Origin of the sequence: Pseudomonas sp. Irchel s3h14 (assembly GCF_900187425.1) — a bacterium.
Taxonomy (GTDB): Bacteria; Pseudomonadota; Gammaproteobacteria; order Pseudomonadales; family Pseudomonadaceae; genus Aquipseudomonas.
In genome coordinates this window covers 57,672-115,342 of record NZ_FYDJ01000015.1, presented here as the reverse complement: position 1 = coordinate 115,342, position 57,671 = coordinate 57,672, and the positions used below count along the sequence as shown (strand labels likewise).

The following is a 57,671-nucleotide window of genomic DNA, read 5'->3' as shown; positions in this document are numbered from 1 at the left end:
CAGGGTGTTTGGTCAGAGCGGTAGCGTTGAGCTTCTCGAAAGACACAATGGTACCAGCGTCGCGCAGTCTCAGGGCTTCGTCTGGACCGAGGTCGCGAGCGTGGGCGATGCTGGCGGTCATGCCGATGATGGACGCGGTGAACAGGGCAGTGAAGGTTTTCATGGGGTGTCTCCGTATTTTTTTATGCGTTGCCTACGGAGTGCACCTTAACGGGGCGAACTTAATTGAAACTGAATTGCCATCATTGAGGATGGCAACGCGACATCACCGCCCTGCACAAAACCTGTGGGCTGGTGGCGTTGCCTGACCTGTTTATAATCCCCCGCTTGCCTGCATTCGAGACCGGTATGACCGCTATCCACATCAAGTTCCCCTCGCTGACGCTCAAGGCTGGCCCTCGTGCCTTGGCGCGCATCCGTGAAAACGGTTTGAGCGCCGCCGATGTCGGCACACTGCCGGGTGCCGCCGGTGGACCCAAGGCGTTGGGGATTCAAGGTCTGGACCTGGCGTTGTTCGGCGAATGGCTGCCAGCGGCGCCGCGGGAGCGCTCGTTGATCGGTGCGTCGGTGGGTTCCTGGCGCTTCGCCAGCGCGTGTCTGCCGGATGCCGCCGAAGGTATCCGCCGCCTCGGTCACCTCTACACCGAGCAGAACTTCGCCAAGGGCGTGACCATGGCGCAGATCAGCCAGAGCTCCCGGCGCATGCTCGATGACCTGCTCGACGGCCGCGATGCCTCGATTCTGGACAACGCCCATTACCGACTGAACATCATGGTGGTCAAAAGCCACGGCCTGCTGGCGGACGATCATCGCGGCCGACTGGGGCTGGGCCTGTCATCGGTGATCGCCGACAACCTGCGCGGCCGGGCGCGGCTGTCGCGGCATTTCGAACGGCTGATCATTCACGATCCGCGCCTGGCACCGCCGCTCAATGCACTCAACGATTTTCCCTCGCGCTTCGTTGCGCTGAATGCCGGCAACCTGCGCCAGGCCTTGCTCGCATCGGGCTCGATCCCGATGGTGATGGAAGGCGTGCGTGACCTGCCGGGTGCCGGTGCCGGGACGTTTCGCGATGGCGGTCTGCTGGACTATCACCTCGACCTGCCCTACAGCGGCAACGACATCGTGCTCTATCCGCATTTCACCGACCGGGTCATTCCCGGCTGGTTCGACAAGACCCTGCCGTGGCGCCGCGCGTGTCCTGCGCGGTTGCAGGATGTCCTGTTGCTGGCGCCGTCGAAGGATTACCTGGCGCGCCTGCCCTACGGCAAACTCCCGGACCGCAACGATTTCAAACGCTTCATGGGCGATGCCCCGAGCCGGCAGAAATACTGGCGCACGACGATGGATGAAAGCCGTCGCATGGGCGATGAGTTCCTCGAACTGGCTGCCAGCGGTCGCCTCGGGGAGCGCTTGCTGACCCTTTAGTCAGTGTTTTCCCGCAACGCCAAACGCAAACTGTTAAACTCGCCGCCTGCCCACATCGCCGCGGCGATCGCCACCTGACAGAGCTGAAACCACTGTGGAAATTTTCAAAGAGTTCACCTTCGAATCCGCCCACCGCCTGCCCCACGTACCGGAAGGCCACAAGTGCGGCCGCCTGCACGGTCACTCGTTCAAAGTGGCGATCCACCTGAGCGGCGACCTCGATCCGCACACGGGCTGGATCCGTGATTTCTCGGAAATCAAGGCGATCTTCAAGCCGCTCTATGAGCGCCTGGACCACAACTACCTGAACGACATTCCCGGTCTGGAAAACCCGACCAGTGAAGTCCTGGCCAAGTTCATCTGGAAAGAATTGAAGCCTCTGCTGCCGGAACTCAGCGCGATTCGCATCCACGAGACGTGCACCAGCGGCTGCATCTATCACGGTGAGTAAGCCGATCTAAAGGCCGATGAAAATCCCTGTGGGAGCGAACCTGCTCGCTCCCACAGCGAACTGCGTTTCGTCAGTGAATATAAAAACAGTCTTCAATGGCTGTTTTTTTATGCCTATGCTTTTTGGCTCCCCCACGCCAAGAGGACACCCCCAATGACTGACTGGCCGCTGCCTCAGACCTATCGCTTCAACGGGCGCTCCGTTCGCTACGCCGTACGGGGCGACGGTCCACCGCTGGTGTTCGTGCATGGCACGCCCTTCTCTTCTTACGTGTGGCACCGGATTGCGCCGCACTTCATCACCACCCATCGGGTGCATTACTTTGATCTGTTGGGGTATGGGCTATCGGAGAAAGTCGACGGCGATGTGTCGCTGGGTGTGCAGAATGACCTGCTGGCTCACTTGCTGGATCACTGGGGTCTGGAACAGCCAGACGTGGTTGCTCACGACTTCGGCGGCACCACCGCTCTGCGTGCTCATCTGCTGAACGGCAAGGACTACCGCAGCTTGACGCTGATTGATCCAGTGGCGCTGACGCCCTGGGGTTCGCCGTTTGTGCAGCATGTGCGTCAGCATGAGGCCGCGTTCAGTGGCCTGCCCGATTACATTCAGCAAGCGATCGTGCCGACTTATATTCGCGGGGCGATCAAGCGCGAAATCCCGGACGACGAACTCGCACCTTACGTGCAGCCGTGGCTCGGCGATCCGGGGCAAGCGGCGTTCTATCGGCAGATTGCGCAGATGGACGAGCGTTATACCCGTGAGGCCGAAGGGCTGTACCCGACGGTTCGTTGTCCGGTGCAGATTCTGTGGGGGGAAGACGATCAGTGGATTCCCATTGAGCGCGGGCAGGCGTTGCATCAGATGATTCCGGGGTCGCGGTTTCAGGCGATTCCAAATGCCGGGCATCTGGTTCAGGAAGATGCGCCGGAAGCGATCGTCGCGGCGTTGCTGCGGTTTTTACCTTCGGCTTGATGATGATCGTTCCCACGCTCCGCGTGGGAATGCAGCCCGGGACGCTCCGCGTCCCTTTCGAGAGCTGGAACGCGGAGCGTCCCTTGAGGCATTCCCACGCAGAGCATGGGAACGATCAACGGCAGTGTTCCAACTTGCATCACTGCCGCACCTCTTTCGCGCCCTTCCTCAAGCCAAATTCCCCCGCTCGGCTATAAATAACTAAGCCACCCCCGCTTGGCACGACCACTGCAACACGCCCCCGCGTCACTCATTCAGCAAGGAACGCCCCATGACGCAGAACGATCCCGGCAACGATTACCCCCTCAGCGAAGTCCCGATGCATGCCCGCAAAGGCCTGGCCTCCACGGCCATGGTGCTGCTGGGTTTCACCTTTTTTACCGCGACCATGTTTGCCGGCGGCAAGCTCGGTGTGGCGTTCAGTTTCGGCGAGATGATGGCGGTGATTGTCGTCGGCAATCTGCTGCTGGGGATCTACGCCGCAGGCCTTGGCTACATCGCCTTCAAGAGCGGACTCAACTCGGTATTGATGGGGCGCTTTTGTTTCGGTGAGGTGGGCAGCAAGCTCAGCGACCTGATCCTCGGTTTTACCCAGATCGGCTGGTACGCCTGGGGCACGGCCACTGCCGCCGTGGTGCTGGGCAAGTATTTCGAATTGAGCGAGGGCACCGTTCTCGGGCTGATGGTGCTGTTCGGCCTGGTGTTTTGCGCGACCGCGTATGTCGGTTATCGCGGTTTGGAGATTCTGTCGTACATCGCCGTACCGGCGATGATGTTGCTGCTGATGCTGTCGATGTGGGTGGCCACGATGAAGGTCGGTGGCCTCGACGGTTTACTCGCAGTAGTCCCGACGGGAACACTGGATTGGTCGACCGCGATTACGCTGGTGTTTGGTACCTTTGTCAGCGGCGCAACCCAGGCGACCAACTGGACGCGCTTCTCCCGTTCAGCACGCGTCGCGGTGCTGGCGAGCCTGATCGGTTTCTTCATCGGCAACGGCCTGATGGTGTTGATCGGTGCTTACGGTGCCATCGTTTACCAGCAACCGGACGTGGTCGAAGTGTTGCTGCTGCAAGGCTTCGCCATGGCGGCAATGGCGATGTTGTTGCTCAATATCTGGAGTACCCAGGACAACACCATCTACAACTTCGCCGTCGCCGGTTGCAACCTGCTGCGCACCGGCCGTCGCAAGACCGTGACCCTGGCTGGCGCAGTGATCGGCACGTTGCTGGCGCTGCTCGGCATGTACGACATGCTGGTGCCCTACCTGATTCTGCTGGGCACTGTGATTCCGCCGATTGGCGGCGTGATCATGACGGACTTCTTCTACCGCTATCGTGGTCAATATCCACGTCTGGCCGATGCCCGGTTGCCGGCGTTCAACTGGTCCGGTTTGGCCGCCTACGCAGTCGGCACTGTCGCTGCGTTCAGTTCACCGTGGGTCGCGCCGCTGGTAGGGATTGCCGCTGCCGCGCTAACGTATGTGTTACTGACCGGCGTGCTGGGTGCCCGTACTGCCAACGCACCATTACAAGATCTATAAAAGGATTCGCCTGATGCACATCATCAACGCCCGCCTGCGCAACCAAGATGGCCTGCATGAATTGCACCTGGAAAACGGCCTGATCAGCAACATCGCCCGACAGACCGAAGCACCGACCCTGGGGCCCGATGATCTGGACGCCGGCGGCAACCTGGTGGTGCCGCCCTTCGTTGAGCCGCACATCCACCTCGACGCTACCCTCACCGCCGGCGAGCCGCGCTGGAACATGAGCGGCACGCTGTTCGAAGGCATCGAGTGCTGGGGCGAGCGCAAGGCGACGATCACCGAAGAGGACACCAAAACCCGCGCCAAGAAAACCATCCAGACCCTCGCCGCCCACGGCATCCAGCACGTGCGCACCCACGTCGATGTCACCGACCCGCAGCTCACCGCGCTCAAGGCGATGCTCGAAGTTCGCGAAGAAAGCCGTCACCTGATCGACATGCAGATCGTTGCGTTCCCGCAGGAAGGCATCGAGTCGTACCGCAACGGTCGCGAGCTGATGGAAGAAGCGATCCGCATGGGTGCCGATGTAGTCGGCGGTATTCCGCACTTCGAGTACACACGCGATCAAGGCGTGAGTTCAGTGAAGTTCCTGATGGACCTGGCCGAGCGCACCGGATGCCTGGTGGACGTTCATTGCGATGAAACCGACGACCCGCACTCACGTTTTCTGGAAGTGCTGGCCGAAGAAGCCCGCAGCCGCGACATGGGCTCGCGGGTCACCGCCAGTCACACCACGGCCATGGGCTCTTACGACAACGCTTACTGCGCCAAATTGTTCCGCCTGCTCGGGCATTCGGGGATCAGTTTTGTCTCCTGCCCCACCGAAAGCATTCACCTGCAAGGGCGCTTCGACAACTTCCCGAAACGCCGTGGCGTGACCCGTGTCAACGAGCTGCTCGAAGCCGGGATGAACGTGTGTTTCGGCCAGGATTCGATCGTCGACCCGTGGTACCCGCTGGGCAACGGCAATATCTTGCGAGTGCTCGAAGCCGGCCTGCACATCTGCCACATGCTCGGTTACCGCAACCTGCAAAGCGCGCTGGACCTGGTCACCGACAACAGCGCCAAGGCCATGAATTTGGGTGATCGTTATGGACTGGAACGCGGGCGGCCGGCGAATTTGCTGATTCTGTCGGCGGACAGTGATTACGAAGTGATCCGCAGCCAGGGCCTGCCGCTGTATTCGGTGCGCGATGGCAAGGTGTTGATGAAGCGGCAGATGCCGGTGGTGGAATGGGCGGGTCAGCTCTAAATTCTCGCTGATTATGCGGGCCTCTTCGCGAGCAAGCCCGCTCCCACATTGGATCTTTGTCGTTCACAAATCCCCTGTGGGAGCGGCGGTGCGACGATTCGACTTGCTCGCGAAGGCAATCTTGAATTCAATCCATCAATCGAGCCGTACCGAATAGCCTGACCTGACTCAATTCCCCCTCTAATTCCTCCAACAAAATCGGCGCCGTACCACCGGGCATGACCACTTTCACCTCCCCGGCACTCACCCAACCCACCCGCCACGCCGCGCAAGCCACCGCACTGGCGCTGGTGCCCGACGACGCCGTCGGCCCTTCTCCACGCTCAAACACCCGCGCAACCACTCGCCCCTCGGATTCAAGCATCGCCCATTGCAGATTGATCCCCGCCGGGCACGGCCGGCCTTCTCCGGTCGGCATGGCATAGGCGATACGCGTCAGCCCTTCGGACAACCGCGGTTCGCGCATCTGCTCATTACTCGGCAAGGCACCCGAGTTATCCACAAGCGTTACGCAATGCGGATTGCCAACCCGCACGAATTGACTGCGCGCCCACCCGGCATCCAGCAATGCCAATGGCTGTACGTGGCTGAGTTCGCGACCATTGAATGCCACGCCTTCAACCCCTTCGGCACTGACGGCCCCCGGCCCGAAGGCAGGCTTGCCCAAGTCCAGCCAAAAACCGTGCACACCTTCGACCTGCGCCAGTTTCACCGATGTTTCTCCCGGTGAAGGCATATCGGCCTTGTCATGATGAACCCTGAGCAGACACGCCTCGTCCCTCGGCCAGAGCCCATGGTCGCTGAGCGCCTGGGAAAAAATCGTCAGGCCGTTGCCGCTACGCTCGGCCAGGGTGCCGTCGGTGTTCACGATCAACAAATCAAAAGGATGCGACGACTGGAACGGCCCCACCAGCAAACCATCGCTACGATGGGCCTTGCTGCCCGGTGGTTGTGTGCCGGGGGCCCAGCCACAGCAAGCCTCGATGGCCGCCAACGCCCAGACCTTGCGGGTTTGCGCAGCGGCGCTGGCCTGATCGGGTATGTCGATACCATTGCTGCGCAAGTCCTCAGGCGCCACAACCATGTAGATATTGCCTCGTGCATCGTACCTCCGCGCCATGGCGCCCCCCCTTAAGAAATCATTGGTCGGGCTCAACATATCGCGAAACACCGTCAGGCTGTGCAAGGATGTCACCCTGCCTGACCGCGAACCTGGGCGGACGCTGATCGAACCCTCACGGGTGAGTCACTGTCCCTTGGGTACGCGACGTTTTTTGCCAAGGATTGATATGACCAACCTCAACACTCAAACCGCATTTGTTCCCGGACGCCTGGAACAGATGTCCACGCGCATCGCCTTTTTCATTGCCGGTTTCGGCATCGCCGCGTGGGCGCCGCTGGTGCCCTACGCCAAGGCTCGGGCCGGGCTGGATGAAGGGACGCTCGGTTTGCTGCTGTTGTGCCTGGGGGTGGGGTCGATTCTGGCGATGCCGATGGCGGGGCTTCTGGCCACGCGTTTCGGTTGTCGCCGGGTGGTGAGCGCCGGGGTGTTGCTGATCTGTGCGGCCCTGCCGCTGCTGGCGACGGTGACGTCGATTCCGGCGTTGATTGCCGCGTTGTTCATGTTCGGCGCGGGGCTGGGCACGGTGGATTCGACGGTGAACCTGCAAGCGGTGATCGTCGAACGGGCCAGCGGCAAGACCATGATGTCGGGTTTCCATGGGCTGTTCAGCCTGGGTGGGATTGTCGGTGCGGCGGGCGTCAGCGCCCTGCTCGGCTTCGGGGTTTCACCACTGGGGGCAACGCTGGTGGTGATCGTGATGCTGCTGATCGCCCTGGCCAAGGCCGCGCCGCACCTCTTGCCTTACGGCAGCGAAAGTTCGGGGCCGGCGTTTGCCGTTCCCCATGGCATCGTGCTGTTCATCGGCGGGATGTGTTTCATCGTGTTCCTCGCCGAAGGCGCGGCGCTCGACTGGAGCGCGGTGTTCCTGGCGCAGGAACGGGGGATCGACACCGCTTATGCGGGACTGGGTTACGCAGCGTTTGCGTTGACCATGACCGTCGGACGTTTGACCGGTGATTCGATCGTGCGTCGTCTCGGCGCTACGCGGGTGATTGTGTTCGGTGGGTTGACGGCCGCAGCGGGCCTGTTTGTGGCGACTTTCGCACCGAGTTGGGAAGCGGCGCTGGTGGGGTATGCATTGTTGGGGGCGGGTTGTTCGAACATTGTTCCGGTGCTGTACACCGCAGTGGGCAAACAGACGGTGATGCCCGAAAGCGTCGCCGTGCCGGCCATTACCACGCTGGGTTACGCGGGCATTCTTGCGGGGCCTGCGTTGATCGGGTTTATCGCCCATGGCAGCAGTTTGAGTTTTGCCTTCGGGTTGATGGCGGTGTTGCTGGTGGCGGTGGCTATTGGCGGGAAGGTGTTGAAGGTTTAGAAGCATCGCGAGCAGGCTCACTCCTACAGGGATCTACGGTGCACACACTGTCTGTGTTCGACGCCGATCAAGTGTGGGAGCGAGCCTGCTCGCGATGAAGTCACCTCGGTCTCAGAAACCGACGCTGGCCTGCACAAAGAACGTGCGCGGTGCGCCAACGTACATCCCCGAGTTGTTGTCGCTGGAGCGGGTGAAGTACTGCTTGTCGAAAACGTTCTTCACCCCGGCGCCGACTTTCAGGTTCGAAAGCGTCGCGCCGAAGTCATAACCGCCGCGCACGTTCCAGGTGACGTACCCCGGGATGTCGCCGTACTGGCCGTCCGCAGTGCCTTCGGTGATGTAGTTGCCGCTGAAACTGCCATCAGCGTTCACAGCCACGCCCGGCGAACGCTGCTTGGACTGGGCAAAGGCATCGAGGTTGTAGGTCCAGCGGTTGATGTCGTAACGCAGGCCGGCAGTCGCCACCTGACGCGAATAGAACGGCAGGTCACGCCCCTTGAAGCCCGGGATCTCGCCTTCATAAACGGCGCGGGTGTAAGTGAAGCCGGCATTGGCGGTCAGGCCGTCCAGCCGTGGATCCAGCGCCGCCATGTCGTAGTGCACCGAGGCTTCGAGGCCCTGGTGCGTGGTCGCGCCAAGGTTGGTCCAGCCCGCATCATTGCTGATGTATTGCAACTCTTTATCGAAGTCGATGTAGAACAGCGTCACTTCGCCGCCCCACACATCATTGTTGTAGCGCGTGCCGACCTCGTAGGTCTTGGCCTTTTCCGGTTCCAGGCCATTGGCCGGTTCGTCACCCGTGCCACCCTGGCCGAGCTGGAAATACTGCAGGCTGCCAAACGAGGTTTCGTAGTTGGCGAACAGCTTCCACTCTTCCGACACGTGATACATCACGCTCAGGGCCGGCAGCGGCTCGTTGCTTTCGATGCTGCGGTTCTTTTCCAGCACCGGTTTGCCAGCGGTGTCGAGCACCGGGCGATCGTGCCAATCGGTGCTGATGTGTTCAAAGCGGATGCCGGGGGTGATGGTCCATTTGCCGACGTCGATTTTGTTATCGACGTACACCGAGTTGGCTTCAGTGCCACCAGTGCGGTCCTGATAGACATGGCCGTCGGAGCTCTTGGTCGCGACCGGTTCGTTGTTGACCAGCGCCAGGCGGCTCGCCTCTTCGTGCATGCCTTCCTTCAGGTAGCGATAACCGACACTGACTTCCTGGGTGGTCGGGCCGACATCGAACACACGAGATACCCGCGGTTCGATCCCGAAGGTGTAGTAAGTACGCGGGAACGAGCCGAGGGTTTTCTGATCGCGAGCGGCGATGTTGCTGCCACGGAAGCTGTCGGAATAGTAGGTCAGCACTTCGGCCTGGGTGCGGTCGTCGATCTGCCGTGCCCACTTGAACGAGACGTCCTTGCGGCGTCCGCTGAAGTTGTCGTTGTTGCGGTCTGACTGGAACGGATCGGCGTCGTACTGCGCCTGGGTCAGGCCGCCGGGCATGTCGGCGCTGGCGTCATAGTAGTGAAAGTTGAGGCTGAAATCGTCCACATCGGTGGGTGCCCAGTGGGTCTTGAGGATCACGTCGTCGATGTCATTGCCGTTGTTGCGTTCGCGGTAACCGTTGCCGTTCACGCCCGAGTACAACAGCGCCATGCCGATGCCGTTGTCCGCGGTGCCGCCGAGAAACGCCGTGTCGATGTGCTTCCAGCCACCGTGCTGGGAGGTTTCCAGGGTGCTGCCGATTTCACCGGTGGCTTTTTCCGGAATCGCGCGAGTGACGAAGTTGATCACGCCACCGACGTTCTGTGGCCCATAACGCACGGAGCCAGCGCCGCGAACCACGTCGATGCTGTCGAGGTTGCCAGAGGAAATCGGTGCCATGGACAACTGCGGCTGGCCGTACGGGGCGAACGCTGCCGGCACGCCGTCAATCAGCACGGTGGAGCGTGGCGACAGGCGCGAAGTCAGGCCGCGCACGCCGACGTTCAGGGAAATGTCGCTGCCGCCGGTGCCGTTGGCGTCCTGCACCTGTACACCGGGTACGCGCTTCAACACGTCGCCGACGTTCATCGCGCCCTGCTCGACCATTGCCTCGCGGCGAATCACCGTACGGGCGCCGGGGTGGTTCTGCACCACGGCGGCATCGGCGTCACCGAGCCAGTTACCAACCACTTTGATGTCGGTCACGCCCAATTCCAAAGGGCCGTTTACAGCCGAAGTCGGTGCAGGCATCAACGTGACCGAACCTTCGTCGATCTGGTATTGCAGACCGCTGCCTTGCAGCAGTTGGCGCAGCGCGTCTTCTGGCGAAAGGTTGCCGTCCACCGCCGGGGCCTGTTTGCCGGCGACCAGCTCAGGGCTGAAGAACACCTGCAGCGAGGTTTGCTGGCCCAGTTCACTCAGGGCCTGACCCAAGGGTTGCGCCGGTATGTGAATCGCGTCGACGGCAAAAGCCTGGGGCAGCGCCGCGGTGACAGCCAGGGCGAGAGCGAGGCGCAACCAAGGTGATTTGTTGTTTTTAGCGGTGGATTTTTTCACGTCGAACGTAGTCCTGTGGATCGCAAGAGTGTGCGCTTGTTAATGCAAACCAGTTGCAGTTGGACAGGAAGACGATCAACTCGAAAAAAACCTGAATTTATTTTGAAATTATTTCCTGACTGCCGTCATCGAGGGTGCGCACGGCCACCGGCAGAATGCTCGGCAAGGCCTTGAGCAGCGCGTCGGTGTTATCGGATTTGAACACGCTGGTCAGGCGCAGATTGCCCACTTTGTCGTTATCGACGGTGAGTGGTTTTTCCCGATAGCGCGAGACTTCCTCGGCGACGTCGCTGAGTCTGGCGTTGTTGAACACCAGTTTGCCGCTGCGCCAGGCGGTCAGCTCGGCAGGGTTGACCGCGTAGGCAGCGGCCACTTTGCCCTGGGCATCGATGTGCGTGCCGAGGCCGGCCGTGAGGCTGATGAAATCACTGTCCGCCGCGGTGCTGCCCTGAACCTTGACGGTGCCCTGCTCCACCACGACCCGGGTTTGGGTGGTGTCGCGGCGCACATCAAAACGGGTGCCGGTGACCGTCACCTTGCCGCTGCCCGCCTCGACCACGAAGGGCCGACGGGTGTCGTGCTCGACGCTGAACATCGCTTCGCCCTGCGTCAGCTCGATGCTGCGGCGGTCGTTTTCATAGCGCACCTGAACGCGGCTGCGGCTGTTCAGGTCGATCACCGAACCGTCCGGCAACGCCACATGACGTCGCTCGCCCAGGGCAGTGGAAAATTCGGCGGTGTAGATTGCCGGGTGATTCAAACCGCTGAACAGCCCCAACCCGAGTGCGACGGCCAACACACTGGCCGCCACCGCATAACGCACCAGCGGGCGACGTTTGTTACGGGCCGGCGGGGTTTCACACAAGGCTTGCAGACGCGCCGCCGGCAGCAAATCAGCCGCCGACCACAAGCCCTGGAGCAACTGGAATTCGTCGCGATGCTGAGGGTGCTCGTCCAGCCAGGCGTCGAAATGTCGATACTCTTCGACATTCACGGCAGGTTTCTGCAAACGCACAAACCACCGCGCCGCCTCGTCGCGAACTGTTGTTTGCCCGCACGCACAATCACGAGTATCCATCATGGAAGTTCCTGTTTGGCTGGGGATGAGAAGGCACCGCCGATCATGGCTGCAATCCGTCAAGGCGGTCGCGCAGATGCCGCAGCGTGCGGATCATATACTTTTCCACCATGTTCTTGGACAGCCCCAGGCGTTCGGCGATTTCGGCCTGGGTCAGGCCTTCGATCTTCTGCCAGACGAACACCTTGCGGCAGTTGACCGGCAGCTCGGTGAGCGCCCGTTCGATGGAGTCAGCCAACTGGATCGCATGCATGAAATGCTCCGGGTCGCCGGACGACGACGCACTGTGATCAACCGCCTCCGACTCCATGGCGCCCCGCCGATCCTCCCGCCGATAACCATCCACCGCGATGTTGCGCGCGGTCTGGTGCAAATACGCCCGAGGTTGTGCAACCGTCGCAGAATCGGACTCAAGCACCCTCACAAAGGTGTCGTGGGCCAGGTCCTCGGCCTGCTGACGATTTCTCAGGCGACGGGTCCAGGTCCCGACCAACTCTTCGTAATGCTCGAAAAAGCCGTGTCTGCGGGGCAGCTTGGGGGTCATTGCGGTGTGCTGTGAAGACGGGGCGTGAATAGTAATGCTTCCTATTAACTGGAAGCAATGGGATTAAGAACCCGTAGGAGCCTACCCGTTAAGGAACAACACGGACCGTAGCAGCTGGCGAAGCCTGCGTTCGGCTGCGTAGCAGTCGTAAAACCTGAGCGCGAGGTCTTCCTGAAAACCGCGTCGCCTGATTTCACGACTGCTACGCAGCCGAACGCAGGCTTCGCCAGCTGCTACAGATCGTGTTACGGCTTAATTGATTGGCACTACCTGTTTCCCTGCACTGAAACCTGCCCCTGCAATCGTCGTCCGACGACATCCATCAAATCACAGCCATCGCGCAGTGAAGTCACCAACACCCGCGCCAACTCACTGTGGACACCCTCGCCAAACGCAAACGCTTTGCGAGTGCAACCCGAACGACATAAAAATAAAGGCTGCCGTTAATGGCCACCCCTATCCGCAGCAAATTACTTTTATAGTTTTAGTTTGATTTTCAGACTATTCAAAACCTTCGCTCTGCTTTCGAGAAACTCACTCAATCCCTTTGCACGAAGAGCACACGCATCACAGTCGCCGCACCCACTTCCCATTATTCCGTTGTAGCAAGTCAATGTGTGATAACGAATCAAATCCAGCTGCTTGTGGTAATCAGCCAAAGCCCAGGTCTCAGCTTTATTAAGCCGCATAAGCGGAGTCTCGATTCGAATCTTATAGTCCATGCCCAAGTGAATGGCACTGTTCAACACCTTAACAAACTCATCGCCACAATCAGGATAACCAGAGCTCTCTGTTTCACAAACACCTGTGATGACAGCTTCAGCACCCACTTGATAGGCATAAATAGAAGCCAACGTTAAAAACAGAATATTCCTGCCAGGCACGAACGTATCAGGCACGCCGTTCCCCGTACTCCTTGCAATTGGAATGTGGTCGCGCGTCAAACTGCTAATGGCCAGTTCGCTCAACAATGAAGTGTCCAACACTTTGTGCACCTTCACGCCAAGCTGTTTTGAAAGCTGTTGCGCCACTTCGATTTCCGCACGATGGCGCTGGCCATAATCAAACGTGATGCAGTGAATTTCATCGTACATCGGCAATGTATGGATCAAGCAGGTGGTTGAGTCTTGTCCGCCGCTGAAAACGATAACGGCCTTTCTGGTCATGGTTCGTTCTTCCTTGGGGGGCTCGGCAGGGTGCCGGGGCCGTTGACCCTACCGGGAAGCTCAAACTCTGGGTGTGGGAGGTTTCCGAAATGACCGTCTCCGATTTCCGTTTGACATTTCTTTGCTGGATTCCCGAGGGATTTTCCAACCAGTCATCATTGATGACCCGCTTCAAACGGCAGTTACGCGGTCCCTGTGGGAGCGAGCCTGCTCGCGATGGCGGTTTTACATTCAACATTGATGTTGACTGGTAGTCCGCTTTCGCAAGCAAGCCTGCTCCCACAGGGGATGTGTGTGGCTTAGATGTTTTTCTCGTCGATGCCGGCCTGTAGCGACTGGCTGTCGTAATGACCACCCAAGGTTACGGGGCCGAGTTTGACACTGTGCTCCCCGGCAGTTGAGACGTCGGGTTTACTGCCCTCGGTTTGTGCTTTCTCCGGCAGATCCAGACCTGCCTTGACCCCGTAGTCGCGGTTGATCAGGTCGGTGGTGCTGACCTTGGAGTCCCCTAAATCCACGCGACCTTCAGATGAAGCAACCCGCGCGCCGGTCAATTGCGTTGCACCGTCAACCTTGAGATTCACGCCTTGCGTGCCGCTGATGCCAGAGGCCTGGCCGACGCTGTCCTTGTGGGCATAACCGGCGTCCAGTTTCAGGGTCGGCTTGTAGTCCGTCCCGCCCGGTTTGCTGTTGTCGGCCACTTTGTCTTTGTCAGCGGGCGCTGCTTTCTTGCCGGTCAACCCGAGGTCAACATCGACCTTGGCGCTGGTCTGGCTGTCCTGACGGCTTTCCACGGTCAGGTCGCCACCGACCTTGCCGCTGACCGTCGTCGCATCAATCCTCGCACCGGCCAACTGCACATCGCCCGCGCTATTCAACACCACGCTGTCAGCCTTGATCTGGCTGTTCTGCTGAGTAGTGCCTTGCAGGTAATCAACGCCAACCTTGGCCCCGGCATTGAAGCCATGATCGCTCTTGGCGATGTCTTTTTCGTTGGTGGCAGTGGGCGTGCTGTTGCTCAGATTACCGCCGGTATTCAGGGCGACGTTCCAGTTCGTGCGGTTTTTAGTGGACTGGGCCGATTCCTGATAGACCCCGCCGTTCTGCGCATCAAGGGCAACGCTCGGCGCGCTGACCTGGGTGCCTTGCAGGTGGATCGAATCACCACTGAGTTGAATCTTGTTCTGGCTGTTGAGGCGGCCGCCGGTCAGGGTCTGGCTGCTTTCATTGACCCGGCCGATGTTGAAGTTGGCGCTCAGGTTGCCGCCCTGATCGCTGCTTTTCTCGGTGCTGGTTTTGCTGCCGCCCACATTAAGACCGCCGCCGAGATTGCTGCCCGTGGAGCGATGGGTGTCAGAGGCCGCTTGCAGTTCGAGTTTGCCGCCGGTCTTCAGGTCGATGGCGTCGCTGGTATCGACTGTCGTCCCTTGCAGGATCTGGTCGCCGCCGCTGCTCAATTGCACCGGGCCTTTGCCCGCAATATTTGCCACGCGAGCCTGACTGTCCTGAGTCTGATTGCCTTTGTGATCCAGCTGGAAACCCGCGCCGAGATTGACGTTGGTGCCGTCGGTGCCAGGGGCGGTGCCGACACTCAGCGAACCGTTGCCACGCAGGCTGGAGCTGTCGTTGCTCTGACGGTCATTGGCCTGATTCAGCGCCAGATCGCCACCTGTCTTGATGCTCACACCACCCTGCCCGCCATTGAACTGGCTGCCTTCGAACTGGCCGTCGTTGCGCAGGTTGATATTCACGCCGTCACTGCCCGCATAGCCGCCGACCACCGCCGTGGAGTTTTCTTTGCGAGTCTGACTGCTGCCACCCGCGCCGCTGCCGCTGACATTCACGTCCTCACCGGTTTTGGTGTAGACCCGCACATCAGCCTTGGCGTCCAGCGCCTGATCGGTACTGCTGCGAGTGTTACTGGCGGCGCTGGCCACCAGGTTGTCGGCGCTGATGTTCACCGCGCCCGCGCTCGCCTGGTACTGCGTGCCTTGATCCTGCAACGTGCCGGCGACGTTCACGTCCACCGTGCCGCCCTTGAACTGGCTGACCACGGCGTTGCTGTTTTGCTCGGTATGGCTGCCGTTCTGATGACCGATCGCCACATCGATGCCGACATTCGGCTGGCCGAGGTTGGCGAGTGCGTCCTTGTCCGGCACCTTGCCGTCCAGTACGCCTTCGACGGCTTTGGCGATCGGCCGGGCGATGTCTTTGTATTCGACGTTGGCACCGACGTCCGCCGACCAGTTGCTCTCTGTATGAGTGCTGCTGTCGGTGTTGCTCGCGGCCCGATTGTCGACCTCGGTGGCGGCGACATGCAGACCTTTGCCCGCATCAAGACGTGCGCCTTCAGTGGTGAGCTTGCCAGTGTTGATATTCAGGTTGCCGCTGCTTTGGACGCTGGTGGTTTGTGCAGTGGTTTTGTCCGTGGTGTCCTGGGACGTGCTGCGGGCGAAATCGACGCCGCTGCCGGCACGATCGAGGCCGCCGGTGTAGTAGAAACCGCCGCTGGTGCTGGTTGTGTCCGTCGAAGTGCTGTGGCTGTCCTGCTCGGCCAGCAGCGACACGTTTTTACCGCTCAGGGTCGCATCGCCGTTTGTGGCTTTGACCTCGGCACCTTTAAGGGTCAGATCACCGCCCGCCGCCAGTTGCACGTTGGTGCCGCTGAGGCTGGAGCCTTGCTGGTTGACATCACGGGTACTCGCGGTTTGCTGCTTGTCTTGGTAATGCACACCGGCGCGGTACTGGCCGGCGTCCGGTGCGTTTTCCTTGGCGTAGGCATCGAAGCCACGGGTCTCGGTGGTTTTGCCGGACTCATGGGTGTTCTGCGCGGAATGCACATTCACATCCCCCGCCGCCTCGGCGCTGAGGGTGCCGTTGGCCTTGACCGTGGCGCCGGCCACTTCGATGTCTTTGGCGCTCTTGAGTTTGAGGTTGCTGTCGGAGGTCAGCTCGCTGCGCACCGTGGTGCTGTCCTTGGCGTTCTGACGGGTTTCATCCTTGGTGATGCCGAAAAACTTGCTGTCCTTGTCGTGGCTGTTGGCATGGGAGGTGTCTTGTACGCCATCGATGACCAGCGAGCCTTTGTCGCTGATCACGCTGGCCTCGCTGCCGCCGCGCACCTGACTGCCGCTGATGCGTACATCGTCGGCCTTGACGATCAGTTTACCGCCGGCGTTGACCTTGCTGCCCTGATTCAGGGTTTTGCCCTGATCCGCGTCACCGGTCTTGCCGAAGAAGCCGCCACCCACCAGATCGCCGGAATAGCGGTTGTCGCTGTTGCGCCGGGTGCGGCTGGCGCTGGTGATCTCGACCTGTTTGCCGGCGAGCTGGGTATCACCCTTGCTGCTCAACTCCGCGCCCTCGGCACGTAACAACGCCGCCGCGGTCAAGGCGATATTGCCGCCCTTCAACTGTGTGGTGACGCTGCGCTGCTCTTCGCTGCTGGTGTCCCAGTTGGCTTTCCACAGGTGTTTGCGGTGGTTGCCCTGATCGGTTTGGGTGTGGCTTTCGGTGGCGGCGGTCAGACGCAGATCGCCGCCGCTCCGGACGTTGAGGGTGTTGGCAGCGTCGACCTTGGCCGCTTTGAGTTCGGTGTTGCCACCGGACGACAACTGCGCGTCACGGCGGGCGAGAATCTGGCTGCCGTGCTGACGTGAATCGCTGTCGGTCAGGGTCCGGTCGTAGGTTTCCCAGGTGATGCCGATGGTGCTGTTGTTCCAGTTTTCGCGCTTCTCTTGAAGCTTGCGGCTTTCGACGGTGGTCAACGTCAGGTTGCGTTTGGCGTCGACCTTGACGTCACGGCCACTGACATCGGTGGCGGCCAGCAGCAGATCCTTGCCGCTGTGCAGACCGACATCGCCCTGACTGCTGCGCACGCCCGCCCGGACCACATCGAGGCTGTCGGGAACGGCCTGACCGCTGATACTCAGGTCACCGGCGGAACGAATCTGCACACCCTCACGGCCGTCGACCTGCACCGGGCCGACCCGCACGCCCGCGCCCTCGGCTGTGCTGACGATGTTGATGCGCCCAGCCTGCATTGCACCGAACAGGTTGGCGTCGATGCGTTGGTCTTGAGTGTTGCCGGCCGGGTCCACGGTTTTAACCTGGCCGCTGGCGTAATCCACCTGGTTGCGGCCAACGGTGAGGTTCAACTGATCCCGGGCGCTGAGGCTGCCCTGGCTGTCGATGCGCGGGGCGATCAGGTTGATCGAGCCTTCGCGATTTTGCAGGCCCGCGCCTTGAATCTGCAAGGAGCCGGTGGCGTCGCGGGTGCTGAGGGCTTGCAGCTTGCCGTCGTTCAGTTCGGGGCGACCGACCACCAGATTGGCGTTCGGGGTGTTGATGAAACTGCCGCCGTTCACCGAAATCCCGTTGGGGTTGGCCAACACGTAATCGGCGGCGCGACCGAAGATTTCCTGAGCACCGTTGAGGGCCGACGGATTGCGGCTGATCACTTCATTGAGGATCACGCTCGCGGCCTGCCCCTGGAATTGCGGGTTGGCCGCCAGTTGCCCGGCAAGTTGCGACTGTCCGGCTTGCAGCGCGTTGTTCAGCACCAGGCCCTGACGGTCAACGTTATAGTCCAGGAACTGGTTATGGGACAGGCCGGAACCGTTAGGCGCAACGATGTTGACGATGGGTACGCCGCCCTGGGTTTGCAATTGCGCGGTGCCGCCGGGGCCTGGTGCGACCACTACGCCCCCTGCCAAAGCGTTGGGCAGGTGAGCAATCAGAAACAAGCTGGCAATCGCCCAGCGCAGTTTGCCCCGAGGGGAAAGATGGAACGCAAATGTCTGTGCAGGCATAGAAACCTCTCAATTAAAGTGCGGCATCACGTTGCGCGCTGAGTTGTTGGCCGTGGCTGTGGCGCTCAGGTCCGACGGCTGTTTGTCGGTGTTCATATCTGCAACCCCACGCGCATCAGCCAGGTCTCTGGCTCATGCTGAAAACCGCTGGGAGTGTTGAGGCTGCGTTGGTAATCGACGTCGACTTGCAGTTTTTTCCAGCTCAGGTTGACCCCGGCGCTGGCGCCACTCAGACGTTGCCCTTGAGCACCGTGGTCGGCCTTGATCCAGCCGTTGTCCAGGCCCAGGCGTGGGGTGATCTGCACTGGCAGAGCGCTGCGCAATGGCAGGCGCAGGGTGTTGCGCCAGATCGCGCCACTGGCACCGGACGCACTGCTGACCCGATAGCCGCGCACCGCGGAATCGTCGGTGCCCAGTAATTGCTCGATGGCCGGCAGCGGATCGGGGCTGTATTGCACGTTGAACTGGCTCTGCCATTGCCAGGTTTGCTGGCCGATCTGGCCGTTGCGCCACTGGCTGAGGCCGGCGCGGTATTTGCGAAACTGTGCCTTGGGCAGGTTTTTGACCTGGCGCTGGGCATCGTCATCGGCATCGTCATCCGCACCGAGCCAGCGCAAGCCTTGGGCGTAATTGATGTCCAGGTTCCACACCGCGCTGTTGAGCCAGAACAGGTTCAGCCCGGCTTCGGCCACGGTCAGGGTCGGGCTCTGGATGCCCAGGCGAATGTTTTCCAGGTAACTGTCGACGTCCTTGTGGGCCAATTGCAGATTGGCGCTCAACTGTCGGCTTTGATCGCGCCACAGCACCCGGTCGGCGCGCAGGCTCAGTTGATCGGTGATGCCGGAGCTGTGGAACGTCAGCGTGCTGAGTTTGAACGGCGCACGGTATTCGGCGTGGCTGGCGAACAGGCTGTAAGTCCAGTAACCGTAGGGAATGGCGTAGTACAGGCTGGCGTTGCGGCTATAGCGGTCGCCCTGATTGAGAGTGTCGCTGAAACTCAGATTGAGCGCATCGTTGAGTTCCAGCGGGCTGTCCAGACTCAGGCTCAGCGTGTCGCGATCCCGCCCGGTGCTGGCACTGCCGAGGTTGTCCACGCCCAGGCCCAACGACCAGCGCGACTGCCCGCGGGTGCGCGAACGCAGGATGAGCCGTGAGGCGCCGGGCTGGCTACCGGGGGCGATGTCGGCGGTCAAATCCACGGAGCGCAGACGGTTCAACTGATCCAGGCCTTGCTCCAGATCTCGCAGGTTCAGCGGCTTGCCGAGCATTCCGGGAAACGCACCACCCAAGGACACCGGCAAGCTCTGGTCGGCCAGTTCGATGGACTCGACGTAGCCTTCATCGACCACGATATCCAGCGACTGCCCCGCCGCTGGCGCGCTACGCAGGTACGGCCGACTGGCGATGTAACCCGCCTCGACATACAGACCGGTGATGGTCGCCAGCAGATGGTTGATCTGACCGACGCCCATGCACGACGACAGCTGCGGTTTGATTCGCTCATTGAGTGTCTGGCTGCTGATCAGCGTCACGCCGCCAATGCGCGTTCCGCTCAGGGGCCAGCAGCGCTCATCGGCAGGCACCGTGGCGGGAACGACAGGCGTGAGCGGCTCAGCGCCGAAACTGCCGCGCTCCAATTGCCGGCGGCGCTGTTCCAGTTGCAGTTGTTGCAGATCGCGCTGCTGTTGTTGTTGCTGGCGCAGCACCTCCTGGCCTGGGGCAGTGGGCTCGGCCGCGTTGAGCGAGGAAACACTCAGGCTCAGCAGCAAGGCCGACAACAGCGTACAAGGCGTGGGACTACGACGAGGAACAGCGCGAAGCGAATACGGCACTCAACATCCTTGCGATCATCAAATGGCCTAATGCCACTCCATTAATGCGAGTGATAGTCAGATCGTTCCTACGCAAATGCAAGACATGTCCTACAACGCTTACATTTCTTAAACAATTGCTTCGCCCCTCCTGTTTACCCAAGAGCACCTGACGACTGGCAACAAAAATTAATTGCCACTAAATATTACCTGCGTAATATTACACGCGTAATAAAGACCCGCTTCCCACAGGTAATCTCCATGACCAGCATGCCCAGCCTTGAAACCGACCTTGCTGTCCCGGTGAGCACACCCAAACCTCCCCTGCTCAAACGGTTGATCTTGCTGGCTGCGGTCATTGCTGCCCTGGTGTTCGCCGGGCTGTATGCGACTCACTGGTGGACCGCCGGCCGTTTCATCGAAGAAACCGACGACGCCTACATCGGCGGCGATGTGACGGTGATCGGGCCGAAGGTGGCGGGTTACATCGAAGAAGTGCTGGTCACCGACAACCAGAAGGTCAAGGCCGGCGATGTGTTGATTCGTCTCGACTCCCGCGATTACCGCGCCAATCTCGCCAAGGCCGAAGGTGCAGTGGCCGCCGAAGAAGCGCTGCTCGCCAATCTCGATGCCACCGAAGAATTGCAACACGCGGTGATCGGTCAGGCACGCGCCGGGATCGATGCTGCCGGCGCCGAAACCGCCCGCTCACGGGATGACGATGCTCGCTACAAAAAACTGGTCGGCAGCAATGCCGTCTCAGTGGAAAGCGCCCAACGCGCCAACGCCACCTTCAAGACCGCCCAAGCCCTCAGCGCCCGGGCCCAGGCTGAATTGCTCGCTGCACAACGTCAGTTGAATGTGATCGCAACCCAGAAACAGCAGGCCCGCGCCGCACTGATGCAAGCCCGTGCCGAACGTGATCTGGCGCAGTTGAATGTGGGTTACACCGAACTGAAGGCCCCGGTGGACGGTGTGATCGGCAATCGTCGGGCGCGGGTCGGCGCTTATGCCCAGGCCGGTTCGCAACTGCTGTCAGTGGTACCGGCCAGCGGGCTGTGGGTCGATGCCAACTTCAAGGAAGATCAGCTATCGCGAATGACACCGGGGCAACGGGTGATCATTCATGCCGACGTGCTCTCGGGGCAGGAATTCCACGGTCATCTGGACAGCCTCGCGCCGGCCAGTGGTTCGCAGTTCAGCGTGCTGCCGCCGGAAAACGCCACCGGCAACTTCACCAAAATCGTTCAGCGGGTGCCGGTGCGCATCGTGCTTGATCCGGCCGATGGCGTGCTCGGCCATCTGCGTCCCGGCCTGTCGGTCACCGCTGAAGTGGACACTCGCAAGGAACCTGCAACCCCGGCCGTGGCCAGCACGCCATGAGCCGCGCCCTCGCCGTCCCCGCACAACCGTTCAATGCCGCCGACATGACAACGGTGACCAAGGTGTTCGCCTTCGCCACCATGTGCATCGGCATGTTCATTGCGCTGCTGGACATCCAGATCGTCTCGGCGTCGTTGCGTGATATCGGCGGTGGGCTCTCGGCCGGCACCGACGAAACGGCGTGGGTGCAAACCAGTTACCTGATCGCCGAAATCATCGTGATCCCGCTGTCCGGCTGGCTCTCCCGAGTGTTCTCGACACGCTGGCTGTTCTGCGCTTCAGCGGTGGGCTTCACCCTGGCCAGCCTGCTCTGCGGCGCGGCCTGGAACATCCAGAGCATGATCGCCTTCCGCGCCCTGCAAGGGTTTCTCGGTGGCTCGATGATCCCGCTGGTGTTCACCACCGCGTTCTTTTTCTTCACTGGCAAACAACGGGTGATCGCTGCTGCAACCATTGGCGCGGTGGCCTCATTGGCCCCGACCCTGGGGCCGGTGATCGGCGGCTGGATTACCGATATTTCATCCTGGCACTGGCTGTTCTACATCAATCTGGTGCCGGGGATTTTCGTCGCAGTGGCGGTGCCGATGCTGGTGAAAATCGACCAGCCGGAACTGTCGCTGCTCAAGGGCGCCGACTATTTGAGCATGGTGTTCATGGCGCTGTTTCTCGGTTGCCTGGAATACACCCTCGAAGAAGGCCCGCGCTGGAATTGGTTCAGCGACAGCACGATTCTGACCACGGCATGGATCAGCGGACTGGCCGGCCTGGCGTTCATCGGTAGAACCCTGCACGTCGCCAACCCGATCGTCGATTTGCGTGCCTTGAAAGACCGTAACTTCGCCCTTGGCTGCTTCTTTTCGTTCGTCACCGGGATCGGCCTGTTCGCCACCATTTACCTAACGCCGCTGTTTCTCGGCCGGGTGCGTGGCTATGGCGCACTGGACATTGGTCTGGCGGTTTTCTCCACCGGGGTGTTCCAGATCATGGCGATTCCGCTGTACGCCTTTCTGGCCAACCGCATCGATCTGCGCTGGATCATGATGATCGGCCTGGGGTTGTTCGCATTGTCGATGTGGGATTTCAGCCCGATCACCCATGACTGGGGGGCTAAGGAATTGATGTTGCCGCAAGCGCTGCGCGGAATTGCCCAGCAACTGGCGGTGCCGCCCGCGGTCACCCTGACCCTCGGCGGACTGGCGCCAGCGCGGCTCAAACACGCCTCGGGATTGTTCAACTTGATGCGAAACCTGGGTGGCGCCATCGGCATTGCCGCGTGCGCGACCATTCTCAATGACCGCACCAACCTGCACTTCACCCGGTTGGCGGAAAACCTCAACAGCACCAACGAAGCACTGAATCAGTGGCTGTCCCAGGTCGGCAACAACTTCGCCGCCCTCGGCCAAAGCGGTGACCTGGGCGTCACCGCCAGCCTGCATCAGCTGTGGCTGCTGACCTACCGCGAAGCGCAGACGCAAACTTACGGCGATGCGTTCCTGATGATCATGGTCTGCTTCATCCTCGCCACGGCGATGGTGCCTTTGATGCGCAAGGTGCAACCACCGGCTGCGCCGTCAGCAGACGCTCATTGATCAGGCTTGAGGCATTTTGCGGAAACCTACCGCCAGACGGTTCCACGCGTTGATGGTGGTAATCGCCACAGTCAGGTCGACCAGTTCCTTCGGACTGAACTCGGACGCCGCCAGTTCGTAGTCCTCATCCGGTGCGTGAGTCTGGCTCAGCAGCGTCAGCGACTCGGTCCACGCCAGCGCCGCACGTTCACGCGGTGTGAAGAACGGCGTTTCACGCCAGACCGACACCCCATACAGCCGACGCTCGGTTTCGCCACCCTTGCGGGCATCGGCGGTGTGCATGTCGACGCAGAAGGCGCAGCCATTGATCTGAGAGGCACGCAGTTTGACCAGTTCGATCAGGGATTTTTCCAGAGGCAGCTTCGAGACAGCGGTTTCCAACGCGATCATGGCTTTGAGTGCATCTGGGGAAGCGGTGTAGAAATCGATACGCGGTTGCATGGTGGCTCCAGTCACAAGGGGTGTGGAGCTACGTTAATCCCGCACCGACCTGCAGCAAATAGCCAATTACCGGGAAGATGAGGATGCCAATGGGCGGGCTTGAAAATAAACCACATGGGTAATTGCCATCACCTCACCGACACCCATAGAATGCGACTCAATCTTGATAACGCGGCCAGGATGCCGGAAACGAGTGCTTCCTGCCCATGTCGTCCTCATCCGAAATGCCTGTGCCACCGGCTACTTCGCCGAATTCCGAATCGCGTTGGCACCTGGAATCCTTATTGTGGGAAATGCCGGAACAGGCGCGCGAAGCCTTTCTGCTCGCCCAGATTCATGGACATGGCCGTGCCCGGATCGTAGCGCGGCGGTCGGCGCACAAAAAACCGCTGACCCGTCGACAAACCCTGGCTTATCTGGCCTTGCTGTTGATCGCCGGCCCCGTTGGCATGATTTGGCAACATGCGCCGTTCGAGTACTGGAACAGTCATGACCGTACTCAGGTCGGCGAACAGCTTGTTCGCCAGGCGCCGGCTGTCGACTCACTCGATTGCACCCGCGCCCATGACCTTCGAGTCCCTACGCTCGATTGCGCAGCCACTGCAAAAAACCTTTCTTCTGCACAACCCTAGGCGCTTCCTGAGTCAACGTCTGAGCCTTGTTCAAGCGGAAATCCAGCAACGCCTTCATCGCTTCGCCGATGTCATGTCGAGCATCCAGACACGGTTTTAGGTATTCCTTCTCGATCCGGTACAAGCTGCAGAACGTCTTGGCGCTGAAGTCCGCCGGTAGCGCCGTATCGGACAAAATCCCACCCTCGCCGATTACCTCACCCGGGCCCATGCGCCCGGATTCGAACTTGACCCCACCACGGCTCAGCTCCACCGAGACGACGCCGGATTCGATGATGAACAAATGATCGCTGACTTCCCCCGCCGGCAGGATCATTTCACCGACGCGGAAGTTTTGAAGTTTCATGTTCTGGCTGAAGGTTTCTTTCTCTTCCTGACGCAGGGTCGAGAAAATGTTCGACGCATCCAGCAATGCCCGTGGCCGCGACAGGTTGGCAGGAGCATTGGGTTCGACGTTCGATAACAGGCTGACGCCGCTGGCCTGCAAGTGCCGGAATGCCAGGTCGAACAGCAGATTACGGACCATGCGTTTCTGGTCCATGGAGACCACGAAACCACTGATTTCGTATTCCACGCCGGTGGCGCTGGAGCCTTTCAGCGCGACACACGGCGCTGGTTTGTTCAACAGATAACGGCAACCCTCCATCGCCCGCTCCAGTGCTTCAATGACAGTTTGCGGACGCGCGTGCGGGCTCAATTGCAAGCTGATGGAGACGCCAAAAATGTCACTGGGCCGGCTGAAATTGATGATCTTTGCCTTGGCCGCCAGGGAGTTGGGGATCACCGCCATGCTGCCCTGGGCCGTTTGCAGGCGCGTCGCGCGCCAGTCGATATCGGTGACCCGACCTTCGGTGCCGTCGATGGAGATCCAGTCATCCAGTTGATAGGGCTTGGTGGTGTTGAGGACGATCCCGGAGAACACGTCGCTGAGGGTACTTTGCAAGGCCAGGCCGACGATGATCGCCAACGCGCCGGAGGTCGCCAGCACGCCTTTGACCGGCAGATCGAGGACATACGCCAACGCCGCGATGATCGCGATCAGGAAAATCACCGCGCCGAGCAAATCCTGCAGCAAGCGCCCGGTGTGCCCGACCCGTTGCATCATCACCGCGCCGATCAGCACCGTCAGCGTGCGCGCGCCGAACAACCACCAGCCGATCTGCAATCCGGTGGCCGCCAGGTGCAGCGGGACGTTGTCGGCCCAGGGCGCCGTTTCCATGGGGTTCAGGCCTTCGTTGAACAGCAGGACACTGAACAACGAAAAAATCACCAGCCGCACGACCAGTTTCCATTGACTGCCATTGGCACTGAGCAGGCGCCACAGCCCAAGATCGATAAGGACCAAAGCCATCGCGCAGATCAATGGGTGATCGGTAAGCAGTGACAGCATCAAGCAACTCCAGCGAAGGCCAATGGACGGAAGATCGCATACATTGGCCACATTGTAGGAGTGTTTGATGCAAAACCAATGTGGGAGCGGCGGTGCGACGATTCGACTTGCTCGCGAAAGCGGTGTAACAGTCAACATAGTTGTTGAATGTTAGTCAGCCTTCGCGAGCAAGTCGAAACGTCGCACCGCCGCTCCCACATTTGATTGGTGTATGGCACCCAATCGGGTTACTTGCTGTTGGTCAGCGCGTTGTAGCTGGTAAACAGGTTGCGGTAGTCCGGGATGTGGTTGGAGAACAAGGTGCCCAAGCCTTCCACGTCGTTGCGCCAGTCGCGATGCAGCTCACAGGCCAGGCCGAACCAGGTCATCAACTGCGCGCCGGAGGCCGACATGCGGTCCCAGGCCGATTGACGGGTCAGTTCGTTGAAGGTGCCGGAAGCGTCTGTCACCACGAACACCTCAAAGCCTTCAGCCAGTGCCGACAGCGCCGGGAACGCCACGCACACTTCGGTCACTACGCCGGCGATGATCAGTTGTTTCTTGCCGGTGGCCTTGATCGCCTTGACGAAGTCTTCGTTGTCCCAGGCATTGATCTGGCCAGGACGGGCGATGTACGGCGCGTCCGGGAACAGCGTCTTGAGCTCGGGCACCAGCGGGCCGTTGGGGCCGGTTTCGAAACTGGTGGTGAGGATGGTCGGCAACTTGAAGTACTTGGCCAGATCAGCCAGGGCCAACACGTTGTTCTTGAAACGGTCCGGCTCGATGTCGCGCACCAGAGAAAGCAGACCCGCCTGGTGATCGACCAACAGAACGGCGGCGTTATCCTTGTCGAGACGTTTGTAAGAGGTAGTCATGGGAGTAATCCTCGCTTTTTATCGATGCCGAGTGGAAGTCGGCGTGGGGTACCCGGTTAGCGCTGGGAGTCCAGCACTTCGTGTTCGTTCGCCACTTGCTGAGCCTTGAGATAGCTCTCGATCAGCAATTGATAATGCGGCATGGCCTGGGCGTAGACTGCCGCCCACTGCTCGGCGTCCGGACGGTTCCACGAGCCTTGCAGCTCAGAGAGCGTAGCCATGATGTCGATAGGCACCACCCCGGCTTGCGTCAAACGGGCAATTGTCAGATCAGTGGCCAGTTTCGAGTGGTTGCCGGAAGCGTCGACCACCGCAAACACTTTGTAGCCTTCATGCACCGCCGCGATGGACGGGAACGCCAGGCAAACGCTGGTCAGGGTGCCGGCGATCACCAGGGTTTTCTTGCCGGTCGCCTTTACTGCCGCGTGAAACTCAGCATTGTCCCAGGCGTTGATTTCGCCTTTGCGCGCCACGTATTGAGCGTGCGGTGCCGCCTCGTGAATCTCCGGAATCAACGGCCCGTTCGGCCCTTGCGGTACGGAGGCGGTGGTGATCACCGGCATCTTCAGCAGGGTCGCGGCTTTGGCCAGGGCAATGGCGTTGGCGCGCAGTTGCGGCACGTCCATGTCCTTGACGATCTGGAACAATCCGCTCTGGTGGTCGATCAACAGCATCGCGCTGTCGTTGGGATCGATGGTCGGTTTCTGGCCATTGAAGTTGGCCGCGTTGACGGTACTCATGTGCGTCTCCTCTTTCTTTCAGGCAACAGCCATCCCTGGCCCGGGAACCGGCCTACGCATCCTGTGTAGAGCGGGTTGTTGAACCTGTTCGGGTTAACCGTACATCTGGCCGAACCGACCGGACTGGAAGTCGGCGAAGGCCTGGTGAATCTCTTGCTCGGTGTTCATCACGAACGGACCGTGACCGACGATGGGTTCGTCGATCGGCTCGCCACTGAGCAGCAACACGACGGCATCGTTATTGGCTTCCAGGCTGAGCTGCTGGCCATTGCGCTCGAACAACGCCAACTGCCCTTCGCGCACCAGTTCCACACCGTTGACCTGAACCGTGCCACGCAACACTACAAGTGCCGTGTTACGACCTTCGTGCAGGTCCAGGGTCAGCAACTTGCCGCCGTTGAGCCGCAGGTCCCAGACGTCAATCGGGGTAAACGTGCGCGCCGGGCCGGTGTGGCCGTCGAACTCACCGGCGATCAAGCGCAGGCTGCCGGCCTGGTCCTTGAGCGCGATACTCGGGATGTCGCCATCGAGAATCGTCTGGTAACCGGCGTCGGCCATTTTGTCCTTGGCCGGCAGGTTGACCCACAGCTGAACCATTTCCAGGGTGCCGCCGGTTTTGGCGAAACCTTCTGAGTGAAACTCTTCGTGGAGAATCCCGGAGGCTGCGGTCATCCATTGCACGTCGCCCGGGCCGATCTTGCCGCCGCTGCCGGTGGAGTCGCGGTGTTCCAGTTCGCCCTTATAAACGATAGTCACGGTTTCGAAACCGCGGTGTGGATGCTGACCAACGCCACGACGCTCGGTGGTCGGGGTGAATTCAGCGGGACCGGCGTGATCGAGCAGCAAGAACGGGCTGATGTGCTTGCCCAGGTTGTCATAGGAAAACAGCGTGCGAACCGGAAAACCGTCGCCGACCCAATGGGTCCGTGGGCTGGTGTAGATACCGATGATGTTTTTCATTCTGCCTCCGAATCTGGTGAGTGACGCGATGGACAAAGCTTAAAACTGAACCCTTTGATGCACTAGACTGCAAAAATCAGCCTTAGCGTTCTATATGGAGAACGATGGTGGAAGACCTCAACACCCTCTACTACTTCACCCAAGTGGTGGAGCACCACGGTTTCGCCCCGGCCGGTCGAGCGCTGGACATGCCCAAGTCGAAGCTGAGCCGGCGCATTGCCGAGCTCGAAGAGCGCCTCGGTGTACGCCTGCTGCACCGCACCAGCCGGCATTGTTCACTGACGGAAATCGGCCAGGCCTATTACCAGCGTTGCCTGGCGATGCGCGTGGAAGCCGAAAGCGCTGCCGAACTGATCGAACGCAACCGCTCCGAACCCCAGGGCCTGGTGCGCATCAGTTGCCCGACCGCGCTGCTCAACTCCTGGGTCGGACCGATGTTGACCCGCTACATGCTCAAGTACCCGCTGGTGGAGTTGTTCATCGAGAGCACCAACCGCCGGGTTGACCTGATCCACGAGGGTTTCGACATCGCCCTGCGCGTGCGCTTTCCGCCGCTGGAAAACACCGACATGGTGATGAAGGTGCTGGGCAACAGCACCCAATGCCTGGTGGGCAGTCCCGCCTTTGTGTCGCGCCTGTCTTCACCGGCCTCCCCGGCTGACCTCAGCGGGTTGCCGAGCCTGCATTGGGGCGCGGCGCAGCGTGAATATCAGTGGGAATTGTTTGGGGCGGAGGGCGCCAGCGCGGTGATTCGGCATGCGCCACGAATGGTCACCGATGACCTGTTGGCGTTGCGTCACGCCGTGGTGGCCGGGATCGGCATCGCTCACCTGCCCAGCGTGGTGGTGCGCGATGACATTGCCGCGGGCCGACTGGTGGAACTGGTGCCGGGCTGGGCACCCAAATGCGGGATCGTGCATGCCATCTTCCCTTCACGCCGTGGGCTGCTGCCGTCGGTGCGCGCATTGATCGACTTTCTGGGCGAGGAATTCAGCCACAGCGATATTGCTTAGAAGCCCGTACACCACAGATCCCCTGTGGGAGCGAGCCTGCTCGCGAAGGCGCCAGATCAAACACTACAAAGCCTTCTGCCGACTCGATTCATGACTTGCGGTAAACATTGCTTTGCCGATCCAGCGGTTTTTCTCATGGGTGCGGGCGCGGATACTCGTGCCCATTCCCACTGCAACCCTGGAGTCATTGATGTCTATTCCCGCATTCGGTCTTGGTACTTTTCGCTTGCAAGGCCAGGTGGTCATCGATTCGGTGAGCACTGGCCTGGAACTGGGCTATCGAGTCATCGATACCGCGCAAATCTACGAGAACGAAGCCGAGGTCGGCGAGGCGATTGCCGCCAGCGGCATCGCCCGTGACGAGTTGTTCATCACCAGCAAGATCTGGGTTGCCAACTTCGCCGGGGATCGCCTGATCGACAGCCTCAAGGAAAGCCTGCAAAAGCTGCAAACCGACTACTTGGACCTGACCCTGATCCATTGGCCGTCCCCGGAAGATCAGGTGCCGGTCGAGGAATTCATGGGTGCCCTGCTCGAAGCCAAACAACTGGGCCTGACCCGGCAGATCGGTGTGTCCAACTTCACCGTCGACCTGATGAAACAGGCGATCGCCGCGGTCGGCGCCGAACACATCGCGACCAACCAGATTGAACTGCACCCCTACCTGCAAAACCGCAAGGTCGTCGAATTTGCACAGAGCCAGGGCATCCAGATCACCTCGTACATGACCCTCGCTTACGGCGAAGTGCTGAAAGACCCGGTGATCCAGCTGATCGCCGATCGCCTGCAGGCGACGCCGGCACACGTCACGTTGGCCTGGGCCATGCAACTGGGTTACGCCGTGATTCCCTCGTCGACCAAACGCGCCAACCTCGCCAGCAACCTGAAAGCTTGCGCCATGACCTTGAGCGACGCCGACATGGCGCTGATCGCGGGTCTGGATCGCGGCCATCGACTGACCAGCCCCAAAGGCATCGCGCCCCACTGGGATTAAGCGTCAGTCTCGCTTGAGGCTCTGATCCAGGCGTGCCATGGCGTGCTGCAATTGATCGACGGCCTCGTCGATCAACGTCGCGCGCCCTTCGGCGCAGGCACGTTCCAGATGTTCGCAGCACTCGATCAAACGTTCTGCACGAACCATCCGCGCACCACCTTTGATGCGGTGCGCCAGGTCTTGCAGCCGGTGACGATTGCCACTGACGTGCGCTGCAAGCAGATCATCGCGATCGTAGAGGTTGGTTACGGCCAGTTCTCGCAACAACTGATTGATCAGCGTCCGGTCTTCACCGACGTAGAGCTCCAGGCCGACCAAGTCGATCTCGTACGTTGCTTGCTCTTCAACCGGCGCTGGCGGCTCACTCACAAATCGGGATGCCAGCCAGGCACTCAAATCGGCCAGCCGGATCGGTTTGAACAGACAGTCGTCCATGCCTGCTTCAAGGCAACGGATCTTTTCCTCCGGCTGCGCATTGGCGCTAAACCCAAGAATCAGCGTGGGTGGCAAGCCATTAGCGCGCTCTTCATCGCGTATCGCACCCGCCAATTCATAACCATTGACCACCGGCATGTTGCAATCGGTGATGACCAAATCGAGCTCATGCTCGCGCCACTTCACAAGACCCCGCTCGCCATCCTCAACCTCCAGCACCTGATGCCCCAGGTAGCTCAGCTGCCGTGAGAGCAACAATCGATTGGCCGGGTAATCGTCGACCACCAGAATCCTCAACAGCCGAGTGGCCACCTGCAATCCGCTATCGGCCCGCTCGCTGCAGGCCAACGGTTGCAACGCAATCAGATCAAGGCTGATGTCGACCTGCGTACCCAGTCCGAGGACGCTGTCGAGCTGCAATCGGCCGCCCATCATTTCGCACAGAGTGCGGCTGATCACCAGTCCCAGGCCAGAGCCATTGTGGCCTGACTGCTGGCTGTTACCGGCCTGTACGAACGGGCTGAACAGTCGTTGCTGATCGACCACACTGACACCGATGCCGCTGTCCTCAATACACACACTGACTGCCAGATGCCCCGACACACCGGGCTCTACTCGCAGTGTCAAACTCACCTCACCCTCACGGGTGAACTTGATCGCGTTGCTCAGCAGATTGGACAGCACCTGCTTGAAGCGCGTGGGGTCGACTAACACGTCACGATCGCTGTGTTCGGCCAATTCGACTCGCCACTGCAAGTTCTTCTGCCGTGCCAGACCTTCGAAAACCCGGCACACCGACTCCACCAGCGTGCGTAGATTGGCCCGCTCAGGGGTCAGTGACAAATGCCCGGACTCGATGCGGGCGATGTCCAGGATGTCGCCGATCAACGCCAGCAATTGCTGCGCGGCATTGGATGCCACTTCGATGGCGGAGCGATCAGTGAAGCCCTCTTCCGCTCGCTTCAGCGCCAGTTCGAGCATGCCGATCAGGGCATTCATCGGAGTGCGGATTTCATGACTCATGGTCGCCAGAAAGGTAGTTTTGGCGCGGTTGGCATCGTCGGCGGCGTTCTTGGCATCCTGCAATTGCCCGAGCAGTTGTTGGCGTTGACGGATCTGTCGACGCTGCCAGGCAATCCAGGCCAGTGCGAGCAACAGCAAAGCGCCCGCAACGGCAAACGCCTGGAGAATGCCTTGGCGATGACGCAGCCAGTAGCTGTCATCGACCACCACATCATTGCTCCAGCGGGCTAACAGCTCATCCATCTCCCGGGGTGAAATGCTCAGCAGTGCCTTGTTCAGAATCGAGTGCAACTCCAGCGCACCTCGGTGGGTGGCCAGAGCGATACGCGCCGGTTCATCGCCCACGGTGCTGCTGATCCGCAGACGCTCGCGGTATTGCCGGGTAATCAGATACCGAGCCACGATCAATGAGCTGACTGCCCCCTCGGCCTGGCCCTTGATCACCCATTCCAGACCCTGCGCCGGACTCTGCACTTCGATCAGACGCACATTGGGCGCCCGAGCGCGAATGAACCCGAGCAACGGATGACCGCGATAAATCGCCAGGCGTTTACCGGCCATGTCATCCAGGGTCCTGGGGCTTCCCGGGGTGGTCGCACTGACCAGTACAAACGGATTGTTCAAGTAGGCCCGAGTGAAACGCAGTTCGGCTTCGCGTTCGATACTGGGCGTGACCACAGGTAACACGTCGATCTTGCCGTCCTTGAGTTGCTGGATCTGCTGATCGAGGGAGTTACCCCGCTGCACCTTGAAGGTCAAGCCGCTGCGCTGGCTGATCAGCGTCAGCAATTGCGCAGTCAACCCGCTGAGTTGTCCCTGGGCGTCGTAAAAAGTCAGCGGTGCAAAGTTCTCGACGGCACCGACTTCCACCGTCGGATGTTGATCCAGCCAACGTTGTTCACTGGCGCTCAAACGTACTCGCTCTTGACCCGCCATGTTGGCTCTTCCGGCACTCCAGCGCTGCTCGATGGCCGTGCGCTCATCCATGGGGATCGTCGCCAGAGCCTTATCGACAATGCTCTTCAGACGTGGGTTGCCCCGGCTGAAGGCAAAGCCGAACGGATTGGCGTCCAGGCCGGAAGGTCCCACCAGGCGTACGTTGCTGAGGTAGTTGTTATTGATGAGGTAATTGGCGCTGATGAAGTCCCCGAGGTACACATCATCCAGCCCGAACGCCACCGCCCCGATCGCGTCGAGTGCCGAGGGGTAGCGTTGCAAGCTCGCATCGGGATAGAAGGCTTCGACAGTCTGCGCCTGCAGATAGTCATCGACCATGGCGATGCGTTTGCCCGCGAGGTCGACGGGCATCCAGTCGTCCAGGCGGGTAACCAGCATCGGCTGATCTTCGGCATAGGCACTGGATCGGGTCAGCTCGGGGTCAGCCGCCTCGAAGTTGTTGGACGTGCCGAGCAGGTCCAGTTCATCGCGTTTGAGCGCATCCATGGCCGCCTCGCGCGTGCGATAACGAAGCACGTCGATTTTTACGTGCAGCAGTTGCCCCAACAGTGCGGCATAGTCTGCGGTGATGCCTTCCAGCTCATCAACGTTTCGCGTGATCTCGAACGGCGGGTAGTCCGCCCCCGACACCCCGAGGCGCAAGACTCGTTTGCCACGCAACCACTGCCAGTCTTTTTCATCCAGCTGGACCTGATACCCCTCCACCGCTGAACGCCCCAGCACATGCAAAAGCTTTGGCTCATCGGCCGCCGTCACCGGTGCTCCCAGTCCACAGAACAGCAACAGAGCCCACAAACAATCGCGCATGATCGGGCTCACTCAGATCAGATGATTACGCTTGGCAAAATCCCTCAGGTACACCGCCGATTCCACGTTGAGTTTTCCAACCAGACGGGTCTTGTAGGTACTGACGGTCTTGTGACTCAAGTGCATGATTTCAGCGATCGCCTTGTTACTGATGCCCCGGGCCAGATGCTGAAAGATCGTCAGTTCCCGGTCGGAGAGTTTATCGATCAACTGTTTTTCACTCAGTTGCATCGAGTTCAGCGACACCGACGCCGAGGGTAGCTGGGCGAAATAGGTGTAACCGGCCATCACGGCTTGCACGGCTTTGTGCAAATGCTGCAAATCATTGGTCTTGGCGACATAGGAAGCGGCGCCGGCGTGTATGCAACGATCCTGATAAAACATGGGCTCCAGGGACGTGAAGACCAGTACTCGGCAGGGCACTCCACTGGTCTTGATCCGCGCCAGTACAGTCAGCCCGTCGAGCGAGGGCATCACCAGATCCAGCACCACCAGATCAGGCATGTGTTCGCGGATCTTCGGCAAGACCTCATTACCACTCGCTGCTTCGTAAATCTGCTTGAAACCCTCCTGCACCAGTACGATTTTGACTGCGGCGCGAACCACCGGATGATCGTCCACAATCAGCACTGACTTCATGGCAACTCCCTGTGCAAAAAACACGACGATTGAGCAATCAATGCCCATGAGCCCGGCCCGGTTGAACGCACCGGCTGCGCAAAGACTTTTGCATGAAAAACCGGGCGCAACTACCTGACAGAAATGACAGTGCCGACGAACGGTAGACGAGGGTCGATGATCGCCATCAGCCGCTGAACGGACGCCAGATCAGGCAGCATTGCGTGGCTCACCTCAACCGTCTGTTGAACGCAGGCAGGGATGGGCGGCAGTTGCGACTGATGACCGTCATAGATCAAGGCGTGATGAACCTGTTGGTTATCAAGGAAAAAATCGAACAGGTTCAACGCCCCGCCCGCCAGCGAGGCATTGATGACCACCAGATCAAATGGCTCGCAACCGTATTCGACCAGGGTCAACAGCTCTTCAAGGCTGTGCACCGGTGCTATCCGGTAGTAGTCGAGTTGATTGAACAGTCGCTCGACCTTCATGCAGTGAAAATGCAACTCGTCGGCGATCAGGATACGTAAGGCTTTGTTCGACAACGTGGGCCCCCAGGAGGGTGTCAGATTCGTGAGGGCGCAAGGCTACGGAAGACCCGCTGAGCTTTCTGTAGGACTTTTCCTAAAAAACGGACTCCTCATCCGGTATCAGGAGTTCAGGAGTCAGGAATGGCTAGCCCTGTGGGAGCGAGCTTGCTCGCGATGACGGTGGCACATTCACTATTCAGGTGACTGTCAGACCGCTATCGCGAGCAAGCTCGCTCCCACAGAAAAGCCCCCTCGCCACAATAAGTTGCCTCGCTGAGCGACCGCTGCTTGTTTACTGCCAGCCAAACCGGCGAATGTAGAACCCTTTCACCGCTTGGGTCAGCGCCATGTATGCCAGCAAAATCACCGGCAGGAACACGAAGTACAGCGACGGCAGCGCCTGCAATTTGAAGTAGTGCGCCAGCGGTCCCATCGGCAGGAAAATTCCGACGGCCATGATGATTCCAGTCATCACCATCAGTGGCATCGCTGCGCGGCTTTGCAGGAACGGGATTTTCGGCGTGCGGATCATGTGCACGATCAGGGTCTGGGTCAGCAGCCCGACCACGAACCAGCCGGACTGGAACAGAGTTTGATGGTCCGGGGTATTGGCGTCGAAGACGTACCACATCAAGGCAAACGTGGTGATGTCGAAGACCGAGCTGATCGGTCCGAAAAACAGCATGAACCGGCCAACATCCGCTGGCTGCCAGCGCTGCGGTTTGCTCAGCATTTCTTCATCGACGTTATCGAACGGGATGGCGATCTGCGAAATGTCATAGAGCAGGTTCTGCACCAGCAGGTGCATTGGCAGCATCGGCAGGAACGGAATAAACGCGCTGGCCACCAGCACCGAGAACACATTGCCGAAGTTCGAGCTGGCAGTCATTTTGATGTACTTGAGCATATTGGCGAAGGTCCGTCGCCCTTCCAGCACACCCTCCTCCAGCACCATCAGGCTTTTCTCCAGCAGGATGATGTCCGCCGCTTCCTTGGCGATGTCGACGGCGCTGTCCACCGAAATGCCGATGTCGGCGGTGCGCAGCGCTGGCGCGTCGTTGATGCCGTCCCCCATGAAACCGACCACATGACCGTTGCCCTTGAGCAAACGCACAATGCGCTCTTTGTGCGACGGAGTGAGTTTGGCGAAGACGTTGGTGGTCTCCACCGCTACCGCCAGTTCGGCGTCGCTCATGCGCTCGATGTCGTTGCCCATCAGCAGGCCTTGCTGCTCCAGGCCGACTTCGCGGCAAATCTTCGCGGTCACCAGTTCGTTGTCGCCGGTCAGCACCTTCACGGCCACGCCGTGAGCGGCCAGGGCTTTGAGGGCTGGTGCGGTGCTTTCCTTGGGTGGATCGAGAAACGCCACGTAACCGATCAACGTCAGTTCCTGCTCATCCGCCAGGCTGTAGGTGTCGCGGCCCTCAATCATTGGCCGTGCGGCGACGGCGACGACACGAAGTCCTTCGGCGTTGAACGATGCGGTGACCTGACGAATCCGCGCCAGCAATTCATCGCTCAGTGCTTCATCGACCTCGCCGTGACGCACCCGCGTGCACACCGCCAGCACTTCTTCCACCGCGCCCTTGCAGATCAGCAGGTGCGAATGATCTTGCTCGGCGACCACCACCGACATGCGTCGGCGAGTGAAGTCGAACGGGATCTCGTCGACCTTGCGAAACGCTGTGCCGACTTTCAGTTCACGGTGGATTTCCACGTGTTCCAGCACCGCCACGTCCAGCAGGTTTTTCAGGCCGGTCTGGTAGTAGCTGTTGAGGTAGGCCATTTCCAACACGTCATCGGAATCGTTGCCCCAGACATCGACATTGCGCGCCAGGAAGATCTTGTCCTGAGTCAGGGTGCCGGTCTTGTCTGTGCACAGCACGTCCATGGCGCCGAAGTTCTGGATCGCGTCGAGGCGTTTGACGATGACTTTTTTACGCGACAGGAACACTGCGCCCTTGGCCAGGGTCGAGGTGACGATCATCGGCAGCATTTCCGGGGTCAGACCCACGGCAATCGACAGCGCGAACAGCAACGCTTCGGTCCAGTCGCCCTTGGTGAAGCCGTTGATGAACAACACCAGCGGCGCCATGACGAACATGAAGCGGATCAGCAGCCAACTGACTTTGTTAACCCCGGTCTGGAATGAGGTGGGTGCGCGATCTGTAGCGCCAACCCGCTGCGCCAGGGCGCCGAAATAGGTGTTGTTGCCGGTGGTGAGAATCACCGCCATGGCCGTGCCGGACACCACGTTGGTGCCCATGAACAGGATGTTGTCGAGGTCCAGCGGGTTGCGGGTGTCACTGTCCTGCTGACGAGGGAATTTTTCCACCGGCATCGATTCGCCCGTCATCGCGGCCTGGCTGACGAACAAGTCCTTGGCGCCGAGCACCCGGCAATCGGCGGGAATCATGTCACCGGCCGAGAGCACGATCAGGTCGCCTGGCACCAGTTGCTTGATCGGCAGCTCGGTACGTTGCGCATCCCGACGCAACACCGTGGCGGTATTGCTCACCATCGCCTTGAGCGCGTCGGCCGCCTGGTTGGATTTGGTTTCCTGCCAGAAGCGCAGCAAGGTCGAGAGCACCACCATGGAGAAAATCACGATGGCGGCTTTCATGTCTTCGGTCAGCCAGGAGATGACCGCGAGCAACGTCAGCAGCAGGTTGAACGGGTTTTTGTAGCAGTGCCACAAGTGGGTCCACCACGGCAGAGGCTGTTCGTGCTCGACTTCGTTGAGGCCGAATTGCACGCGCAGTACATCGGCTTCGAGTTCGCTCAGGCCATCGGTGTGGCTGCCGAGGTTGTCCAGCAGTCGGCCGGTGTCGCTGTTGGCGGCACTCACCAGGGTTTGCGCCAGGGTGGGCGGCACCTCGCGGCTGACCGTGGTGTCGGTGAAGCTCTCCAGCAGCGCCAGGCGACGGAAGTGTCGGGCGATGTGGCGGGTGCGCAGGAATCCGGCGAAGAATTCTTTGAGCAGGGTCAGGTTCATGGCAGTTCCCCCAGGGTCAGCCGGGAAACCGTCGAGCAGGCGTGTCGATACGCCGCGATGACGACACAAAGTCGAACATCACGCACGGTTCAGCGTCGATGAGAGGGACGTCGGGACACGGACCAGGACTGGCCGCGATCGGGATGCCGCTGCTCGCTTTTCGGCGAGACAACGGCACAAAAAAGTTGCGCGTTATCTTGCCGGGAAGGTGCCGGTTATCGAAACCGGCCGACTACTGTCACTCGAACAAGTACCCACTGTGGGTCTCCGCTATTGATTGAAAACGCGCGAAGCTTACGCCCCGATTTCTGGAGAGTAAACGAAGGAAAGGCGTCTGGTGGGGGAATCGCGGGGTTCTTCAGGAAGGGTTCAGCTTTACTGCGCAGATCGTCTGATCGTTCCCACGCTCCGCGTGGGAATGCAGCCCGGGACGCTCCGCGTCCCTTTCGAGAGCTGGAACGCGGAGCGTCCCTTGAGGCATTCCCACGCAGAGCGTGGGAACGATCAGTGGAGGGTTCAGCTGGCGGTGGCTAGCAACAAATCCATCACCGACCGACCATGCCCACGGGACTTGCCATGGTCATACAGCGAACCGGCAATCTCATCGGCGCGGATCGGCAGGATCGACAGCAAGGTGTCGCTCAAACCATGGCTCGCCTGGCAGAAGCCCTGCATATAGATGCCGGCCTTGCAGCGCTCGTCAGTGATCAGTTTGTAATTACGGTCTACCTCGAAGTCACCCAGGTATTGCTCCAGCGGCGCCAGCAGTTTGCGATGCATCTGGCGCTCATAACCGGTGGCCAGCACCACGGCATCGTAATGACGAACCGTAACTTCACCGGTGGCGTTGTTGCGCACGGCCAACTCGATACCGCGCTCGGTGGCGGTGGCTTTATCGACGGTGGTCAGGGTGCGGAACGCATGGCGCGCGATGCCCGAGACTTTCTGGCGATAGAAGATGCCGTAGATGCGTTCGATCAGGTCGATGTCCACCACCGAATAGTTGGTGTTGTGGTACTCGTTGACCAGACGCTCGCGCTCGCTGCTCGCCTGCTGGAACACCAGATCAGTGAACTCCGGCGAGAACACTTCGTTGACGAACGGGCTATCGTCCGCCGGCTTCAGGGCCGAGCCACGCAGGATCATGTCCACCTGCACCGACGGGAAGCTGTCGTTCAAATCGATGAACGCTTCCGCCGCGCTCTGCCCGCCACCGATGATCGCGATGCTCATCGGCTGGTTGTTCACGCACGGCTGCTTGGCCATCTGCGCCAGATACTGGGAGTGGTGGAACACCCGGCTGTCACCCTTGAGCGCCTTGAACGCTTCGGGAATACGCGGTGTTCCGCCGGCACTGACCACCACCGAACGGGCGGTGCGAACGTGCTGCTGACCTTGGGTATCGCGCGAGATTACCCGCAGCGCTTCGACCTGCTGGTTGTGCAGGACCGGCTCGATGGTCAGCACTTCTTCGCCGTAGCGGCTCTGAGCTTCGAATTGCCCGGCGACCCAGCGCAGGTAATCGTTGTACTCCATGCGGCACGGATAAAAGGTGCCCAGGTTGATGAAGTCCACCAGACGACCGTGGTGCTTGAGGTAGTTGACGAAGGAGTACGGGCTGGTCGGGTTGCGCAGGGTCACAAGGTCCTTGAGGAAGGAGATCTGCAACTCGCTCTGGGTCACCAGGGTGTTGCCGTGCCAGCGGTAGTCGGCCTGCTTGTCGAGAAACAGAACATCCAGTTCGCCCTGACTCGGCCCGCGTTCTTGCAGAGCGATGGCCAGCGCCAGGTTCGAAGGGCCGAAACCGACGCCGATCAGGTCGTGAACGATGGGCGATGCAATTGCCTGTGTCATTTCCAGTGTCCTCTGGATGAACCCCCGAAGCAGCGGGGAGTAAGCCTAAGTGACCTGACCGGCCTTGAGCAGGACAGCAGATCGTCTGTTGGTATGGAACGAGGACAATGAAAAAAAATTTAACCGCGAATGATCAATGGGCGTCCCATTGCAGCATCCGCACCCGGCAATGCTTCATTGCATTGACGATGTGCTTCTCCACCAACGCGCGAGAAATACCGAGGTGTTCGGCGATCTCCGGGTGTGACAGACCTTCGATCTTGCGCAGCAGGAAACTCTCGCGGCACAGCCGTGGCAATTCCGCCAATGCACGCTGGAGCATCTCCAGGCGTTGACCGTGATCGAGGCTGTGATGAGGGGATGGGGTGAAGTAGCGCTCTTCGTTGTCGAGCACTTCCAGCGATTCGACCTGACGCAGGGCATTGCGCCGATGGTCATCGATCACCAGGTTGAGCGCGGTGCGATACAGAAACGCCCGAGGCTGCTCGATCGGCGTGTCGCTGGACCGCTCCAGTACCCGCAGATAAGCGTCATGCACCACATCTTCGGCCACCTGACGGTTGCCCAGCTTGGCGTTCAAAAAACACACCAGCTCGCGATAGTAGTTTTCCAACATGACTCCCGGCCGCAGGGGTGCGGTTTCTATCCTTGAGCCAGACCGGCGACCGCCGAAATAGGCAATGGCACGATAGTGGCAATTTGAGGTGCGTAATTTATAGTAATTCTCATATAGATTTAAAGTATTGCTTCACCTTGACCCACAAATAGTCATAAACCTGTGGGAGCGGGCTTGCTCGCGAAGGCGGTGTGTCAGTCACATACCCTGTTGAATGTGAGGCCCCATTCGCGAGCAAGCCCGCTCCCACAGTTTGATTGTGTCGAGGCCTAAATTCCCCGGTACGTTCATCGTTTACAGGACAGCTCCCCGTCTCTGTCGGCCCCCCGACAGCGCTCTGCTGTTGCCCGATTTTGTGCGCAGGCTGAGCGACGGGCCGATACTCATTGGCCGGAACCCTGCATGAAACGTCCCCGACAGACCCGACGCGCCCTGCTTGTAGCACTTTGTCTGATCCCCGTTATCGCCGTCGCCGCCTGGCAGATCATCCCGCCCGGCCGCGACCAGTTCGCCACCGTTCAGGTCACCCGCGCCGACATCGAAAGCAGCGTCACGGCCTTGGGTACCCTGCAACCTCGACGTTATGTCGACGTCGGTGCCCAGGCGTCCGGGCAGATCCACAAGATCCACGTGGAAGTCGGCGATGTGGTGAAGGAAGGCCAGTTGCTGGTGGAAATCGATCCGTCCACGCAACAGGCCAAACTCGACGCCGGGCGTTTCTCCATCGAAAACCTCAAGGCACAGCTGCAGGAACAACGGGCGCAGCACGACCTCGCCCGGCAGAAATTCCAGCGTCAGCAAAACCTCAAGGCCGGTGGCGCCACCCGCGAAGAAGACGTGCAGACCGCCGAGGCTGAACTGCGCGCCACCCAGGCCCGCATCGACATGTTCCAGGCACAGATCCGCCAGGCCCAGGCCAGCCTGCGCAGCGATCAGGCGGAACTGGGTTACACCCGAATCTATGCGCCCATGAGCGGAACCGTCGTCGCACTCGACGCCCGTGAGGGCCAGACCCTCAACGCCCAGCAACAAACGCCACTGATTCTGCGCATCGCCAAGTTGTCGCCGATGACCGTCTGGGCCGAGGTATCGGAAGCCGACATCGGTCACGTCAAACCCGGGATGACGGCCTGGTTCACCACCCTCAGCGGCGGCAACCGTCGCTGGAACAGCACCGTGCGGCAAATTTTGCCGGTGCCGCCCAAGCCACTGGACCAGACCAGCCAGGGCGGCGGCAGCCCCGCCAGTTCGAGCAAAAGCGGCAGCGCTCGCGTGGTGCTGTACACCGTATTGCTCGACGTCGATAACGCCGACAACGCGTTGATGGCGGAAATGACCACCCAGGTCTTCTTCGTTTCGGATCAGGCGAAAAACACCCTGACTGCGCCTGTCGCGGCGTTGCAGGCCGGCACTGAAGCGAATATGCAAATTGCCCAGGTCGTCGCCAAAAACGGCAGCATCCAGCAGCGCGACGTCCGTACCGGCATCAGCGATCGCCTGCGGGTGCAGATCCTCGATGGCTTGCAGGAAGGCGATCACCTGTTGATCGGCCCGGCCGACGGGAGTGGCGGCTGAATGCTGACGCCCCTGATCGACCTGCACGACATCCGCAAAGCCTACGGCGGCGGCGATTCACCGGAAGTTCACGTGCTGCGCGGCATCGACCTGTCGATCCATGCCGGGGAATTCGTGGCGATCGTCGGTGCCTCCGGCTCCGGCAAGTCGACGCTGATGAACATCCTCGGCTGCCTCGACCGCCCCACGTCGGGCGAATATCGATTCGCCGGGGAAAACGTTGCCGCACTCGACAGCGACGAACTGGCTTGGCTGCGCCGCGAAGCCTTCGGCTTTGTGTTCCAGGGTTATCACCTGATCCCGTCCGGTTCGGCCCAGGAAAACGTCGAGATGCCTGCGATCTACGCAGGCTTACCGGCCGCCGAACGCCACGCCCGCGCTGCCGCCCTGCTCGACCGCCTCGGCCTGGCCTCGCGCACCGGCAACCGTCCGCACCAGCTCTCCGGCGGCCAGCAACAACGGGTGTCCATCGCCCGCGCCTTGATGAACGGCGGCCACATCATTCTCGCCGACGAACCCACCGGCGCCCTCGACAGCCACAGCGGCGCCGAGGTCATGACCCTGCTCGACGAACTGGCGAGCCAGGGCCACGTGGTGATCCTCATCACCCACGACCGCGAAGTCGCAGCCCGGGCCAAACGCATCATCGAAATTCGCGACGGGCTGATCATCAGCGACAGCGCCCGCGACAACCCCGAAGCACAGACCTCGGCCAATCCCGGCGCGCTGCAAGCGGTGGATCTGCGCAAGCGCCTCACCGAAGGCGCCGAAGCCACCGGGGCCTGGAAAGGCGAACTGGTCGATGCGGTGCAAGCCGCGTGGCGGGTGATGTGGATCAACCGCTTTCGCACCGCACTGACGCTGCTCGGCATCATCATCGGTGTCGCGTCGGTGGTGGTCATGCTGGCCGTCGGTGAAGGCAGCAAGCGCCAGGTGATGGCGCAAATGGGCGCGTTCGGCTCCAACATCATTTACCTCGGTGGCTCGTCACCGAATCCGCGAACGCCGCAGGGCATCGTCACCCTGGATGATGTCGCGGCGGTGGGAAGCTTGCCGCAAGTGACACGGATCATGCCGGTCAACGGCCAGGAGGCCGGGGTGCGTTTCGGCAACCTCGACCACTTGAGTTACGTCGGCGGCAACGACACCAACTTCCCGGCGATTTTCAACTGGCCGGTGGTGGAAGGCAGCTACTTCACTCAGGACGATGAACGCAACGCAGCAGCCGTCGCAGTCATCGGCAACAAGGTGCGGACCAAGTTGCTCAAGGACGTCGCCAACCCGATCGGCCAATACATCCTGATCGAGAACGTGCCATTCCAGGTGGTCGGCGTGCTCGCGGAAAAAGGCGCCAGCTCCGGCGACTCCGACAGCGACGACCGCATCGCCATCCCCTACTCCGCTGCCAGTGTCCGACTGTTTGGCACCCACAACCCCGAATACGTGGCCATCGCCGCCGCCGATGCGCGCAAGGTCAAAGAGACGGAAAAAGCCATCGAGCAATTGATGCTGCGCCTGCACAACGGCAAAAAGGATTTCGAACTGACCAACAACGCGGCAATGATCCAGGCCGAAGCACGTACGCAAAATACCCTGTCGCTGATGCTCGGCTCGATTGCCGCGATTTCGTTGCTGGTGGGCGGGATCGGTGTGATGAACATCATGCTGATGACCGTGCGCGAACGCACTCGTGAGATCGGTATCCGCATGGCCACCGGCGCCCGACAACGGGACATCCTGCGCCAGTTCCTCACCGAAGCGGTGATGCTCTCGGTGGTCGGCGGGCTCGCCGGGATTGCCCTGGCGCTGATCGTCGGTGGTGTGCTGATCCTCAGCGAAGTCGCCGTCGCGTTCTCCTTGATAGCGGTGCTCGGCGCCTTCGGCTGCGCCCTGGTCACCGGTGTTGTCTTCGGCTTCATGCCGGCCCGCAAAGCTGCCCGACTCGACCCGGTCACGGCCCTTACCAGTGAATGATCTATCCATGAAGCCGCAACTCAGTTTGCTGACTCTCTGCCTGTTGCTCGGCGCCTGCGGCAGTCCCGCCCAGCGTCCGGACAGCGGCCTCCAGCCGCCCGCCGCCTGGCAATCGCCACACACTCAAAGCGCTACTCGCAGCAACCTGCAATGGTGGACGCAGTTCGGCAGCCCGGAGCTTGATCACTTGATCGAACAGGCGCGGGTCGGCAGTTTCGATCTGGCCGCCGCTATCGCTCGGGTGCGTCAAGCGCAAGCCGACACCGTGATTGCCGGCGGCTCGCAGCTGCCGGAGGTCAAGGCCGGCCTGAACGCCAATCGGCAGAAACTATTGCGCGGCAACGGCTACAGCCAGCTCGATGCCGACGGCGATAACAAGGCCGTCGATTACTTTAACGCCAACCTCAGCGCCACTTACGAAGTCGACTTCTGGGGCGGCCAACGCGCTTCCCGCGACAGTGCGCAATTCGGCTTGCAGGCCAGCGAATTCGATCAAGCGACGGTGGAGTTGACGCTGCTCAGCGGCGTCGCCAACAGCTACGCGCAAAGCTTGTCGTTACGTGAGCAAAGTCGCATCGCCGAGTTGAATCTGGCGAACGCGCAGAATGTTTTGAAACTGGTGCAGACACGTTTTGACTCAGGCTCGGCAACCGCGCTGGAACTGGCGCAGCAGAAGAGCCTGGTCGCCGCGCAACAACGGCAATTGCCGTTGGTGCAGCAACAGGCTCAGGACGCACAGATCAGCCTTGCCGCCCTGCTCGGTCGGCCGGTGCAGGAATTGTCTTTGGGCCAGGAACGCTTTGATCAATTGTCATGGCCGACCATTGGCGCTGGCCTGCCCAGCGAGCTGATCAGCCGTCGCCCGGACATCGCCCGCGCCGAAGCGCAATTGGCCGCCGCACAAGCCGACGTCACCGTCGCCCGCGCGGCGATGCTACCGAAGGTCACGTTGAGCGCGGAACTCGGATCGGGCGCGGATCGCGCGGCGGACATGCTGCGCAATCCTTTCTACAACCTCACCGCCGGATTGCTTGCGCCGGTCTTCAACAATGGTCGCTTGAGCGCCGAGCGCGATAAAGCCACGGCCCGCCAGGAGGAACTGCTGGAGACGTACCGCGGGGCGATTATCAATGGCTTCGCCGACGTGGAAAAAGCGTTGAACAGCATTCGCGGTCTGGACGAGCAGCGGCAGTGGCAAGGTGAAGAACTGAACCAGGCGCAGACCGCGTTCAACATTGCGCAAAGCCGTTACCAGGCCGGTGCCGAGGATTTGCTGGCGGTGCTGGAGACACAGCGCACGCTGTATGCGGCGCAGGATTTGAATGTGCAACTGCGGTTGTCGAGGTTGCAGGCGAGTATTGCGTTGTACAAAGCGCTCGGCGGCGGGTGGCAGACACTCTAGAAAATGATCGTTCCCACGCTCCGCGTGGGAATGCAGCCCGGGACGCTCTGCGTCCCATCGAGAGCCGAACGCGGAGCGTCCGTTGAGGCATTCCCACGCAGAGCGTGGGAACGATCATGTAACGACTGGTTTAGCCTTCAAATGCCGCGCATACCAAGGACGTTGCGGCACCTTGCGGAACAGATCCGCCAGTTTCTTCTCGTCGTCACCAAAGGTAATCCGCAACGCCAGCTTCATGGTTTCCGGGTCCATCTCCACCGACTTGCCGGCCTGTAACCCCGGCGTAGTACTGCAACCATGGGTACTCGGACCGAGCCACGGGTCGTCGATCTCGACCCAACGCCCAGGCGCAAACCACGCCACGCCATTGACCTCAAGCCGACTGACCTCCCCCGGATGAAAGCGCTCGTGCGCACGGAACCAGTCTTCCAGACGATCATCGATCCAGCCATGGAAATGCCAGAACACCGGGTTCACATGGGACGAAAACGGGTCGCCGAGGAAGTCGTTTTCCGGCGCATACCAGCGCGCGGAAAAGTCCGCCGGATCCCGGGCAAACGGCACCGGCTGACCGTTGGACGGATCACGCGGCACCGAGGCCCAACGCATGTGCAGCCAGTCGTGCAGCCCCAACTCCACCTCTGAACCGAACTGACCCAGGGTCAATTTCGACAGATAACGCGGATCGCGGTACTGCGATTCCCAGACCTGGAAATTGCTGTGGTAGGTCTCGGCGGTCTTGATGTCGCTGACCCATTGCGAGTACTCGGCATCGTCGTCGGCCAGCCAGGTCGGCGGCAGCGCGGTGCCGTCGTGGTTGTCGAAATAACGGGCGAAGCCAACGCGATCACGCGCCAGTTCCGGCTGCGGCAGCGGGAAGTGCGACCAGGACGGCAAATCTTGCAGGGAGCGCGCCGTGCCGAGCATGTGCCGGTGCATGAAGAAGAAATCCACACCCGAGCCGTTACGATCCTTGCGCGCGCCACGGGCATCACGCTCCTTGTCTCGCGGGCCAGGCTGCCAGCCAATGCCGCGCAGGGCGCCGCGCTTGTCTTCGGACAACGTGTGCCATTTGTCCCGGGAGGCATGCCAGAGCTGGTGAAACAGCCGATGCTCCGGGGACACCAGCCAGGCCAGCAGTGGCGGATTGAGACCGGTGCGCTCGCGGGCTTCGGGGAACACGCGTTTGACGGCAATGAAGCGATTGTCCTGGGCCGTCAACATCAACGGACGATCCAGATTCAACACCCGACCACTGAGGGTGCCGCTGCCAGCATTGCCGAAACCGGCCCAGACTTCGTCCAGCGCCATGCTGAATTCGTAATCCGCTGCGCCGCTGGCGCTGAGCAGCCGCCAGCTCAATTGCGCCGGTTTGGCGCCGGCCAGATCGCCGAGCACCCGGTAACGGGGCGCTTCGCTCGAACGCAAACGCTCGGCGGTGTCGAGGCACCCGCTCAAGCCCCGGCCTTTGTGACCGATGTCGAGAAACACCTCCAGCCCGTCCCGTGGCAGGCCTTCAATGCCGGCATCACGACCTTCGAAACGGATCTGCCAGACACCGCGCAAGGTGTTCGCCAAGTGCTGGCCAGCGACATCCGCGACATCGAATGACGCTTCGCCGGGGGTAATCGTCGGATCCGGTTTCGTCCATTCACGATGCCCATAAAAAGCCGCAGGCACGGCGGCGCCGGTCAGCGCCAGGCCTGTCATGAACCATCGTCGAGAAATCGTCATTGCCCTACCTGTGTCAGCCATGAAGCAGGCTTTATCCAAGCTAGAACGTTTGTTGCCTCCAAAAATTTAAAAGCATCGCGAGCAAGCTTTGCTCCTACAGGTCTTGGGCGGCAACCACAAACCTGTAGGAGCAAAGCTTGCTCGCGATGAGGCCGGCACAAACACCTAAATTATTGGACGGGCCACTCGTTCTTCCCAGATAGCAAAGGCCCCTGCGCCTGCTCCCCAACGGCGAACCTGACTGAGACGGCAATGACAAAACCACGTTCGAAAAAGGCTCTTTACATCGGCCTGCCGCTGGCCCTGGCAATCAGCGCCGGTGCAGGCTTTGCGGCCTGGGGTTACTGGTTCAAGGACAATCCCGGTTACCCGGTCAAGGTGATGAAACAGGCCGATGAGCTGCACGAGCGAATCCTTTCCTTCGACAGCCACGTCACCGTCCCGCTGGACTTCGGCACCGCCGGCAATGAAGCGGACAAGGACGGCACCGGGCAGTTCGACCTGGTCAAGACCGGGCGCGGACGCCTGTCCGGTGCAGCCCTGACGATTTTCGGCTGGCCGGAAATCTGGAACGGCGCCAACGCCCCGCACCGCCCAACCGCCGGTTTCGTCGACGAAGCACGGTTCGAGCAGGAAACCCGCTACAAAATCATCAGCACAATGGTTCGCGACTTCCCCAATCAGGTTGCCATCGCCTACACCCCCGACGACTTCCGACGCCTGCATGGCGAAGGCAAGTTCGCGATCTTCATGAGCATGCTCAACGCCTATCCGCTGGGCAACGACCTGAACGCCCTGGACAAGTGGGCGGCGCGCGGCATGCGCATGTTCGGCTTCAGCTATGTGGGCAACAACGCCTGGGCTGATTCGTCCCGGCCGCTGCCGTTTTTCAATGATTCCCGCGACGCCCTCGGCGGCCTCTCGGAGATCGGCAAGCAGGCCGTGCACCGCCTCAACGACCTCGGCGTGATCATCGACGTTTCGCAGATGTCGACCAAGGCCCTGGAGCAAGTTGCCCAACTGAGCCGTGCACCGATGGTCGCGTCCCACTCGGCACCACGGGGGCTGGTGGACATCCCGCGCAACCTCAGCGACCAGGAAATGCAGCTGATCAAGAACAGCGGCGGCGTGGTGCAGATTGTCGGTTTCCCGACCTACATCCGCCCGCTCAGCCAGGCCACCCAGGACAAACTCAACGCCCTGCGCGCACGCTTCGACCTGCAACCGCTGCAAAGCCTGGAGATGGCGCTGATGCCGGGCGATCCGGTGATCACCGTCTGGTCCGAGCAACGCTTCGGCGAGTACGCCAGCCAGCTCTATGCGATTGTCGATGAAGAACCCAAGGCCACGCTCAAGGACTACGGCGACGCGATCGACTACGCGGTGAAGAAAATCGGCATCGACCATGTCGGCATCAGTTCCGACTTCAACGACGGCGGCGGTCTGGACGGCTGGAAAGACGTCAGCGAGGCACGCAACGTAACGGCCGAGCTGATCAGTCGCGGCTATGGCGAAGCCGATATCGCCAAGCTCTGGGGCGGCAACTTCCTGCGGGTCTGGGACCAGGTGCAGAAGTCTTCCAAGCCTGTGGCGAAAAACTGATTCTCTCTTTTGCAGAAGCGAACCGAGCTCATGACCAACCGTCGTTCATTCCTCAAGCAGGCCGGTATTCTCGCGGCCGGCCTGCCCTTGGGCGCTGCCGTGAACCTGCCGGCGCTGGCCGCCAATCCGGCGCCGCTGCCGAAGAATAAATGGGCGCAACTACGCCAGATGTTCAATCAGGACCCGGATTACCTGCACTTCGCCAACTTTCTGGTGACCTCACACCCCAAACCGGTGCGTGACGCCATCGACATGCACCGCGCCAACCTCGACCGCAACCCCGGCCGGGCCATGGACTGGGACCTGGGGGAAACCGAAAAGCGCGAGCAGGAAGTGCGCGTCTGGGCCGGTCGCTACCTCAAGGCCAAGCCCGAGCAGATCGCCCTCACCGGCAGCACCACCGAAGGCCTTTCGCTGATCTACGGCGGCATTCATGTGCGCCCCGACCAGGAAATCCTCACCAGCGAACACGAACACTACGCCACCCACTATGCCTTGGCTTACCGCCAGCAAAAGGATGGGGTCAAGGTTCGCAAACTCAAGCTATTCGAGAACAGCCACAGCATTTCCGTGGATGAAGTGCTGGGCTCGATTGCCAAAGGCATTCGCCCGGAAACCCGAGTGCTCGGCATGACCTGGGTGCAATCGGGCAGCGGCGTGAAACTGCCGATCGGAGAGATCGGCAAACTGGTGGACGAACAGAATCGCAACCGCGAGGAAAAGGACCGCATCTTGTATGTGGTCGACGGCGTCCATGGCTTCGGCGTCGAGGACCTCGACTTCCCCGACATGCACTGCGATTTCTTCATCGCCGGCACGCACAAATGGATGTTCGGCCCGCGCGGTACCGGGATCATCTGCGCCCGTTCGACCGAGCTCAAGGACGTGACGCCGACCATTCCGACGTTCTCCGAAGCCACCACCTTCTCGACCCTCATGACCCCCGGCGGCTATCACAGCTTTGAGCATCGCTGGGCCCTGAATGAAGCTTTCAAGCTGCACCTGGACCTGGGTAAGGCCGAGGTGCAGGCGCGCATCCATGCGCTCAATACCTATGCGAAAAACCGCTTGCTGGAGCACCCGCAGATCGAGCTTGTAACGCCTAAAAGCCCGGACCTGTCGGCCGGTTTTACCTTCTTCCGGATCAAGGATCGCGACTGCGAAAAAGTCGCCGTCCAGCTGATGGAAAACCGCGTGGTCTGCGACTCGGTGGACCGCGACGTCGGCCCGGTGATCCGCATCGCCCCCGGCTTGCTCAACACCGAAAACGATATCGACCGTTTCATGGCCCTGCTGAGCAAGACCTCCTGACGCCATGACGCAGAACCCTGTGGGAGCGAGCCTGCTCGCGATAGCGGTGGATCAGTCACCATCAATGTTGAATTTGATGGCCCGATCGCGAGCAGGCTCACTCCCACATTGGGCCTGGCGTGACACCTGTTTTTTATATCGAGATGACTCATGAACCGAGATCAATTGACCTTGCCGCTCAAGGCCCTCGCCTTGTCCGCCCTCATGGCCGGTCTGCTGCCGACTGCCGCCCAGGCTGCCGCGCCCGCGCAACCGGGCAAGGTGTTCAAAGACTGCCGAGACTGCCCGGAAATGGTCGTGCTGCCGGCCGGCACCTTCACCATGGGCACACCGGACGATGAAGTCGGTCGCGAACCCGATGAAGGTCCGATGCATGAGGTGACTTTTGCCAAACCGTTCGCCATGAGCCGCTTCCAGGTCACCGCCGGTGAATGGGACAGCTACGTGCGCGAGAGTGGCGTGACCATCGCCAACGGCGATACCCGACCGGGTCGCGAGTGCGTCGCCAGCAAGCCGCGCTATCCGCAAAGTCCGCGCCAGCCGGCGGTGTGCATGAACTTCGACGACGTGAAAAACTACGTCGCCTGGCTGTCGAAAAAAACCGGGCAGACGTACCGCATGGTCAGCGAGGCCCAACGCGAATATGCCGCACGTGGCGGCAGCAAAGGGCCGTTCCCCTTCCCGTTCGATGAGGGCAAGGAATACAGCATCGCCAAGCACGCCAACACCTATGGCCCGGCGGACGGTTACAGCTTCAGCTCGCCAGTGGGCAGCTACCCGCCAAACGCCTTTGGCATGTACGACATGCACGGCAACGTTTACGAATGGGTAGAAGACTGCGAACACCCGGATTACGTCGGTGCGCCCACCGATGGCAGCGCCTGGGTCGAACCCAAATGCGAAGCCGTGCGGATTCGCGGCAACGACTGGGGTGAAGCACCGGTGTTCTCCCGCTCCGGCAACCGCAACAGCCAGTACCCGCAAGAGCGCGGCGACTGGATGGGTTTCCGCATCGTGCGTGATCTCTAAGCCATAACCCCACACAACCTTGTAGGAGCTGAGCTTGCTCGCGATGACTGCCGTTCAGTCGATAGTGATGTCGACTGATAGTCCGCTATCGCGAGCAAGCTCAGCTCCTACAAGGTTGTGTGTGTGTGTGTGTGTGGAGTCAGTGACCATTGCCCCGCCGCCAGTCGGCCCCCCGCTAAATTAAGCCTTCCACCAGACGTTCTACTGGGTATCTGCCTTCACGACCCAAGGAACTGTCTTCCATGACCCAGCCTACCCGTGGCGCCATCGGCGAATTGTTCGCCCTGTTGAAACCCTTTCGGCTCATCGTCGCCGCATCCATTTTCCTGGGCATGGTCGGCGGCCTGAGCGTCACGGTATTGCTGGCGACCATCAACAACGCCCTGCATTCGGACACCGGCCTGACCCAAGGCGTGGTCGCCCTGTTCGCCGGCCTGTGCCTGCTGGCGCTGGCCAGTTCGATCTGCTCGGACATCGGCACCAACTATGTCGGCCAGCACATCATCGCCAAGCTGCGCAAACAGTTGGGTGAAAAGGTCCTGTCGGCACCGATCGAACAGATCGAGCGCTATCGCAGCCACCGCCTGATCCCGGTGCTGACCCACGACGTCGACACCATCAGCGACTTCGCCTTCGCCTTCGCGCCGCTGGCGATTTCCGTCACCGTGACCCTCGGCTGCATGGGCTACCTGGCCATTCTGTCGTGGCCGATGTTCCTGATCATGGTCGCCGCCATCCTGATCGGCACGGCAATTCAGGCCTACGCCCAGAGCAAAGGTGTTCAGGGTTTCATGGCCGCCCGTGAGGCCGAAGATGAACTGCAAAAGCACTACAACGCGATTGCCGAAGGCGCCAAGGAACTGCGCATTCATCGCCCACGCCGCCAGCGCATGTTCGTCTCGGGCATCAAGGCCACGGCCGAGTTCATCTGCAACACCCAGGTGCGTTCGATCAACACTTTCGTGATCGCCAAGACCTTCGGCTCGATGCTGTTCTTCGTGGTCATCGGCCTGGCCCTCGCGCTGCAAACCTTTTGGCCGAGTGCCGATAAAACCGTGATGAGCGGCTTCGTGCTGGTGCTGCTTTATATGAAAGGCCCGCTGGAGCATTTGATCAGCACCTTGCCGATCGTCAGCCGCGCGCAGATCGCTTTCCGCCGCATCGCCGAACTGTCGGAGCAGTTTTCCACCCCGGAACCTCATCTGCTGCTCAGCGATAAAGGCAACGTCAAGCAAGCGGTTCACGAACTGAAACTGGCCGATGTTCGTTTCAGCTTCCCGGCGGCCGAAGGCGCTGCCCCTTTCCAGCTAGGGCCGGTGAACCTGACGATCAAGCAAGGCGACATCACCTTTATTGTCGGCGAGAACGGTTGCGGCAAGACCACCCTGATCAAGCTACTGCTGGGTCTGTACACACCTCAACAGGGCGAAATCCGCGTCAATGGCGAGGCGATCGACGCGCAGAATCGCGATGACTATCGCCAGTTGTTCACCACGATTTTTGCCGACTACTACCTGTTCGATGACGTGGTCCAGGGCGATACGCACATCCCCGAAGACGCCAACAAATACCTGCAACGGCTGGAGATCGCGCACAAGGTCAGCGTCAAGGACGGCAACTTCACCACCACCGATCTCTCCACCGGCCAGCGCAAGCGCCTGGCCCTGGTCAATGCCTGGCTGGAGGAACGTCCGGTGCTGGTGTTCGATGAATGGGCGGCCGACCAAGACCCAACCTTCCGCCGGATTTTCTACACCGAGCTGCTGCCGGACCTTAAACGCCTGGGCAAGACCATCATCGTGATCTCCCACGATGACCGTTACTTCGACGTGGCGGATCAACTGGTGCGCATGGAAAACGGACGGGTCGTCACCGAGCTGGCCCCCGCCTGAATAAACGCCTCTGTAGGAGCACGGCTTGCCGGCGATGGCAATTTTGAGGACGCCATCGCCGGCAAGCCGTGCTCCTACAAGTACGGGCGTTCCCACTTGTTCCACCCTTCGGATATTTATTTTCCCGGTTTCTTTCCGGTTTTACGTTCGTGCTGCGTCTAATAATCATTCCTATTAGCAAAAACTCTGCACAACACTTTTTCAGGAGCTCAGGTAAGTAATGCGACCTCAAACACGCCGCACACCTCTCGCGCTGGCCGTACAGCGCCCGACTTTGCATCGCACCCTGTTCACTAGCGTACTGCTGACCGCCGCCTTGCTGGGGAGCTCGATGGCCAATGCTGCACCTGTGAAAGTGAACATTGCAGTCCAGCCGCTTTCCAACGCGCTGACCCAGTTGGGCATGCAGACCAATCTGCAAATCCTCTACAGCCCGGATCAGGTTGCAGGGATCAAGTCCCGCGCAGTGTCTGGTTCCCTGGAACCGTCCGATGCCCTGAAGGCCCTACTGCAAGGCACCGGCATCTCGTTCCAGATCAACGGCAACAGCGTCACCCTGGTGTCCGGCGGCGGCTCGAGCCTGCAACTGGGCGCAACCACCATTTCCGGCCAGGCCCTGGGCCTGACCACTGAGGACACCGGTTCCTACACCACCGGCGCCACCACCACCGCGACCAAGCTGCCACTGACCCTGCGTGAAACGCCGCAATCGGTGACCGTGGTGACGCGTCAGCAAATGGATGATCGCGGCGCAACCAGCGTCGGCGACGTATTGCGCAACACCCCCGGCGTCACGGCGCAGAAGTACGACAGTGACCGTACCGAGTTTTCGGCCCGTGGCTTCGCCATCACCAACTACCAGTACGATGGCATCAACCTCCCGTACGACGGCGTTTACGGTGAGAACCCCAACAACAGCGACGACGCCGCCAGCCTCGATCGCGTCGAAGTGATCAAAGGCGCTACCGGCCTGATGACCGGCTCGGGCGACCCGTCCGCCACCGTCAACCTGGTGCGCAAGAAGCCGACCAAGGACTTCAAAGCGTCGGTCAGCGCCACCGCCGGTTACTGGGACAACTACCGCACCGAAGGCGACATCTCCGGTTCGCTGAACGATTCCGGCAGCGTGCGCGGCCGCTTCGTCGGCGCCCTCCAGGATAAAGATTCGTACATCGACCACTACAGCCAGAAGAAAGACCTGTTCTACGGCATCCTCGAAGCCGACCTGACCGACGACACCCTGCTGACCCTCGGCGTCGACAAGTCCAGTGCCACCCCGCGCGGCAGCTCCTGGACCGGTAACGCGCCGTACTTCACCGACGGCGGCCGTACCGACTTCTCTCGCAGTTTCAACCCCGGCGCCGACTGGAGCCGTCGTGATTTCGACAGCGTCACCTACTTCTCGTCGCTGGAACAGGCACTGGCCAATGACTGGAAGTTCAAGGCCAGCTTCGACCAGAAAACCACCGATCACGATACCCAACTGGCCTCGGCCAGCGGGGGTTCTGCGGACCGCGCCACAGGCGAAGGCAATTTCCTTTACTGGGGTCGCTGGGAAGGTCATCGCGTGCAGAACACGGCTGACGTGAACGTCTCCGGACCGTTCACCCTGGGCGGTCGCGAGCACGAACTGGTGGCCGGCTTCATGGCGTCCCACTCGCGCCAGACCGGTTCAACGTACGACACCAGCGCCTTCGAACTGGTGCCGGGCAGCATCTATGACTGGAACGGTAGCCTGGCGAAACAGGACTTCCCGAAAAACGGCAAGTACGAACGCACCCAGAGCCAGAACGGTCTTTACCTGGCCACGCGCTTGCGTCCGACCGACGACCTGTCGTTCATCCTCGGCAGCCGTCTGAGCACCTTCAAGTACAACGAGGACTACTCGTACTATCCGGGCGGCACCCTCACCGACACTCACGCCAGCTACAAGGAACATGGCGTTGTCACGCCTTACGCCGGTGTGGTCTATGACCTGAACGATACCTACTCGGTCTACGGCAGCTACACCAAGATCTACCAACCTCAGATCAACAAGGACATCAACGGTTCGACCCTGGCACCGGTCGAAGGCGACAGCTACGAAACCGGTCTGAAAGCGGCCTACTTCGAAGGAAAACTGAACGCCAGCCTGGCCTTCTTCCGCATTGAGCAGGACAACGTCGCTCAATCGGTCGGCACCGATTTGAATACCGGCGACGGCATTTTCAAAGCCACCGACGGCGCCACCACCAATGGTGTGGAACTGGAACTGGCCGGCGAACTGGCTCAGGACTGGAACGTGTCTGCCGGCTACACCTACGCCCGCACTCGTGACAAGGACGAACAACGCATCTTCGGTTTCCCGCTGGCCACCAGCAAACCGGAACACGTGATTCGTACGTTCACCACCTACCGTCTGCCCGGCGCGCTGGACCAGTTCACCGTCGGTGGCGGCATCAGCTGGCAGAGCGCTTTTTACGGCCAGAGCTACAGCCCCAACGTGGGCGGTGGCGAGGGCGGCAGCACCATGCTCAAGCAAGGTGGCTACACCCTCGTGGACCTGATGACCCGTTATCAGTACGACGAACACCTGAGCTTCACCGCCAATGCCTACAACATCTTCGACAAGAAGTACCAAACGGGCCTGGGCAACTTCGGCACCACGTTCTACGGCGAGCCACGCAACCTGCAGCTCACCGCGAAGTATGATTTCTGAGTGGCTGAGCTGAAATGAAAAATGCCCGTATCGCGAGATACGGGCATTTTTTATGGCTGATTGATCGTTCCCACGCTCCGCGTGGGAATGCAGCCCGGGACGCTCCGCGTCCCTTTCCAGAGCTGGAACGCAGAGCGTCCCTTGAGGCATTCCCACGCAGAGCGTGGGAACGATCAGTTAGCTCGGTTAAGCCGGTGGGTCGAGCTGATCCAGTGCCCGGTTCACCGCCAGCTCCCCCAGCATGATGACTTGCGCAATGCCCAGCAGGGAGTTGCGACTCGGCCCGTCCATATGATCCGCCAGATCCATGGTCATGACATTGGCCGAGGCCAGCGATTCGCACGCATGGGCCAGCAGGGTTTCGGTATCGAGCTCTGGATTGACGATGAACATGGTGCTGGGTGTGCGTGGCGTGGCTTTGAACATAGTGGTGCTCCTTGATTAGTGGAGCTGCGACCGTCCGCGGTCAAACGAATAAGGTGGCAGCTGTACGCGGGTTGACCGACCGGAAATCAAGGTATCCGGCACACCCGGAGGTGTCCCCCGCACAGCCACCGCAAAAAGCCTGAACTTCTCTTGGGCATGTGCACGCCTTGATTGACTCGGACGGTCAAATCCGGACACTGATTTCCAGCGACCGGGAAACGATAAGACCCAGGCTCAAGGCGCACAAGCCGGCGGATTCTGGCGTACCTGTAGGCAACGACGCAAGGCGTTGTAGCTTTCAGGAAGTAACCTTGCGGGGAATTAAACACGCGCTATTGATCGTTCCCACGCTCTGCGTGGGAATGCATCCCGTGACGCTCTGCGTCACATCCCGAAGCGGAACGCGGAGCGTCCCTGGCGGCATTCCCACGCGGAGCGTGGGAACGATCATTCACACCCGCGAACGCACCCACCCCGCCACTTCCGCATGAATCCCTTCCACTTCCCCCAACAACCCCGCCATGCGCAAAAAGTCATGGGTCATCCCAGGCTGTTCCAGCAACGTCACCTCATTCCCCGCCACTCGCAGCCGATCCGCATACGCCAGCCCTTCGTCATGCAACGGATCATGCCCGGCCAGGTACACCAGCGCCGGCGCCACGCCCGACAGATCCTCCGCCAGCAACGGCGAGCAGCGCCAATCCGCCAGGTCTTGCGGTGTGCGCCCGTAATGCGCATAGAACCAATCCAGCGTCGGCGTCTCAAGCAAATAACCCTCGGCGAAATCCCGATGCGACGCGCGCTTGGTCGTCGCATCCGTCACCGGGTACACCAACAATTGCGCCTTGGGTTTCAACGCCAGTTCCTCAGGTTCACACACCGCCATGATCGACAACACCGTGGCCAGCGTCGCGCCCACGCTGTCACCGGCCACGGCCACCCGCGTTGCGTCCAGGCCATGTGCCGCGCCTTCACGCACCAGCCAGTTCCCCGCATCGCAGGCATCTTGCACCGGCGTCGGGAACCGCCATTCCGGCGCCAGGCGATAATCCACCGTCAACAAGGCAAAACCGCCTTGGGAGGCCAGCCGCCGGCACAGCGCATCATGGGAATCGAGGCTGCCGACCACGTAGCCACCGCCATGAAAATACAACACCACCGGTTGCAGCCCATCGACCGATTGCCCGTCGCGATACACCCTTGCCGACAGGCTGTGGCCATCTCGCGCAGCGATGGTGAAGTCCGCGCAGGCAACGCTGTCCAGCGGCACATCGAGAAACCCCGACGACGCTTCGAAATCGATCCGCGCCTGTTGCGGCGACTGTTCATGCATCGCGCGACTTTTGCCGGTCATCCGGCCGAACTCGGCGAGTTCTAGAAATGCTTCAAGTTCTGGCAACACCGCCATGGGAAAATCCTTCACACAAATAGGTAAATAACCGGGCAATACACAATCTTGAAACCAGCGAGAACCCTGTGGGAGCGGCGGTGCGGCGATCCGACTTGCTCGCGAAGAGGCAATCTCAGGCGACATTGATGTTGCCTGACACACCGCTTTCGCGAGCAAGCCCGCTCCCACAGGAGTTACGCGATAGCCGGCCTGCGTTCCAACAGGTTTTCAAGCTCATCGAGCAGCTCATCACCGCGCAGCAACTCGTAATGCCCGCCCGCCAACAAGCGATCAACGCCGTGGCTACCGACCTGGGCCTCAAACACCCGACGTTCATCGTCGCGTTCGGCCACCCACCAGCGATGCGCCGTGACCTGGATCGCCGGCAGTTGCCGATGCGCCAGCGCCAATTGCTTGAGGCGTGAGCCGGTGGCGAAGATCTGCGTGAGTTCCCCCGCGCCCAACGCAGTTTGTTCACTGGAACCGTGCATGGCCGCCTCGATCACTGCCGTGGAACCCTCGCGCTCATTCAAATCAGCGGCTTTCAGCGCAATCAATGCCTGAGCCTCATCGGCCGACAGACCGAGCACAAACTTCAGGAAGTCGCCCAGGTCCTCGCGCCAGTCCCCCGCTTCTGCGGTGCCCGCCACGTAACTGTCGACCAGCCCGGCAAACGCGACCGTTTCACCTTGGGTTTCCAGTTCGTGAGCGACCAGTTGCGTCAACGCCCCGCCCAATGACCAACCCAGCAAGTAATACGGCCCCT

Annotated in this window: 41 protein-coding genes and 1 pseudogene (2 of these 42 cut by a window edge); 19 read left to right on the top strand and 23 right to left on the bottom strand. The window is 60.6% G+C overall.

Annotation, left to right across the window (positions count from 1 at the left end):
• A protein-coding gene (locus tag CKW16_RS23780) for a PepSY domain-containing protein (protein ID WP_095131141.1) crosses the window boundary here: on the bottom strand, positions 1-163 show its 5' portion. 146 nt of this gene lie to the left of the window's left edge; only the first 163 of its 309 coding nucleotides appear in the window; the start codon lies at positions 161-163; the stop codon falls past the left edge of the window.
• 185 nt (positions 164-348) lie between these two features.
• Between CKW16_RS23780 and CKW16_RS23775 the strand changes: the two genes are divergently transcribed.
• From CKW16_RS23775 to codA, 5 genes are all read left to right on the top strand, one after another.
• Entirely contained in the window at positions 349-1,428 is a 1,080-nt protein-coding gene (locus CKW16_RS23775) for a patatin-like phospholipase family protein (RefSeq protein ID WP_095131139.1), read from the top strand.
• A 94-nt stretch (positions 1,429-1,522) separates the two neighbouring features.
• Positions 1,523-1,879 carry a 6-carboxytetrahydropterin synthase QueD gene (queD, locus tag CKW16_RS23770; protein WP_008152165.1) on the top strand — a complete coding sequence of 119 codons (357 nt, stop codon included), beginning with the start codon at positions 1,523-1,525 and terminating at the stop codon, positions 1,877-1,879.
• Between the two features lie 153 nt (positions 1,880-2,032).
• The gene (locus CKW16_RS23765; RefSeq protein WP_095131137.1) at positions 2,033-2,854 is read left to right on the top strand and encodes an alpha/beta fold hydrolase; all 822 of its coding nucleotides are present in this window, start codon (positions 2,033-2,035) and stop codon (positions 2,852-2,854) included.
• A gap of 271 nt (positions 2,855-3,125) precedes the next feature.
• Positions 3,126-4,397, top strand: a complete 1,272-nt coding sequence (gene codB / locus CKW16_RS23755; protein WP_095131133.1) for a cytosine permease — start codon at positions 3,126-3,128, stop codon at positions 4,395-4,397.
• A gap of 13 nt (positions 4,398-4,410) precedes the next feature.
• Positions 4,411-5,655, top strand: a complete 1,245-nt coding sequence (gene codA / locus CKW16_RS23750) for a cytosine deaminase (protein WP_095131131.1) — start codon at positions 4,411-4,413, stop codon at positions 5,653-5,655.
• Positions 5,656-5,782: 127 nt separating this feature from the next.
• Here the strand turns inward: codA and CKW16_RS23745 are convergent, their stop codons facing one another.
• A complete protein-coding gene (locus tag CKW16_RS23745) occupies positions 5,783-6,775 on the bottom strand; it encodes a hypothetical protein (RefSeq protein ID WP_095131129.1) in 993 nt (330 codons plus the stop codon).
• A 169-nt stretch (positions 6,776-6,944) separates the two neighbouring features.
• Between CKW16_RS23745 and CKW16_RS23740 the strand changes: the two genes are divergently transcribed.
• Entirely contained in the window at positions 6,945-8,096 is a 1,152-nt protein-coding gene (locus CKW16_RS23740; RefSeq protein WP_056740119.1) for an MFS transporter, read from the top strand.
• Positions 8,097-8,207: 111 nt separating this feature from the next.
• Here CKW16_RS23740 and CKW16_RS23735 read toward each other — a convergent pair whose 3' ends face one another.
• The 6 genes from CKW16_RS23735 to CKW16_RS23705 all read right to left on the bottom strand — a co-directional run bounded on the left by CKW16_RS23735 (position 8,208) and on the right by CKW16_RS23705 (position 20,062).
• A complete protein-coding gene (locus CKW16_RS23735) occupies positions 8,208-10,631 on the bottom strand; it encodes a TonB-dependent receptor (RefSeq protein WP_095131127.1) in 2,424 nt (807 codons plus the stop codon).
• Between the two features lie 97 nt (positions 10,632-10,728).
• Positions 10,729-11,712 carry a FecR family protein gene (locus CKW16_RS23730; RefSeq protein WP_095131125.1) on the bottom strand — a complete coding sequence of 328 codons (984 nt, stop codon included), beginning with the start codon at positions 11,710-11,712 and terminating at the stop codon, positions 10,729-10,731.
• A gap of 40 nt (positions 11,713-11,752) precedes the next feature.
• The gene (locus CKW16_RS23725) at positions 11,753-12,253 is read right to left on the bottom strand and encodes a sigma-70 family RNA polymerase sigma factor (RefSeq protein WP_095131123.1); all 501 of its coding nucleotides are present in this window, start codon (positions 12,251-12,253) and stop codon (positions 11,753-11,755) included.
• A 476-nt stretch (positions 12,254-12,729) separates the two neighbouring features.
• Entirely contained in the window at positions 12,730-13,419 is a 690-nt protein-coding gene (gene queC / locus CKW16_RS23720) for a 7-cyano-7-deazaguanine synthase QueC (RefSeq protein ID WP_095131121.1), read from the bottom strand.
• A 299-nt stretch (positions 13,420-13,718) separates the two neighbouring features.
• Positions 13,719-18,230, bottom strand: a complete 4,512-nt coding sequence (locus tag CKW16_RS23710; protein ID WP_095131117.1) for a hemagglutinin repeat-containing protein — start codon at positions 18,228-18,230, stop codon at positions 13,719-13,721.
• A gap of 92 nt (positions 18,231-18,322) precedes the next feature.
• Entirely contained in the window at positions 18,323-20,062 is a 1,740-nt protein-coding gene (locus tag CKW16_RS23705; protein ID WP_095131115.1) for a ShlB/FhaC/HecB family hemolysin secretion/activation protein, read from the bottom strand.
• A gap of 240 nt (positions 20,063-20,302) precedes the next feature.
• Between CKW16_RS23705 and CKW16_RS23700 the strand changes: the two genes are divergently transcribed.
• On the top strand, positions 20,303-21,424 hold the full coding sequence (locus CKW16_RS23700; protein WP_095131113.1) for an HlyD family secretion protein: 1,122 nt from the start codon (positions 20,303-20,305) through the stop codon (positions 21,422-21,424).
• Complete coding sequence (locus tag CKW16_RS23695; protein WP_095131111.1) at positions 21,421-23,013, top strand: DHA2 family efflux MFS transporter permease subunit; 1,593 nt, start codon at positions 21,421-21,423, stop codon at positions 23,011-23,013. The genes CKW16_RS23700 and CKW16_RS23695 overlap by 4 nt, the downstream gene beginning before the upstream one ends.
• Here CKW16_RS23695 and CKW16_RS23690 read toward each other — a convergent pair whose 3' ends face one another.
• The gene (locus tag CKW16_RS23690; RefSeq protein WP_095131109.1) at positions 23,014-23,454 is read right to left on the bottom strand and encodes a carboxymuconolactone decarboxylase family protein; all 441 of its coding nucleotides are present in this window, start codon (positions 23,452-23,454) and stop codon (positions 23,014-23,016) included.
• A gap of 206 nt (positions 23,455-23,660) precedes the next feature.
• Between CKW16_RS23690 and CKW16_RS32080 the strand changes: the two genes are divergently transcribed.
• On the top strand, positions 23,661-24,086 hold the full coding sequence (locus CKW16_RS32080) for a hypothetical protein (RefSeq protein ID WP_141232769.1): 426 nt from the start codon (positions 23,661-23,663) through the stop codon (positions 24,084-24,086).
• Here CKW16_RS32080 and CKW16_RS23680 read toward each other — a convergent pair.
• From CKW16_RS23680 to CKW16_RS23665, 4 genes are all read right to left on the bottom strand, one after another.
• A complete protein-coding gene (locus CKW16_RS23680; RefSeq protein WP_095131105.1) occupies positions 24,034-25,476 on the bottom strand; it encodes a mechanosensitive ion channel family protein in 1,443 nt (480 codons plus the stop codon). The genes CKW16_RS32080 and CKW16_RS23680 overlap by 53 nt on opposite strands.
• Before the next feature lie 227 nt (positions 25,477-25,703).
• Positions 25,704-26,330, bottom strand: a complete 627-nt coding sequence (gene ycaC, locus CKW16_RS23675) for an isochorismate family cysteine hydrolase YcaC (RefSeq protein WP_095131103.1) — start codon at positions 26,328-26,330, stop codon at positions 25,704-25,706.
• Between the two features lie 56 nt (positions 26,331-26,386).
• Positions 26,387-27,070, bottom strand: a complete 684-nt coding sequence (locus CKW16_RS23670; RefSeq protein WP_046048436.1) for an isochorismatase family protein — start codon at positions 27,068-27,070, stop codon at positions 26,387-26,389.
• 93 nt (positions 27,071-27,163) lie between these two features.
• Positions 27,164-28,030: a pirin family protein gene (locus tag CKW16_RS23665; RefSeq protein ID WP_095131101.1), complete on the bottom strand. Its 867-nt coding sequence runs from the start codon at positions 28,028-28,030 to the stop codon at positions 27,164-27,166.
• Positions 28,031-28,134: 104 nt separating this feature from the next.
• Here CKW16_RS23665 and CKW16_RS23660 point away from each other — a divergent pair, with 104 nt between their 5' ends.
• A complete protein-coding gene (locus tag CKW16_RS23660; protein WP_095131099.1) occupies positions 28,135-29,043 on the top strand; it encodes a LysR substrate-binding domain-containing protein in 909 nt (302 codons plus the stop codon).
• Between the two features lie 190 nt (positions 29,044-29,233).
• Complete coding sequence (dkgB, locus tag CKW16_RS23655; RefSeq protein ID WP_095131097.1) at positions 29,234-30,037, top strand: 2,5-didehydrogluconate reductase DkgB; 804 nt, start codon at positions 29,234-29,236, stop codon at positions 30,035-30,037.
• Positions 30,038-30,040: 3 nt separating this feature from the next.
• Here dkgB and CKW16_RS23650 read toward each other — a convergent pair whose 3' ends face one another.
• From CKW16_RS23650 to CKW16_RS23625, 6 genes are all read right to left on the bottom strand, one after another.
• The gene (locus CKW16_RS23650) at positions 30,041-33,259 is read right to left on the bottom strand and encodes a transporter substrate-binding domain-containing protein (RefSeq protein WP_095131095.1); all 3,219 of its coding nucleotides are present in this window, start codon (positions 33,257-33,259) and stop codon (positions 30,041-30,043) included.
• A 12-nt stretch (positions 33,260-33,271) separates the two neighbouring features.
• Positions 33,272-33,898 carry a response regulator transcription factor gene (locus CKW16_RS23645; RefSeq protein ID WP_095131093.1) on the bottom strand — a complete coding sequence of 209 codons (627 nt, stop codon included), beginning with the start codon at positions 33,896-33,898 and terminating at the stop codon, positions 33,272-33,274.
• Between the two features lie 110 nt (positions 33,899-34,008).
• Positions 34,009-34,422 (bottom strand): chemotaxis protein CheY, encoded by a 414-nt coding sequence (locus CKW16_RS23640; RefSeq protein WP_095131091.1) that lies wholly within the window; start codon positions 34,420-34,422, stop codon positions 34,009-34,011.
• 277 nt (positions 34,423-34,699) lie between these two features.
• Positions 34,700-37,402 carry a magnesium-translocating P-type ATPase gene (gene mgtA, locus CKW16_RS23635; protein WP_095131089.1) on the bottom strand — a complete coding sequence of 901 codons (2,703 nt, stop codon included), beginning with the start codon at positions 37,400-37,402 and terminating at the stop codon, positions 34,700-34,702.
• 516 nt (positions 37,403-37,918) lie between these two features.
• On the bottom strand, positions 37,919-39,256 hold the full coding sequence (locus CKW16_RS23630; RefSeq protein ID WP_095131087.1) for a lysine N(6)-hydroxylase/L-ornithine N(5)-oxygenase family protein: 1,338 nt from the start codon (positions 39,254-39,256) through the stop codon (positions 37,919-37,921).
• Positions 39,257-39,389: 133 nt separating this feature from the next.
• Positions 39,390-39,872, bottom strand: a complete 483-nt coding sequence (locus CKW16_RS23625; RefSeq protein ID WP_056741950.1) for a sigma-70 family RNA polymerase sigma factor — start codon at positions 39,870-39,872, stop codon at positions 39,390-39,392.
• Between the two features lie 402 nt (positions 39,873-40,274).
• On the opposite strand from CKW16_RS23625, the gene CKW16_RS23620 reads away from it, so the two are divergent.
• The 3 genes from CKW16_RS23620 to CKW16_RS23610 are packed head-to-tail and all read left to right on the top strand — an operon-like array spanning position 40,275 to position 44,823.
• Complete coding sequence (locus CKW16_RS23620) at positions 40,275-41,447, top strand: efflux RND transporter periplasmic adaptor subunit (RefSeq protein ID WP_095131085.1); 1,173 nt, start codon at positions 40,275-40,277, stop codon at positions 41,445-41,447.
• The gene (locus CKW16_RS23615; RefSeq protein WP_095131083.1) at positions 41,448-43,421 is read left to right on the top strand and encodes a MacB family efflux pump subunit; all 1,974 of its coding nucleotides are present in this window, start codon (positions 41,448-41,450) and stop codon (positions 43,419-43,421) included. It begins immediately after the preceding gene.
• A gap of 7 nt (positions 43,422-43,428) precedes the next feature.
• On the top strand, positions 43,429-44,823 hold the full coding sequence (locus CKW16_RS23610; protein ID WP_095131081.1) for an efflux transporter outer membrane subunit: 1,395 nt from the start codon (positions 43,429-43,431) through the stop codon (positions 44,821-44,823).
• A 114-nt stretch (positions 44,824-44,937) separates the two neighbouring features.
• Here the strand turns inward: CKW16_RS23610 and CKW16_RS23605 are convergent, their stop codons facing one another.
• Complete coding sequence (locus CKW16_RS23605; protein WP_095131079.1) at positions 44,938-46,557, bottom strand: PvdJ/PvdD/PvdP-like protein; 1,620 nt, start codon at positions 46,555-46,557, stop codon at positions 44,938-44,940.
• Positions 46,558-46,809: 252 nt separating this feature from the next.
• On the opposite strand from CKW16_RS23605, the gene pvdM reads away from it, so the two are divergent.
• The 5 genes from pvdM (at position 46,810) to CKW16_RS23580 (ending at position 55,089) form a co-directional block, all read left to right on the top strand.
• A complete protein-coding gene (gene pvdM / locus CKW16_RS23600; RefSeq protein ID WP_095131077.1) occupies positions 46,810-48,159 on the top strand; it encodes a pyoverdine-tailoring dipeptidase-like protein PvdM in 1,350 nt (449 codons plus the stop codon).
• A gap of 30 nt (positions 48,160-48,189) precedes the next feature.
• Positions 48,190-49,470: an aminotransferase class V-fold PLP-dependent enzyme gene (locus CKW16_RS23595; RefSeq protein WP_095131075.1), complete on the top strand. Its 1,281-nt coding sequence runs from the start codon at positions 48,190-48,192 to the stop codon at positions 49,468-49,470.
• 150 nt (positions 49,471-49,620) lie between these two features.
• Positions 49,621-50,499 (top strand): formylglycine-generating enzyme family protein, encoded by an 879-nt coding sequence (locus tag CKW16_RS23590; RefSeq protein WP_095131073.1) that lies wholly within the window; start codon positions 49,621-49,623, stop codon positions 50,497-50,499.
• A 242-nt stretch (positions 50,500-50,741) separates the two neighbouring features.
• Complete coding sequence (locus CKW16_RS23585) at positions 50,742-52,391, top strand: cyclic peptide export ABC transporter (protein ID WP_095131071.1); 1,650 nt, start codon at positions 50,742-50,744, stop codon at positions 52,389-52,391.
• Positions 52,392-52,611: 220 nt separating this feature from the next.
• Positions 52,612-55,089: a TonB-dependent siderophore receptor gene (locus tag CKW16_RS23580; RefSeq protein ID WP_095131069.1), complete on the top strand. Its 2,478-nt coding sequence runs from the start codon at positions 52,612-52,614 to the stop codon at positions 55,087-55,089.
• Positions 55,090-55,275: 186 nt separating this feature from the next.
• Here the strand turns inward: CKW16_RS23580 and CKW16_RS23575 are convergent.
• The 3 genes and pseudogenes from CKW16_RS23575 to CKW16_RS23565 all read right to left on the bottom strand — a co-directional run.
• Positions 55,276-55,506, bottom strand: a pseudogene (locus CKW16_RS23575) (DUF6124 family protein); the annotation flags it as partial.
• Positions 55,507-55,966: 460 nt separating this feature from the next.
• Positions 55,967-56,923: an alpha/beta hydrolase gene (locus CKW16_RS23570; protein ID WP_095131067.1), complete on the bottom strand. Its 957-nt coding sequence runs from the start codon at positions 56,921-56,923 to the stop codon at positions 55,967-55,969.
• 176 nt (positions 56,924-57,099) lie between these two features.
• A protein-coding gene (locus CKW16_RS23565) for a non-ribosomal peptide synthetase (RefSeq protein ID WP_095131065.1) crosses the window boundary here: on the bottom strand, positions 57,100-57,671 show its final stretch. It continues 11,191 nt past the right edge of the window; 572 of the gene's 11,763 nt are visible here — the last part of the coding sequence; the start codon falls outside the window, past its right edge; it ends in the stop codon at positions 57,100-57,102.

Excerpts from the sequence above, each read along its gene's own strand:
- CKW16_RS23650 (WP_095131095.1), bottom strand. The coding sequence starts at position 33,259 with ATGCGCGATTGTTTGTGGGCTCTGTTGCTGTTCTGTGGACTGGGAGCA.
- CKW16_RS23775 (WP_095131139.1), top strand. The coding sequence starts at position 349 with ATGACCGCTATCCACATCAAGTTCCCCTCGCTGACGCTCAAGGCTGGC.
- CKW16_RS23625 (WP_056741950.1), bottom strand. The coding sequence starts at position 39,872 with ATGTTGGAAAACTACTATCGCGAGCTGGTGTGTTTTTTGAACGCCAAG.
- CKW16_RS23745 (WP_095131129.1), bottom strand. The coding sequence starts at position 6,775 with ATGGCGCGGAGGTACGATGCACGAGGCAATATCTACATGGTTGTGGCG.
- CKW16_RS32080 (WP_141232769.1), top strand. The coding sequence starts at position 23,661 with ATGTCGTCCTCATCCGAAATGCCTGTGCCACCGGCTACTTCGCCGAAT.
- codB (WP_095131133.1), top strand. The coding sequence starts at position 3,126 with ATGACGCAGAACGATCCCGGCAACGATTACCCCCTCAGCGAAGTCCCG.
- CKW16_RS23700 (WP_095131113.1), top strand. The coding sequence starts at position 20,303 with ATGACCAGCATGCCCAGCCTTGAAACCGACCTTGCTGTCCCGGTGAGC.
- CKW16_RS23630 (WP_095131087.1), bottom strand. The coding sequence starts at position 39,256 with ATGACACAGGCAATTGCATCGCCCATCGTTCACGACCTGATCGGCGTC.
- CKW16_RS23695 (WP_095131111.1), top strand. The coding sequence starts at position 21,421 with ATGAGCCGCGCCCTCGCCGTCCCCGCACAACCGTTCAATGCCGCCGAC.
- CKW16_RS23620 (WP_095131085.1), top strand. The coding sequence starts at position 40,275 with ATGAAACGTCCCCGACAGACCCGACGCGCCCTGCTTGTAGCACTTTGT.
- pvdM (WP_095131077.1), top strand. The coding sequence starts at position 46,810 with ATGACAAAACCACGTTCGAAAAAGGCTCTTTACATCGGCCTGCCGCTG.
- CKW16_RS23570 (WP_095131067.1), bottom strand. The coding sequence starts at position 56,923 with ATGGCGGTGTTGCCAGAACTTGAAGCATTTCTAGAACTCGCCGAGTTC.
- CKW16_RS23585 (WP_095131071.1), top strand. The coding sequence starts at position 50,742 with ATGACCCAGCCTACCCGTGGCGCCATCGGCGAATTGTTCGCCCTGTTG.
- CKW16_RS23610 (WP_095131081.1), top strand. The coding sequence starts at position 43,429 with ATGAAGCCGCAACTCAGTTTGCTGACTCTCTGCCTGTTGCTCGGCGCC.
- CKW16_RS23725 (WP_095131123.1), bottom strand. The coding sequence starts at position 12,253 with ATGACCCCCAAGCTGCCCCGCAGACACGGCTTTTTCGAGCATTACGAA.
- mgtA (WP_095131089.1), bottom strand. The coding sequence starts at position 37,402 with ATGAACCTGACCCTGCTCAAAGAATTCTTCGCCGGATTCCTGCGCACC.
- CKW16_RS23615 (WP_095131083.1), top strand. The coding sequence starts at position 41,448 with ATGCTGACGCCCCTGATCGACCTGCACGACATCCGCAAAGCCTACGGC.
- CKW16_RS23595 (WP_095131075.1), top strand. The coding sequence starts at position 48,190 with ATGACCAACCGTCGTTCATTCCTCAAGCAGGCCGGTATTCTCGCGGCC.
- CKW16_RS23580 (WP_095131069.1), top strand. The coding sequence starts at position 52,612 with ATGCGACCTCAAACACGCCGCACACCTCTCGCGCTGGCCGTACAGCGC.
- CKW16_RS23605 (WP_095131079.1), bottom strand. The coding sequence starts at position 46,557 with ATGACGATTTCTCGACGATGGTTCATGACAGGCCTGGCGCTGACCGGC.
- CKW16_RS23765 (WP_095131137.1), top strand. The coding sequence starts at position 2,033 with ATGACTGACTGGCCGCTGCCTCAGACCTATCGCTTCAACGGGCGCTCC.
- CKW16_RS23645 (WP_095131093.1), bottom strand. The coding sequence starts at position 33,898 with ATGAAGTCAGTGCTGATTGTGGACGATCATCCGGTGGTTCGCGCCGCA.
- CKW16_RS23680 (WP_095131105.1), bottom strand. The coding sequence starts at position 25,476 with ATGCTGTCACTGCTTACCGATCACCCATTGATCTGCGCGATGGCTTTG.
- CKW16_RS23590 (WP_095131073.1), top strand. The coding sequence starts at position 49,621 with ATGAACCGAGATCAATTGACCTTGCCGCTCAAGGCCCTCGCCTTGTCC.
- CKW16_RS23690 (WP_095131109.1), bottom strand. The coding sequence starts at position 23,454 with ATGCAACCGCGTATCGATTTCTACACCGCTTCCCCAGATGCACTCAAA.
- queC (WP_095131121.1), bottom strand. The coding sequence starts at position 13,419 with ATGACCAGAAAGGCCGTTATCGTTTTCAGCGGCGGACAAGACTCAACC.
- CKW16_RS23710 (WP_095131117.1), bottom strand. The coding sequence starts at position 18,230 with ATGCCTGCACAGACATTTGCGTTCCATCTTTCCCCTCGGGGCAAACTG.
- CKW16_RS23660 (WP_095131099.1), top strand. The coding sequence starts at position 28,135 with ATGGTGGAAGACCTCAACACCCTCTACTACTTCACCCAAGTGGTGGAG.
- CKW16_RS23670 (WP_046048436.1), bottom strand. The coding sequence starts at position 27,070 with ATGAGTACCGTCAACGCGGCCAACTTCAATGGCCAGAAACCGACCATC.
- CKW16_RS23665 (WP_095131101.1), bottom strand. The coding sequence starts at position 28,030 with ATGAAAAACATCATCGGTATCTACACCAGCCCACGGACCCATTGGGTC.
- dkgB (WP_095131097.1), top strand. The coding sequence starts at position 29,234 with ATGTCTATTCCCGCATTCGGTCTTGGTACTTTTCGCTTGCAAGGCCAG.
- CKW16_RS23740 (WP_056740119.1), top strand. The coding sequence starts at position 6,945 with ATGACCAACCTCAACACTCAAACCGCATTTGTTCCCGGACGCCTGGAA.
- CKW16_RS23730 (WP_095131125.1), bottom strand. The coding sequence starts at position 11,712 with ATGATGGATACTCGTGATTGTGCGTGCGGGCAAACAACAGTTCGCGAC.
- codA (WP_095131131.1), top strand. The coding sequence starts at position 4,411 with ATGCACATCATCAACGCCCGCCTGCGCAACCAAGATGGCCTGCATGAA.
- ycaC (WP_095131103.1), bottom strand. The coding sequence starts at position 26,330 with ATGACTACCTCTTACAAACGTCTCGACAAGGATAACGCCGCCGTTCTG.